The 44665-nt window shown below is 65.0% G+C and carries 42 protein-coding genes; 19 read left to right on the top strand and 23 right to left on the bottom strand.

Translation table 11 applies throughout. The features are described from left to right. Nucleotides 1-192: 192 nt before the first annotated feature. Together QMZ05_RS25505 and QMZ05_RS25500 are read right to left on the bottom strand one after the other, a co-directional pair. Nucleotides 193-663: a MarR family transcriptional regulator gene (locus QMZ05_RS25505; RefSeq protein WP_353703250.1), complete on the bottom strand. Its 471-nt coding sequence runs from the start codon at nt 661-663 to the stop codon at nt 193-195. A 146-nt stretch (nt 664-809) separates the two neighbouring features. After that, a complete protein-coding gene (locus QMZ05_RS25500; RefSeq protein WP_353703249.1) occupies nt 810-1298 on the bottom strand; it encodes a hypothetical protein in 489 nt (162 codons plus the stop codon). A gap of 244 nt (nt 1299-1542) precedes the next feature. Here QMZ05_RS25500 and QMZ05_RS25495 point away from each other — a divergent pair, with 244 nt between their 5' ends. From QMZ05_RS25495 to QMZ05_RS25480, 4 genes are all read left to right on the top strand, one after another. Then, the gene (locus tag QMZ05_RS25495) at nt 1543-2898 is read left to right on the top strand and encodes a substrate-binding protein (protein WP_353703248.1); all 1356 of its coding nucleotides are present in this window, start codon (nt 1543-1545) and stop codon (nt 2896-2898) included. 103 nt (nt 2899-3001) lie between these two features. After that, on the top strand, nt 3002-3877 hold the full coding sequence (locus QMZ05_RS25490; RefSeq protein ID WP_353703247.1) for a branched-chain amino acid ABC transporter permease: 876 nt from the start codon (nt 3002-3004) through the stop codon (nt 3875-3877). Nucleotides 3878-3890: 13 nt separating this feature from the next. After that, the gene (locus tag QMZ05_RS25485) at nt 3891-5747 is read left to right on the top strand and encodes a branched-chain amino acid ABC transporter ATP-binding protein/permease (protein WP_353703246.1); all 1857 of its coding nucleotides are present in this window, start codon (nt 3891-3893) and stop codon (nt 5745-5747) included. Continuing rightward, nucleotides 5744-6442 carry an ABC transporter ATP-binding protein gene (locus QMZ05_RS25480; protein ID WP_353703245.1) on the top strand — a complete coding sequence of 233 codons (699 nt, stop codon included), beginning with the start codon at nt 5744-5746 and terminating at the stop codon, nt 6440-6442. Before QMZ05_RS25485 ends, QMZ05_RS25480 begins: the two co-directional genes overlap by 4 nt. 231 nt (nt 6443-6673) lie before the next feature. Here the strand turns inward: QMZ05_RS25480 and QMZ05_RS25475 are convergent, their stop codons facing one another. Then, complete coding sequence (locus tag QMZ05_RS25475; RefSeq protein ID WP_353703253.1) at nt 6674-7099, bottom strand: HIT domain-containing protein; 426 nt, start codon at nt 7097-7099, stop codon at nt 6674-6676. Between the two features lie 105 nt (nt 7100-7204). Between QMZ05_RS25475 and prmC the strand changes: the two genes are divergently transcribed. Together prmC and QMZ05_RS25465 are read left to right on the top strand one after the other, a co-directional pair. Further along, nucleotides 7205-8095, top strand: a complete 891-nt coding sequence (gene prmC / locus QMZ05_RS25470) for a peptide chain release factor N(5)-glutamine methyltransferase (RefSeq protein ID WP_353703244.1) — start codon at nt 7205-7207, stop codon at nt 8093-8095. Between the two features lie 482 nt (nt 8096-8577). Next, on the top strand, nt 8578-9357 hold the full coding sequence (locus tag QMZ05_RS25465; RefSeq protein WP_353703243.1) for a DUF4167 domain-containing protein: 780 nt from the start codon (nt 8578-8580) through the stop codon (nt 9355-9357). Between the two features lie 211 nt (nt 9358-9568). Here the strand turns inward: QMZ05_RS25465 and QMZ05_RS25460 are convergent, their stop codons facing one another. Next, nucleotides 9569-10318 (bottom strand): class I SAM-dependent methyltransferase, encoded by a 750-nt coding sequence (locus tag QMZ05_RS25460; protein ID WP_353703242.1) that lies wholly within the window; start codon nt 10316-10318, stop codon nt 9569-9571. Between the two features lie 184 nt (nt 10319-10502). Between QMZ05_RS25460 and gloB the strand changes: the two genes are divergently transcribed. Together gloB and QMZ05_RS25450 are read left to right on the top strand one after the other, a co-directional pair. Then, nucleotides 10503-11270, top strand: a complete 768-nt coding sequence (gene gloB / locus QMZ05_RS25455) for a hydroxyacylglutathione hydrolase (protein ID WP_353703241.1) — start codon at nt 10503-10505, stop codon at nt 11268-11270. Continuing rightward, nucleotides 11270-11704 carry a cupin domain-containing protein gene (locus QMZ05_RS25450; RefSeq protein ID WP_353703252.1) on the top strand — a complete coding sequence of 145 codons (435 nt, stop codon included), beginning with the start codon at nt 11270-11272 and terminating at the stop codon, nt 11702-11704. The genes gloB and QMZ05_RS25450 overlap by 1 nt, the downstream gene beginning before the upstream one ends. 143 nt (nt 11705-11847) lie before the next feature. Here the strand turns inward: QMZ05_RS25450 and QMZ05_RS25445 are convergent, their stop codons facing one another. The 3 genes from QMZ05_RS25445 to QMZ05_RS25435 all read right to left on the bottom strand — a co-directional run bounded on the left by QMZ05_RS25445 (nt 11848) and on the right by QMZ05_RS25435 (nt 15226). Then, complete coding sequence (locus QMZ05_RS25445; protein WP_353703240.1) at nt 11848-12714, bottom strand: EamA family transporter; 867 nt, start codon at nt 12712-12714, stop codon at nt 11848-11850. 353 nt (nt 12715-13067) lie between these two features. Next, nucleotides 13068-13793, bottom strand: coding sequence for an acetoacetyl-CoA reductase (phbB, locus tag QMZ05_RS25440; protein WP_050425845.1), 726 nt, complete (start codon nt 13791-13793; stop codon nt 13068-13070). A gap of 254 nt (nt 13794-14047) precedes the next feature. After that, nucleotides 14048-15226 carry an acetyl-CoA C-acetyltransferase gene (locus QMZ05_RS25435; RefSeq protein ID WP_353703239.1) on the bottom strand — a complete coding sequence of 393 codons (1179 nt, stop codon included), beginning with the start codon at nt 15224-15226 and terminating at the stop codon, nt 14048-14050. A 311-nt stretch (nt 15227-15537) separates the two neighbouring features. Between QMZ05_RS25435 and phaR the strand changes: the two genes are divergently transcribed. Next, nucleotides 15538-16128, top strand: a complete 591-nt coding sequence (gene phaR, locus QMZ05_RS25430; protein WP_050630721.1) for a polyhydroxyalkanoate synthesis repressor PhaR — start codon at nt 15538-15540, stop codon at nt 16126-16128. Nucleotides 16129-16317: 189 nt separating this feature from the next. Here phaR and QMZ05_RS25425 read toward each other — a convergent pair whose 3' ends face one another. After that, entirely contained in the window at nt 16318-18009 is a 1692-nt protein-coding gene (locus tag QMZ05_RS25425; RefSeq protein WP_353703238.1) for a bifunctional diguanylate cyclase/phosphodiesterase, read from the bottom strand. Between the two features lie 219 nt (nt 18010-18228). On the opposite strand from QMZ05_RS25425, the gene QMZ05_RS25420 reads away from it, so the two are divergent. Beyond that, nucleotides 18229-18513, top strand: coding sequence for a hypothetical protein (locus QMZ05_RS25420; protein WP_353703237.1), 285 nt, complete (start codon nt 18229-18231; stop codon nt 18511-18513). A gap of 113 nt (nt 18514-18626) precedes the next feature. On the opposite strand, the gene QMZ05_RS25415 is transcribed toward QMZ05_RS25420, so the two are convergent. The 4 genes from QMZ05_RS25415 to mtgA all read right to left on the bottom strand — a co-directional run bounded on the left by QMZ05_RS25415 (nt 18627) and on the right by mtgA (nt 20969). Continuing rightward, a complete protein-coding gene (locus QMZ05_RS25415) occupies nt 18627-19097 on the bottom strand; it encodes a nuclear transport factor 2 family protein (RefSeq protein ID WP_353703236.1) in 471 nt (156 codons plus the stop codon). A gap of 19 nt (nt 19098-19116) precedes the next feature. Continuing rightward, the gene (locus tag QMZ05_RS25410; RefSeq protein ID WP_353703235.1) at nt 19117-19755 is read right to left on the bottom strand and encodes a hypothetical protein; all 639 of its coding nucleotides are present in this window, start codon (nt 19753-19755) and stop codon (nt 19117-19119) included. Between the two features lie 199 nt (nt 19756-19954). Then, nucleotides 19955-20140 carry a 50S ribosomal protein L32 gene (gene rpmF, locus QMZ05_RS25405; protein WP_021077536.1) on the bottom strand — a complete coding sequence of 62 codons (186 nt, stop codon included), beginning with the start codon at nt 20138-20140 and terminating at the stop codon, nt 19955-19957. A gap of 157 nt (nt 20141-20297) precedes the next feature. Further along, on the bottom strand, nt 20298-20969 hold the full coding sequence (gene mtgA, locus QMZ05_RS25400) for a monofunctional biosynthetic peptidoglycan transglycosylase (protein WP_353703234.1): 672 nt from the start codon (nt 20967-20969) through the stop codon (nt 20298-20300). Between the two features lie 200 nt (nt 20970-21169). On the opposite strand from mtgA, the gene QMZ05_RS25395 reads away from it, so the two are divergent. Next, nucleotides 21170-22090, top strand: coding sequence for a polyprenyl synthetase family protein (locus tag QMZ05_RS25395; protein ID WP_353703233.1), 921 nt, complete (start codon nt 21170-21172; stop codon nt 22088-22090). Between the two features lie 18 nt (nt 22091-22108). After that, entirely contained in the window at nt 22109-22789 is a 681-nt protein-coding gene (locus QMZ05_RS25390) for a DUF1345 domain-containing protein (protein WP_353703232.1), read from the top strand. 230 nt (nt 22790-23019) lie between these two features. Here QMZ05_RS25390 and QMZ05_RS25385 read toward each other — a convergent pair whose 3' ends face one another. Beyond that, complete coding sequence (locus QMZ05_RS25385) at nt 23020-24918, bottom strand: caspase family protein (RefSeq protein ID WP_353703231.1); 1899 nt, start codon at nt 24916-24918, stop codon at nt 23020-23022. A gap of 89 nt (nt 24919-25007) precedes the next feature. On the opposite strand from QMZ05_RS25385, the gene QMZ05_RS25380 reads away from it, so the two are divergent. Then, complete coding sequence (locus QMZ05_RS25380; protein ID WP_353703230.1) at nt 25008-25538, top strand: hypothetical protein; 531 nt, start codon at nt 25008-25010, stop codon at nt 25536-25538. A gap of 20 nt (nt 25539-25558) precedes the next feature. On the opposite strand, the gene QMZ05_RS25375 is transcribed toward QMZ05_RS25380, so the two are convergent. Beyond that, the gene (locus tag QMZ05_RS25375; RefSeq protein WP_353703251.1) at nt 25559-26029 is read right to left on the bottom strand and encodes a GFA family protein; all 471 of its coding nucleotides are present in this window, start codon (nt 26027-26029) and stop codon (nt 25559-25561) included. Nucleotides 26030-26192: 163 nt separating this feature from the next. On the opposite strand from QMZ05_RS25375, the gene QMZ05_RS25370 reads away from it, so the two are divergent. Both QMZ05_RS25370 and QMZ05_RS25365 read left to right on the top strand, forming a co-directional pair. Continuing rightward, complete coding sequence (locus QMZ05_RS25370; RefSeq protein ID WP_353703229.1) at nt 26193-26567, top strand: nuclear transport factor 2 family protein; 375 nt, start codon at nt 26193-26195, stop codon at nt 26565-26567. A gap of 80 nt (nt 26568-26647) precedes the next feature. Beyond that, nucleotides 26648-28255 (top strand): Na+/H+ antiporter, encoded by a 1608-nt coding sequence (locus tag QMZ05_RS25365; protein ID WP_353703228.1) that lies wholly within the window; start codon nt 26648-26650, stop codon nt 28253-28255. A gap of 496 nt (nt 28256-28751) precedes the next feature. Here QMZ05_RS25365 and QMZ05_RS25360 read toward each other — a convergent pair whose 3' ends face one another. The 7 genes from QMZ05_RS25360 to ispG form a co-directional block, all read right to left on the bottom strand. Next, nucleotides 28752-30092, bottom strand: coding sequence for a Rieske 2Fe-2S domain-containing protein (locus QMZ05_RS25360; protein ID WP_353703227.1), 1341 nt, complete (start codon nt 30090-30092; stop codon nt 28752-28754). A 180-nt stretch (nt 30093-30272) separates the two neighbouring features. After that, complete coding sequence (locus QMZ05_RS25355) at nt 30273-30872, bottom strand: hypothetical protein (protein ID WP_353703226.1); 600 nt, start codon at nt 30870-30872, stop codon at nt 30273-30275. A gap of 39 nt (nt 30873-30911) precedes the next feature. Beyond that, entirely contained in the window at nt 30912-31661 is a 750-nt protein-coding gene (locus QMZ05_RS25350; RefSeq protein ID WP_353703225.1) for a hypothetical protein, read from the bottom strand. Then, a complete protein-coding gene (locus QMZ05_RS25345; protein WP_353703224.1) occupies nt 31556-32599 on the bottom strand; it encodes a TAXI family TRAP transporter solute-binding subunit in 1044 nt (347 codons plus the stop codon). The genes QMZ05_RS25350 and QMZ05_RS25345 overlap by 106 nt, the downstream gene beginning before the upstream one ends. A gap of 61 nt (nt 32600-32660) precedes the next feature. Then, nucleotides 32661-34928, bottom strand: coding sequence for a hypothetical protein (locus QMZ05_RS25340; protein ID WP_353703223.1), 2268 nt, complete (start codon nt 34926-34928; stop codon nt 32661-32663). Nucleotides 34929-35399: 471 nt separating this feature from the next. Further along, a complete protein-coding gene (locus tag QMZ05_RS25335) occupies nt 35400-36293 on the bottom strand; it encodes a TauD/TfdA family dioxygenase (protein WP_353703222.1) in 894 nt (297 codons plus the stop codon). Between the two features lie 521 nt (nt 36294-36814). Continuing rightward, nucleotides 36815-38104: a flavodoxin-dependent (E)-4-hydroxy-3-methylbut-2-enyl-diphosphate synthase gene (ispG, locus tag QMZ05_RS25330; protein WP_074131532.1), complete on the bottom strand. Its 1290-nt coding sequence runs from the start codon at nt 38102-38104 to the stop codon at nt 36815-36817. Nucleotides 38105-38364: 260 nt separating this feature from the next. Here ispG and QMZ05_RS25325 point away from each other — a divergent pair, with 260 nt between their 5' ends. Further along, a complete protein-coding gene (locus QMZ05_RS25325) occupies nt 38365-39240 on the top strand; it encodes a sulfurtransferase (protein ID WP_353703221.1) in 876 nt (291 codons plus the stop codon). A gap of 197 nt (nt 39241-39437) precedes the next feature. Here QMZ05_RS25325 and QMZ05_RS25320 read toward each other — a convergent pair whose 3' ends face one another. Further along, complete coding sequence (locus tag QMZ05_RS25320; RefSeq protein ID WP_353703220.1) at nt 39438-40394, bottom strand: DMT family transporter; 957 nt, start codon at nt 40392-40394, stop codon at nt 39438-39440. A gap of 199 nt (nt 40395-40593) precedes the next feature. After that, nucleotides 40594-41079, bottom strand: coding sequence for a transcriptional repressor (locus tag QMZ05_RS25315; RefSeq protein ID WP_028338147.1), 486 nt, complete (start codon nt 41077-41079; stop codon nt 40594-40596). 162 nt (nt 41080-41241) lie between these two features. On the opposite strand from QMZ05_RS25315, the gene QMZ05_RS25310 reads away from it, so the two are divergent. From QMZ05_RS25310 to QMZ05_RS25300, 3 genes are all read left to right on the top strand, one after another. Further along, entirely contained in the window at nt 41242-41724 is a 483-nt protein-coding gene (locus QMZ05_RS25310) for a MarR family transcriptional regulator (protein ID WP_050426377.1), read from the top strand. After that, nucleotides 41717-42892 (top strand): HlyD family secretion protein, encoded by a 1176-nt coding sequence (locus tag QMZ05_RS25305; protein ID WP_353703219.1) that lies wholly within the window; start codon nt 41717-41719, stop codon nt 42890-42892. The genes QMZ05_RS25310 and QMZ05_RS25305 overlap by 8 nt, the downstream gene beginning before the upstream one ends. Before the next feature lie 195 nt (nt 42893-43087). Beyond that, entirely contained in the window at nt 43088-44644 is a 1557-nt protein-coding gene (locus QMZ05_RS25300) for an MDR family MFS transporter (RefSeq protein ID WP_353703218.1), read from the top strand. The last annotated feature ends 21 nt before the right edge of the window (nt 44645-44665 follow it).

Genomic DNA, 44665 nt, shown 5'->3' with positions numbered 1-44665 from the left:
GACAGCATTCACCCCAGAGGAATGCGCGAACTACCTCGAAAATTCAGGCTATCGAACCTAATGCCATCACGCTTTAGAGCCTTTCCCGTTCCGATGGAATCGGAACGGGGCTCTAGGTTTTTGTCTTGACGCGTTTTCTTCACGCGAACCGGTATCCACTTCGCTCGAAAACGCTCTAACGCGCGCGGCCGCTTACGGCTCGCCGGGCTGCGGTGAGGATCTCAGCAAGCGGCGCAATGCCGGGCTCGCGGCGCGGCGCAGCTCCTCGATGTTCTTCTTCGAGATTGCCTGCAGCTTCTGCTCGCCCTTCGCCGTCAGCTTGAGCTGAACCCGCCTGCCGTCCTCGGGATCGGTGACCCGGCTGACCAGCCCGAGCTTGGCCATGCGATTCATCAATTCGACGGCGGAGTGGTGCCGTATCAGCAGAAAGCGGGCGATATCGCCGACGCTCGGAGGGCCGGGCTCGACGAAGCCCTTGATCCCGAGCAGCGCCTGATGCTGCTGCGGCGTCAGCCCGGCCTTGCGGGCTCCCTCTTCGCTGAACGCGAGAAACGTCCGCAGCTCGAAGCGAAACTGCGCCAGCGCCCGGTAGTCCACCGTCGCGGCCACCGCGTTCCGTTTCGTGGTCGCGCCTGGCGTTCGTCGCTGCTTGGCCTGAGGCATGCCGTCGTCCCGTCGCTGGTTCGCTCCGCCGGACGGCAGAAGCCTACGCGACGCTAGCAAGCCCGCGCCGGGCGGACCATCCTACCGGCAGCCTTTGCACTTATGTTTTCAACGGTTTGACTGTCGCACCGGGCAGTCCGGCAAGGTCACGGCTGCGGCCAGTGATCGTAGCTCGAACTCAATATCTTCAGGAGCACGATCTGGAAGGCGACCGGAATCCGCGGGCTTCTGCGGCGGATCGACTTCTCCAGCGCCTCGGTGATCTCGCTCTTGGTGAGATGCCCGGCCGAGGCCCGCTCGACCAGACCGCCCCAGACTTCGGACAGCGACTTGCCGGTATGATGCGGCGCCGGGATCGAGATCCCGCGCGAGGCGGCCCAATCGATGATCTCGCGCATGGTCTGCCGGCCGCAATTTCGCGCCGTCGATAGATGGCGTGCGGTGAGCAGGCGCAGCAGATCGTCCGGCGGCGTCCAGCCGACCTTCGGCGGCACGTCGTCGGTCAGTTCGACCGACAACTCCTTCAGGACGTTCATCGCGCGGATGCTCAGGCCGCCCGATGGCTCGGCGCCGCCGTCCGCGGTGACGGCGTGCTCCGCGGTATTCGCGCTGCGACTTGAAGGCTCGTGGATCATCGCCCCTTCACTTACAGGACCCGCACCCGGGCGGTAAACCCTCGATACATCGTGGAACGACATTAATTCTATCGTAGGCCGATATGATTCGACGAAAGGTGACATTGACTAAATATCCCGGTGGGGAATTGTAGCTGCGACGGGCTGCTCCATCGCAGCCGGCGCATCCAGCCGCCGATCGATCCGATCCGGCGACCAATGAACATGCGCGCCAACAATCAATATAATTGGAGGATATCGAGCGATGAGCACCAAGGATTTTCGGCCGGGCAGCGCATTCAACGTCTCGCGTCGCACCCTGCTGCAGGCCGGCGCCGGACTGATCGGCGGCACCGTGCTGCCGGCCTCGATCGCATCACAAGCATTCGCCGAGGACAAGCCGGCGATCGGGACCTTCCCCGCCGGCACGTCCGGCTCTTCCGCCTTCATCGGCATCTCGGTGCCGCGCACCGGCACCTACGCGGTGCAGGGCGAGGATGAATTGAAGGGCTATCAGCTCGCGATCGAGCACATCAACAGCGGCCACGAGCTGATCAAGAAGATCTCGCCGAAGACCTCAAAGGGCGTGCTCGGCAAGGAATTGAAGTACGGCGTCGCGGATTCCGCGGCGAAGCCGAACGAGGCGGTGCAGGCGCAGCAGCGCTTCATCTCGGAGAACAAGGCGGTGATGATCACCGGCGGCACGTCGAGCGCGGTCGCGGTCGCGCTGAACAAGCTGGCGCAGCGCGAGAAGGTGATCTTCGTCTGCGGCATCTCCGGCTCCAACGACACCACCGGCAAGGATTGCGTGCGCTACGGCTTCCGCCAGAACTTCTTCGGCCAGACCGCCGCGGCGGCGATCGCGCCGGTGCTGATCAAGCAGTTCGGCAAGGGCAAGAAGGCCGCCTACCTGACGCCGGACTACACCTACGGCCACACCGTCACCAAGTCGATGCAGGACTTCCTCGCCCAGGCGGGTTGGACGACGGTCACCAATCAGGTATCGCCGCTCGGCGCCCCCGACTATTCGTCGTACCTGCTCAACGTCGCGAACTCCGGCGCCGACGTGCTGATCAACGTCAACTGGGGTCACGACGCCGTGCTGTCGACGCAGCAGGCCAAGCAGTTCGGCGTGCTCGACAAGATGAAGCTCGTGGTGCCCTACCAAGTGCCGTTCATCGCCCGCGAGACCGGCGGCCTGATGCAGGGCGTCTACGCCGCGACGGATTATTGGTGGACCATCGAGGACAAGTATCCGCTGGCCAGGCTGTTCAACGACACCTTCGAGAAGAAGTTCGGCTACAAGCCGGAATGGGGCGCCGAGAACGCCTATGTCAGCTTCGCGCACTGGGCCCGCATGGTCGAGGAAGCCGGCAGCTTCTATCCGCCCGATGTCATCAAGGCCTATGAGAAGGGCGAGACCATCCCCTCGCTGGTCGGCGACGTGCATTACCGCCCCGAGGATCACCAGTGCGTCCGTCCCGTCATCATCGTCCGCGGCAAGATGGAAAAGGAGATGAAGAACAAGGAGGACTATTACGAGGTGGTCGAAATCGTTCCCGGCGACGGCCTCATGCAGAAGCCGGACGCGTTCGGCTGCCATCTCGGCGATTACACCTGATCGACGTGGGACGACTCGGCGCCGTGGGCGGGGCGACCCGATCCGCGGCGTCGCTTTGTGTCGGAACCTATCCTCCATTGACCGGGCCAACTGAACGCACGCCATGATCAACTGGCCAAATTTCGTCTCGCAACTTTTCAACGGGCTGGCGCTCGGCGCGCTGCTCGCGCTGATCAGCTCCGGACTGACGATCATCTACGGCACGCTCGGAGTGCTCAACCTCGCCCACGGCGCCATGTTCATGATCGGCGGCTACGCCGGATACGTGGCCTATTCCTACACCGGCTCGTTCATTCTCGCGGTGATCGCGGGCTCGCTGTTCGTGATGGTGCTCGGGGTCGCGATGGAGCGGATCATCATCCGCCACTTCTACCACCGCCCGCATGAGGACCAGCTCTTGGTCACGTTCGGACTCGGCATCTGCTTCGTGGAGATCGTGCGCCTGATCTTCACCAGCCAGTCGCAGGTGGTGCCGCCGCCGGCGATGCTGCAGGGCATCACCTCGCTCGGCTTCCTGTTCTACCCGACCTACCGGCTCGCCGTGGTCGGCATCGTCGCGGTTGCGCTCGGCGGATTGTTCCTGGTCCTCTACCGCACCCGGCTCGGCATGATCGTGCGCGCCGGCATCGAGGATTCGGTGATGGTCGATTCGCTCGGCATCAACGTCTACCGCGTCTTCATGATCGTGTTCGGCATCGGCGCGATGGCCGCGGGCTTCGCCGGCATCATCAACGCGCCCGTGGTGTCGCTGACGCCGGGTGTCGGTGACGACATCCTGGTCGAGACCTTCGTGGTGGTGGTGATCGGCGGCGTCGGCTCGTTTCCCGGCGCCATCCTCGGCGGGCTGATCGCCGGCGAGATCATCAGCATCACCTCGATGTTCAACCCCGGTTACGCCTACGTCATGCTGTTCGCGGCGATGACGCTCGTGCTCGTGCTCCGACCGCACGGCCTGCTCGGCATGCAGGGCCGCGAATGACGACGGATCCCAAATGCTGAAGCAGCGCCCATATCTGATCGAATTCCTGACCGCCGCGGGCCTGGTCCTCGCGCCCTTCGTGCTGCCGTGGCTCGGCTTCGCACCCAACACGGTGAACCGGATCCTGGTCTGGGGCCTGTTCGGCCTCGGCTTCGACATCCTGTTCGGCTTCACCGGCCTGCTGTCGTTCGGCCAATCGGCCTTCTACGGCACCGGCGGCTTCGTCGCCGCTTATTTGCTGACCCGCGCCGGCTTCCCGTATGTCGTGCTCGCGCTCGTGATCGGCATGATCGCGGCGGCCGCCACCGGATACCTGATCGGCCTGATCGCGCTGCGCCGAACCGGCATCTACTTCGCGATGATCACGGTCGCGATCGCGGAGGTGTTCTTCTTCGTCGAGTTCAATCCGCTGTCGGACTTCACCGGCGGCGAGAACGGGCTGCCGGGCGTGCCGACCCCGAGCTTCAATCTCGGCTTCACCACGCTGCACTTCACCACCGGCTGGTCGCTCTACCAGTTCCTGGCGCTGTGCTACTTCATCGGCGTCGTGATCGCGCTGCGCATCGTGCGCTCGCCGGTCGGCGCCGTGTTCAGTGCGATCCGCGACAACCCGCTGCGCGCGACCGCGGTCGGCCACAACATCCACGGCTACAAGCTGACCGCCTTCGTGATCGCCGCCGCCTATGCCGGCTTTGCCGGCGGCTTGCTCGGCGTGCTGCAGGCCTTCATGCCGCCCGACGCGTTCACCTTCGACACCTCGGGCCAACTCGTGATGCAGACCGCGATCGGCGGCCGCGGCACGCTGTTCGGGCCGCTGGTCGGAGCCGCGGTGTGGCTGTCGCTGCAGGACTTCCTGCAGGCGGCGCTCGGGCTCGGCGCAGCCTGGAAGCTCGTGCTCGGCATCGTGTTCGTTCTGCTGGTGTGCTTCCTGCGCCGCGGCATCATCGGCGGGCTCGCCGATCTCTATGGCCTGCTGACCGGACAGCGCGGCGCGCGCGAGCCGGACGAGAGCGAGCCGCAGGTGGTCGCCGTCGCAAGCACGCCGCACGCCGCGGTAACCGCCCCGCCGACGCCTGTGCGGCCCCGCCCCGAGGGAAGTCCCTCGGGTCCGATCCTCCAGGCCAAGGGCCTGACCAAGCGCTATGGCGGCCTGCTCGCCAACAGCGACATCGACTTCACGGTCAATCACGGCGAACTGCGCGGCATCATCGGCCCCAACGGCGCCGGCAAATCGACCTTCTTCAAGATGCTTACCTGCGAGGTGCACCCGACTTCCGGCACCATCATGTTCGAGGGCCGCGACATCACCGGCATGAACGTCACCGACGTCTGCCAGCTCGGCCTGACCAAGAGCTACCAGGTCAACCAGCTGTTCGCGGGGCTGACCGTGCGCGAGAACCTCGTGATCGCGGCGCTGTCCGGGCTTCGCGGCAAGTTCAAGCTCGACTTGTTCCGCAGCATCGACAGCATCCCCGGCCTGTCCGAGCGCGTGCAGCACACGCTCGAGCTGGTCAATCTCACCTCGCGGCCGGATACGCCGGTCTCCGAGCTCGCCTATGGCGAGAAGCGGCGGCTGGAGATCGGGCTGGCGCTCGCGACATCGCCGAGCCTGTTGCTGCTCGACGAACCCTTGGCCGGCATGAGCCCGCGCGAGCGCGTCGAGACCGTGAAGCTGCTGAAGTCGATCAGCCAGGGCCGCACCATGATCATCATCGATCACGACATGGATGCGCTGTTCGAGCTCGCCGAGCGCGTCACCGTGCTGCAGGAAGGCCGCGTGCTGGTCGAGGGAACGCCGGAAGAGATCAAGAACAATTCGACCGTCCAGGAAGCCTATCTTGGCGGCGTGCATGGAGAGCTCGCTGCATGAGTTTGCTCGAGGTCAACGGACTGAACAGCTATTACGGGGATTCCCACATCCTGTTCGACGTCTCCTTGCGCGTCGAGCGCAACGAGGTGGTGGCGCTGCTCGGCCGCAACGGCGCCGGCAAGAGCACGACGCTGAAGAGCCTGATGGGCGTCGTCACCCCGCGCCGCGGCTCGGTGAGATTCGACGGCGTCGACATCGCCGGCAAGAAGAGCCACAGAATCGCGCAGGCCGGCATGCAGCTGGTTCATGAGGAGCGCCGCATCTTCGGCAGCCTGAGCGTCGAGGAGAACCTCGTGATCGCCGGCCTGACCGCCTCACAGCGCTGGCCGCTCGAGCGCATCTACGAGATGTTTCCGCGGCTCCGGGAGCGGCGCGGCAACCGCGGCACCGACCTGTCGGGCGGCGAGCAGCAGATGCTGGCGATCGCACGCGCGCTGGTGCGCGATCCCAAGATCATCCTGCTCGACGAGCCGTTCGAGGGACTGGCCCCGGTGATCGTGCGCGACCTGATGAGGGCGTGCCGCGATCTCGCCGAGGCCGGACAGACCATCGTGCTGGTGGAACAGAACCTCGCTGCGACGCTGGCGCTGGCGCAGCGCATCTACATCATCAACAACGGACACATCGTCCATGAAGGGCCCGCGCAGGAGATCAAGGCGCAGCCTGACGTGCTGCAACGGTATCTCGGGGTGTAGAGCGAACCCGCCACCGCGGGCGCGCCGCCAAAATATCGAAAACAACCCCATGCAAAGGAGCCGGCGGCTGCCCGCGTTCGACAAGGCGGCTTGACTCGTCGGGCAACTCAGGGATATATTTCTAATATTCAGAAATCGTGCGAGCACCTCTGGCCCGCAAGCTGCGTTTGTTGGGAAAGGACCGTGCCGCCTTCCCGACTGCCGTTCGATCCAATCTCGTCATGGACGCGTTCAGCCTGCCAGCGCCGCGATCATGCGTCTGGCATGATCGGCGAGCACGTCCATCTCCTCCTTGCGGGTCTGCGCCGGCAGCAGCGCGACGCCTTCCTTCACCGGCATCACATGCATGTGCAGATGGAAGACCACCTGCCCGCTGGCGGGCTCACTGAACTGCTGGATGATGATGCCGTTGGCGGCAAACGCCTTCATCGCGGCGATGGCGATGCGCTTGGCCGTCCGCGCCACCGCGGCAAGGTCGTCGTCCGCGATGTCGAGGATGCCGCGCGCGGGCGCCTTCGGAATCACCAGCGTATGTCCCGGCGAGCGCGGCATGATGTCGAGAAACGCAAAGGTCCGGTCGGTCTCATCAACCTTGAAGCTCGGGATCTCGCCGCGGAGGATTTTTGCGAAGATGTTCTGGTCGTCATATCCCGTCATGGTCACGCGTTCCGGATCGATCATTTGAGACGTCGACCGTGCGCGCGGGCAACGCGCGGCGCAAGCCATATCGACGCCGCATCGACCATCGGCTAACAACGCGCAATGAGCACCGCACCTGAACATGGCAGCCAGACCGTCGAGAGCGCCCGGCGCGCGCTCGCCGCGCGCCTCAGGGACGTCAGCGGTGACGATGCCGAGCTCGACGCGCGGCTGCTGACCGGCGCCGCGCTGGGGCTCGACCTGACCGGCATGGTCACCGGCGCCAGGCGCACGCTGACGAAGGACGAAGCGGATCGCGTGGAGGCCCTCGCACGGCGCCGCCTCGCCGGCGAACCGGTCGCGCGCATTCTCGGCATCAAGGAGTTTTGGGGACTGCCGCTGCATCTCTCCGCCGCCACGCTGGTGCCGCGTCCCGACACCGAGACCGTGGTCGAGCGCGCGCTCGAACTGCTGCGGGCCGACGGTGCGGCCGACCGCGCGTTGCGGATCGCCGATCTCGGCACCGGCTCCGGCGCGATCCTGCTGGCGCTGCTCTCGGAACTGCGCCACGCGCATGGCTTCGCCACCGACATTTCGGCGGACGCGCTTGAGACCGCGAGCCGGAACGCCACCGCGCTCGGGCTCGCAGATCGCACCACATGGATCCAGTGCGATTATGCCAGCGGGCTGACCGGCACGTTCGACCTGATCGTGTCCAATCCGCCCTACATCCCCTCAGCCGACATCGCCGATCTCGACATCGAGGTGCGCGCGCATGATCCGCGCGCGGCGCTCGACGGCGGCGCCGACGGGCTCGACGCCTACCGCGCGCTGATTTCGCAATCTGCGGGTCTTTTGAGCTCGGATGGATTTCTGGTTGTGGAAGTCGGACAGGGCCAGAGCGGCGACGTTGAAGCGCTGATGACGGCTTCGGGGTTATCCCCAACGGGGCCGCCCAGGACCGATCTGGGGGGCATTCCGAGGGCCGTTTCCGCCCGCCGGCCGCCCCGATAAAGTCCTATTGGAACGCAAAAAAACCTCTTGGAATATCCCCGGGGAACGACTACGTTCCGGGCACAACATCGGTGCTGGCCCCGTAAACCGTTACGGGTGATGACCAGGGTTCAGCAGAGCCCGCCGATCGAAAGGTTCCAGGAACGCAGGTCTCACAGAGCGCAATAGCCGAAGCTGTGCTGCTCTCGACCGCCAAGCGAACGAAAGCCTGTTATTGCGCTTGAAGACTTACGCACGAGAGCTGGGCCTGTCTCGACGGGCGGAATGATTTGGTCGCTGGCGCGATCTGCCGGCGGTTGGGGAACGCGTATTTGCTGAACGCGACTTTGCTGAACGAGATGGTCAGCGACATCGAAGCCACTTCGAACGGTATTGCGATTCCGTGCGCCTAGGCGCGCGTCGAATCGGACTTTGCAAATCGGACTTCTGAGAAATCGGACTGTGGACTGCAATAACTTCAGGGCTGGAATAAAAGGCGACAGATGAGAAACGGTCAGAACAACAAGCGGATGCGCAACCGGAATAACAACAACAATAATAACAACAATAACCGGCGCGGCCAGAATCCCCTGACACGGGTGTACGAATCGAACGGACCCGACATCAAGATCCGCGGCACGGCCTCCCACGTTGCCGAGAAATACGTCCAGCTCGCGCGCGATGCACGCTCCTCCGGCGATCCGGTAGCAGCCGAAAACTACTACCAGCACGCCGAGCACTACTACCGGATCATCGCGGCCGCACAGGAGCAGTTCCGGCAGAATCAGCAGCAGCCGCGCCCCGATGCCGAACCGGTCGCGACCGAGGACGGCGACGACGACAGCGACGGTTACTCGAGCTTCGGCCAAGAGCCGGGCTTCGTGCCGCAGCAGCAGCAACCCTTCATGCGCGACAACGGCCAGCAGCCGTACCAGCGCGAGCAGCAGCAGCCGCGCGAGCACCGCGAGCGTGACCAGCAGCAGCCGCGTGAACACCGCGAACGCGAGCATCGTCCGCAGCCGCAATACCAGCCGCAACCGCAGAACCAGCCGCAGCCCGCGATGGCCGATGCCGGCGGCGTCGATCGCCTGCCCTCGTTCATCACCGGCGGCGCGCAGCCGCAGGTCAACGGTGGCGCCTATGAAGGCAACAACGGCGGTGCTGCCGAACGCGGCGAGCGCAGCGAGCGTTTCCCGCGCCGCCGCCGCCGTCCGCATGGCCCGCGCCCCGACATGGCGACGCAGCCCGCGCCGAGCGACGACTTCAATCCGGGCAACGAGTAAACGCGCCGCGCAGCCACCCTGCCCTGGAGGGGGAGGGTCGGCTCACATGAGCGCAGCGAATGTGAGACGGGGTGGGGTGATCTCTCAACACGGGTAGTGCCCGCGCGGAGAGATCACCCCACCCCGTTACGCATTTCGCTACGCTTCATGCGCAACGACCCTCCCCCTCCAGGGGAGGCTGAATGATCCGCGTCACGGCTGCGTCGTCTTACTATTCCGAGTGACTCGATTTGCGCGTCGCCGTCGAGGACGGCACCAGCACCGGCCGCAATGACGGGATCAGTTGCGTGCGCTCGCGGCGCGCCGGGATCGCGCGATACACCTGCTTGCTCGCTTCCACGATATGCACGCCGGCAAACGGCATCGACAGCGCCGCGCCGACGCGCTCCCACGCCATCGCCGAGCGCAGGAACCAGCTGCCCTGCACCGGCGGCATGAACAGCGCCTCGCCCCATGACGCCGGCGTGAACCAGGTCTGCCGCAACAGCTGGGTGATCTGCGCCCGCGAATAGGGCCGGCCGTGGCCGAACGGCGTGGCGTCGGTGCGCGTCCAGACGCCGCGGCGGTTCGGGATGATCGCGATCAGTCGCCCCGACGGCGACAGCACCCGCCACACCTCGCGCAGCAGTCGCTCTGGATCGTCGGACATCTCCAGCGCATGCACCAAGAGCACGCGGTCGACCGCGGCATCCGGCAACGGCATCGAGAATTCGTCGATCAGGGTCGCCAGCGCCGGCCGGCCGGTCGGCCATTTCAGCACGCCCTGGGCCGCCGGCATGAAGGCAATGCAGCGCTCGCAGGTATCGCGGAACAGGCCGAGGTAAGGCGTCGGATAGCCGAGCCCGAGCACACGCTGGCCTTCCGCGTTCGACCACCGTGCACGGATGCCGCGGTTGATCAGCTGCCGCGCCACGATGCCGAGGCGCTGCGAATAGAAGTCGCGGAGGTCGATGACGTCCATGATCGCTAGCCTACCATGCCCCCTGCCGCCGGGGTGCGCGGAAAATTGCGTTGCCGCCGGAGCGTTAACGCCATATTTCACACCTATATTGGGCGCGTTAAGAGCATGATCCGAAAAAGTGGCCACCGGTTTTTCGAAAAGATCATGCTCTGAAATGCCCGTCCCGTTTGTTCGTGGAGACATCATGACCGCCGAAATTCGCACCTTCAGCTGCCTCACCGACAATTTCGGGTACCTGATCCACGATCCCGCCACCAAGGCGACGGCATCGATCGACGCGCCGGAGGCCGGCCCGATCATTAAGGCGCTGGAGCGCGAAGGCTGGACGCTGACCGACATCCTGATCACCCATCACCATGGCGACCATGTCGGCGGCGTCGCCGAGTTGAAGCAGAAATACGGCTGCCGCGTCGTCGCCCCGCACGACCAGTCGGCGAAGATCGCCAATGTCGATCTGCGCGCCGCCAATGCCGACGTCATCAAGGTCGGCAGTCTCCTGGCCCGCGTGGTGGAAACGCCCGGCCATACGCTCGACCATATCTCCTACGTGTTCGACAGCGAGAAGGCGGTGTTCGCCGCCGACACGCTGTTCTCGATCGGCTGCGGCCGGGTGTTCGAAGGCACCTATCCGATGATGTGGGATTCGCTTTTGAAGCTGCGTTCGCTGCCGGACGATTTTCGTCTGTATTGCGGCCATGAATACACCGCCTCCAACGTGAAATTCGCGCTCACCATCGAGGCCGACAATCCGCATCTGCAGGCGCGTGCCGAGGAAGTGACGAAGCTGCGCGCCGAGAACAAGCCGACGATCCCCGTGCTGCTCGGCGACGAGAAGAAGGCCAACGTGTTCCTGCGCGCCGACGAACCTGCGGTCGCGGCCAAGCTGCACATGAAGGGCGCCGACCCGGCGCTGGTGTTCGGTGAACTCCGCGAGCGCAAGAACAAGTCATGATGGCCGACCTTTCGGCTGCCGACATCATCGCGCGGCTCGACCTGAAGCCGCACCCGGAAGGTGGGCATTATCGCGAGACGTTTCGCGACGAGCGCACTGACGCCAATGGACGCGCGCATTCGACCGCGATCTATTTCCTGCTCGCGCGCGGCGAGCGCTCGCACTGGCACCGCATCGACGCCGTCGAGATGTGGCACTATTACGCCGGCGCGCCGCTGACGCTGAAGATCGCAGAGGACGGCGGCTTACAGCAGTCGATCATGCTCGGGGGCGATGTCGCGCGCGGCGAACAGCCACAGGCGATCGTGCCGGCGGGCGCCTGGCAGGCCGCGGAAAGCAGCGGCGACTGGACTCTGGTCGGTTGCACGGTTGCACCGGGATTCGAGTTCGCGAAGTTCGAGCTGGCACCGAAGGGCTGGGAGCCGGCTTCTTAGGTCTTCTTCCCGTCATCCTGAGGTGCGAGCGGAGCGAGCCTCGAAGGATGAATCGGCCACACGGAGGGGGCCGTCGACCCTTCGAGACGGCCGCGTTGCGGCCTCCTCAGGGTGACGGTGAAACAGGCTTCGCTCTGCCTATCCTACTTTCTCAACACCATGTCTTTCGCCGCGATCAGCCCGCCACCGGCGATCAGGATCGCGGCGATGGCGATGTTGGCGCTCGGCTTGGCAAAGCCGGCTGCGATCAGGAACGCGGTCGAGAGCAGCGGCGTGGCGTAGGATGCCGCGCCCAGCACGCGGATGTCGCCGCGCTTCATGCCGATGTCCCAGGCGAAGAACGCCGCGCCCACCGGACCGATGCCGAGCGCCACGACGGCGAGCCATTGCAGCGGTGTCGCGGGCCACACCGTGGTCTCCACCATCATGTGCACGGCTGCTGCGAGCACCGCCGTCGCAAGACAGAAGCCCGCCACCGCATCTGTCGGCACCGCCTTGAGCCGCCGCGACATCACCGAATAGGCCGCCCACACGAACGCCGCGACAAACGCCGCCACAAAGCCTGGAATTTGCTCCTTGGTGAAGGCGCCGGTATTGCCGGCGAACAGCAGCACGGTGCCGACCAGGCCAAGCAGCGCGCCGACGATGTGATGGATCGCAAGCCGCTCGCCCGGCAGCAGCGACGAGAACAGCACGATCAAGAGCGGCCAGAGATAGTTGAGCAGGCCGGCCTCGGCCGGCGGCGCGAACCGCAGCGCCAGGAAATACAGCGCGTGATAGCCGAACAGCCCGCCGACGCCGACGACCCAGGCGACCAGCGGCTGCTTCAAGGCGCCGAAGGCCGACGGACGCAACAGGAAGCTTGCGAACGCGAACGCGGCGCCGATCGCAAACGTCATGGCGGCGAGCTGGAAGGCCGGTATCGCCCCGGTCGCAACCGTCATGACCGACAGCAGCGACCACATCAGGATGGCGGTCAGTCCGACAAGGGTGGCAGTTCGGGTCGTCATTGTCTTATCGTTGCGAGTCAAGGCCGGCACCGGCACATCGTTCTATCACCGTCATCCCCGCGCAAAGGCTTCGCCTTTGTCGCTGGAGGTGCTCGCGTAGCGAGCCTCGAAGGATGCACGGCCCCGCAGCCGCCGCGAGAAAAGACCTTGTGTGCGGAAACACCCGGGCCGTCGATCCTTCGAGACGCGCGTTCGCGCTCCTCAGGATGACGGATTACAGTTCCGAGTGGCCGCCGACAACAGCCCTGCTGATGAAAAGCGCGAAGCAATCCATGCGGCGTCATACCGGCGTGGATTGCTTCGTCGCTAGCGCGAACGCCTGCGTTTGTCGCAGGCAATGAATGTAAAGGCGACTAGGCGTGATACTGGCCGCCGTTCACGGTCAGCGTCGAGCCGGTGATGAAGCCGGCGTCGTCGGCCGCGAGGAAGACCACAGCGCGCGCGATCTCCTCGGGTTCGCCGAGCCGGTTGACCGGAATCTGCGGGATCACGTTCTTCTCGAGCACGTCCTTCGGCACCGCCTGCACCATCTCGGTGTTGATGTAGCCCGGGCAGATCACGTTGACGGTGATGCCGCCCTTGGCGTTCTCCAGCGCCAGCGCCTTGGTGAAGCCGATATCGCCGGCCTTCGCCGCCGAGTAGTTGACCTGGCCGAACTGGCCCTTCTGGCCGTTGATCGAGGAGATCGAGATGACGCGGCCGAACTTGCGGGCCCGCATGCCCTCGATCACCTGGCGCGTCATGTTGAACAGCGAGCCGAGGTTGGTGTTGATGACGGCATTCCACTGCTCGAGCGTCATCTTGTGGAAAGCGGTGTCCTTGGTGATGCCGGCATTGTTGACGAGCACGTCAACCGGGCCGAGATCGGCCTCGACCTGCTTCACGCCGGCCGCGCAGGCGTCGAACGATGAGACGTCCCACTTGTAGACCGGAATCCCGCTCTCCGCCTTGAACTTCTCCGCCGCGGCGTCATTGCCGGCGTAGCTTGCCGCCACCTTGTAGCCCGCCGCTTTCAGCGCCTTGCTGATCGCAGCTCCAATACCGCGCGTTCCGCCCGTCACCAATGCAACACGTGCCATGTCCGTTTCCTCCTTGGCCGTCTTTTATAACCGGATAACTCCGGCCTACGCACTCACAACCAAGCGCGATGAGATCGTCGCGCTTCAGCTCCCTTTTTGAGCATGATCTGTTCGGAAAACCGCGTCACACTTTTCCGGATCATGCTCGCGTAAAACAAAAATGCCCGGCGCAAAGCCGGGCATCTTTTCTATCAGTTCGCGCCGTGGTTGACAGATGATCTTTTCATCACCTAGCCGGCCTCGCTGCCTCTTGTTCAGTCGCGTGCAACGCACATAGCGATGCCCATGCCGCCGCCGATGCACAGCGTCGCGAGGCCCTTCTTGGCATCGCGCTTCTGCATCTCGTGCAGCAGCGTCACCAGCACGCGCGCACCCGACGCGCCGACCGGATGGCCGATCGCGATCGCGCCGCCATTGACGTTGACCTTCGCCGGATCCCAGCCGAGGTCCTTGTTGACCGCGCAGGCCTGCGCGGCGAACGCCTCGTTGGCCTCGATCAGGTCGAGGTCGGCGATGTTCCAGCCGGCCTTCTTCAGCGCCGCGCGCGAAGCGGGGATCGGGCCGGTACCCATGATCTTGGGGTCGACGCCGGCCTGGCCCCACGAGACGATGCGGGCGAGCACCTTCTTGCCCTGCTTGGCGGCTTCCTTGGCGGTCATCAGCACGACGGCGGCGGCGCCGTCATTGATGCCCGAGGCGTTGCCGGCGGTCACGGTGCCGTCCTTCTCGAAGGCGGCGCGGAGCTTGGCCATCGCATCGAGCGTGGCGCCGTGACGCGGATACTCGTCGGCGTCGACCACGATGTCGCCCTTGCGGGACTTGATGGTGACCGGAACGATCTCGTCCTTGAACCTGCCGGCCTTCTGCGCCGCCTCGGCCTTGTTCTGCGACCCGACCGCGAACTCATCCTGCTGCGAGCGGGTGATCTGGTACTGCTTGGCGACGTTCTCGGCCGTGTTGCCCATGTGGTAGCCGTTGAAGGCGTCCCACAGGCCGTCCTTGATCATGGTGTCGATCAGCTCCAGGCCGCCCATCTTGACGCCGCCGCGCAGATACTGCGCATGCGGGGCCATGCTCATCGACTCCTGGCCGCCGGCCACGACGATCGACGAATCGCCGTTGAGCAGCGCCTGGTAGCCGAGCGCCACCGTGCGCAGGCCCGAGCCGCAGAGCTGGTTGACGCCCCAGGCCGGGCTTTCCACCGGGATGCCGGCCGCGATCGAGGCCTGGCGGGCGGGGTTCTGGCCCTGCGCCGCGGTCAGGATCTGGCCCATGATGACTTCGGAGACCTGACCACCCTCAATGCCGGCACGCTCCAGCGCCGCCTTGATGGCGATCGCGCCGAGGTCGTGGGCCGGCGTGGTGGCGAACGCGCCGTTGAAGCTACCGACGGGGGTGCGGGCGGCGCTGACGATGACGACATCGTCTGACATGGACATCTCCTATGGTTGTAGCTGGGTTTCTCGACGGCGGGCGGCCGGTTGGCGGGCCTGTCTCTTGGTGACTATCCTGTAAACCTCGCCGGGACATGTCAATCGCGCTGACGCGCAAATCGCGCCGCGACGCACTCAAAATGACGCCCTTGGCACATTCCTGAGCAAATCCTATGCTTTGGAATTAACCGCACAGCACAAAACGGTAGCCGAACCGCTTTGAAAATGCTTACCTTTGCTGCGATGCGTTGCATTTTGCCCTGCGGCGATGCCGTGGGGTTCCAGGTTCTTCGGTGTTGAAGTGAGAGCCCATGGCAAAATCTGAACAACCGACCACGATCAAGAAATACGCGAACCGGCGGCTCTATAATACCGGTACGAGCACCTACGTGACGCTCGAGGATCTCGCGGCGATGGTGAAGGAAGGCGAGGATTTCCTCGTCTACGACGCGAAAACCGGCGACGACATCACCCGCTCCGTGCTCGCGCAAATCATCTTCGAGCAGGAGAACAAGGCCGGACAGAACCTGCTGCCGACCACGTTCCTGCGCCAGCTGATCCGGTTCTATGGCGACAGCATGCAGATGGTGGTGCCGAAATATCTCGAACAGTCGATCGAGACGCTGACCAAGGAACAGGAGAAATTCCGCAAGCAGATCGCGGGTGCCCTGAGCGGCACGCCGTTTGCGCCCTTGGAAGAGCAGGTCCGCCGCAACATGGAGCTGTTCCAGCAGACCTTCTCGATGTTCAAGCCGTTCGTGCCGCAGCGCGGTGGCGCTGAAGCCGAGAAGGTGCCGGAGCCCGCGCCTGACGACGGCAACATCGACGACCTGCGCCGCCAGATGAAGGACATGCAGGAACGCCTCGAGCGCATGTCGCAGCCGGCGAAGAAGGACGAGTAGGGCTTCGCTTCCGCGCGGTGCGTTCAGCGTCGTGATCCGTCACCCCCGCGCAAAGGCTTCGCCTTTGTCGCTGGAGGAGCGCGCAAAAGCGCGCGTCTCGAAGGGTCGACGGCCACCAGCCGGGCCGTGCATCCTTCGAGGCTCGCTCCGCTCGCACCTCAGGATGACGGGTCTTGCAGCGCAGGCCGACTAACCCGCAGCCGGCACCGTCTTCTCCGCCGGCGCGTTCCAAGGCCGGTCCGGCGAGGCGAGGCCGATCAGGCGGCCCTGGATGAAGTCGCAGCCCCATTCGCGCAGCATCACGGCGGCTTCCTCGTCCTGCACCCATTCGGCGACCGTCTTGATCTCAAGCCGGCGCGCGAGATCGATCAGCGTCTGCACGAAGGCGCGGTCGTCGGCCGAACGCACGATGTTCTGCACGAAGGCGCCGTCGATTTTGACAATGTCGACGCCGAGCTTGCGCAGGTTGCGGAACGAGGTGTAGCCGGCGCCGAAATCGTCGATCGCGATCCGGCTGCCGAAATTCTTCAGCCTCGTGACGAAGCCGCGGACGTCGTCGATGTCCTGGATCGCGACCGTCTCGGTGATCTCGACGATCAGCCGCTCGCCGACGCCGGGATGCGCGCGCATCAAGGATTCGATGGTGGCCCACCAGTCCGGATCCATCGTGGTGTCGGGTGAGATGTTGAGGCTGAGCTGTACGCCCGGGGCCGAGGCGAGCTCTGCGATCGCAAGCTCCAGCACGCGATGATCGACCAGCCGGATCAGGCCGAGCCGCTCGGCGACCGGCACGATGTCGGGCGCCAGCAGCGCCCGGCCGTCGTCCTGCTCCATCCGGACCAGGCACTCGTAGAACGAAGGCTGCCGCGAGCGCGCATCGACCACCGGCTCGAAGCCGATCACGATGCGGCGCTCGTTCAGCGCGGTGACGATCTCGTCGGTGACGCGGATGTTGACGCGGCGCTGCGCATCGCGCTCGACATTCGGCTTCCACAGCGCGAACGATCCGGCGCGGCGGCTCTTGGCGGCGTCCAGCGTCTCCTGGGCGCGATTGACCGCCTCCTCCGCCGACTTCGCATGGCGCGGGATGGTGACGGCGCCGATCGATGCCGTCACCGACACCGGGCCGGACTTGGTCGGCACCACTTCGTCGCGCACCGCGGCAAGGAATCGCTCGGCCGCGACGTTGGTATCGTCGACGGTGCAGTTGCGCAGGATCAGACCGAACTTGTTGCCGGAGAAGCGGCCGAGCATGTCGCCGCTGCGCAGCCGGGCCCGAATCCGCTTCGCCACCTCGGCGATGACGGCGTCCGCGACGTCGAAGCCGAACGCATCGTTGACGCGCGCCAGATGATCGATGCCGATCAGCATGAAGGCGCAGGAGGTGCGGAAGCGGGCGCACTCCTCGATGCTCTCGGCGAGCGAGGCGATCAGATGGGTGCGGTTGAGCTCGCCCGTCAGCGGATCGTGCCGCGACAGCTTCAGCAGCTGCTCCTCGCGGGCATGCCGCTCATTGTTGATGCGGACGACGCCCTCAACGCGCGCCGGCCGGCCGTCGGCGCCGGCAAACCAGCAGCCGGTCTCCTCGATCCAGATCACCGGCGCCGAGGTGACGGCCCGTACGCCATACTCGATCCGGTAAGGCACCGGCTCCCCGCTCCGCGCCGGTCCGGTCTGGCCGAGCGCGTCGACGCGAATGGTGCGCGACGGCTCGATCAGCTTTGCGAGCTCACTGCCGCTCGCAAGCGCCGCGTCCGGGATATCAGGGAAGACCGTCGCCACATTGTCGCTCCAGGCGATCGCGTCGCTCGCCAGGTCCCAGGCGAATGTCGCTTGGCCGAGCGAGGCGAGGATGCTGGCAGCTGGCGGGACAGGGGGCATCGAACATGTCTCGATTTGGGACGGCACCCGGTGATTCTGTACGCTCTCAAGATAGTGGTTCCGGCGAATCCAACGCTAGGAGAAGTTGATAAATAATCTGGAAACCACGTTTTCGACTGCCGCGGAACGAACTGGGGATGGCGGGCATGACCCTTGCCATGAGGGTGTTGCAGAGGGACGCAACGTCCCAGACTATGACGCTCCAACGGGTCGCAGGCGATGCTCGATATCGATCAGTCAAAGGTCCTCGACGGCGAGTTCACCGACACTGCCGGGGTGACCGGCACGGCTCTGGTGCCGCTGGCCGTGACCACCCATTGGGCACCCAAGATCCCGCTGCCCCACGGCGACCCTTCATTCCTGGCTCACTTGATCGCAACTGCCGCACACGAGCCGCAGACGCGCGGGTTGCGGCGTGGGTCATTGGCCGACGCGCAGACCGCCTACGGCCCGCACATCGACGAACGCCGCAGCGTTGCGCGGCGCACCCGGCAGATCATCTAAAGCGTGATGAGATTAGGTCGAACCGGATCGGCAACGGAGGTTCACCTCTCCCTTGGGAGAGGTAAAGCGAGCACACAGCCAACCCGATTCGATCTAAGCTCATCGCGCTCTAATCAGCGAGCCCTGACCGGCCGGTTGCCGTGGCTGTCCTGCGGCACGCCGCGGCGCGGCGACATGTGGGAATGAATGCCGAGCCAGCGCCCGTCAGCCTGACGCGCGAGGATGATGGTCGCCCGCCCCGGCCGATCGAAGCGGCTGCCGTCCGCATCGAAGCCGGTGCTGGTCCACGGCGTGATCACCGTCGCCATGCCACCATCGCCGCTGATCAGCACCTCCGTATGCGCGAGATCGAAGGCGAAATCCGCGGTGCGGGGCCAGACGTTATCCCACTGCATCTCGGTCCAGCGCGCGCGGCCGTGGATCAGCTCCTGATAGGTGCCGAACGAGATGATGTCCGAATGCCAGAACGGACGGGCGGCAGCATAGTCGACCGCCCTGACGCAGGCGGCGAACCGTTCAAGCCAGTCGAAGATCGATCGGGTGGTCGTCGGATCGGCGATCGGAAGGGGTGTCTCTTCGCTCATGACCTCCCCCGAAAACGCTCTAGCGCTGCGGCGCCTCCGACGACGGCTGGCCGCCCGGCTGCAAATCCGGCGAGGTCACCGTCGGCTTTGGCGCGGACTGATCGAGCAGCACGGATTCGGCGACCGACGTCGCCGAAGGAACGGGCGCGGCCGGCGGCGGCGCAGCGGGCGCAGGTGCGGCGACAGGCGCGGGTTCGGGCTGCGGCGCAGGCTGCGCGACGGGCGCGGGCTGCGGGGCCTCGGGCTGCGATTTGCTGACGCTCGGTGCCGGCGCCGCAGGCGCGACCACCGCACGGCGGCGGGTGCGCAGCGCAATGCCGGAAATGAAATCGACCAGCGCCAGCAGCGCGAGCAGGCAATAGGTGGAGTTGCCGAATTTCGGCCAGAGCACGAATTCGGCGGCGGCCGCGCCGAACACGATCAGCGACAGCAGATGGTCGGTGAGATATTTCGCGCCGGGGCGCGCGCCCTTGATGACTTCGAGCAGCAACAGCAGCACGCCGGCGGCAAGCAGCATGTCACTGAGCGTGATCTGCCACACTTCGCCCGACAGCAATGTCAGCCTGATCAGCGGGTCCGTGAAGGACACGCCGGGCATCAGGAAAGCGATGATGTTGTAGACCGCGAGCGGAACGAGCAGCAGCGGAAAACCGACCATCGGGGCTTGCGCCTTATTCAGGGAGAACCAGCAATGCGGCGATGCTCATTGGCTTCGCCGCGGACGCGCCCGTCTTGACCGCACTCGTTGGCCGAATTCAGGCGCAGCGCCGTTTGATTGGAGCATGAACCCTATCGGAAAACCGCTACGCACGTTTCCGGGTCATGCTCGAGCCTGCGGCGCAGGGCCGAAGGTCCGATCAGGACTCTTTCTTGGCCTTCAGAACCTGGCGGCCCTTGTACATGCCGGTCTTCAGGTCGAGGTGGTGCGGACGGCGCAGCTCGCCGGAGTCCTTGTCCTCGACATAGGTCGGGGTCTTGATCGCATCGGCCGAACGGCGCATGCCACGGCGCGACGGCGAGGTTTTTCTTCTGGGAACGGCCATGACGGTGTCCTCTAGGGTGTTGCGGAGGCATCGTCCGAAATGCGGACGGGCTCAGCGCTTAGAAGCGCAAGCTGCGATGCCGGTAAGGCCGCGCTTATAGAGGAAGGCACTCCGTAAAGCTAGGGCTGCAGACAGCAAAAAGCGCCCGAAATCGCGCTCAATCGCCGCGATTTTCGCGCCAGCAGCGCGTCACGGTATTGGCCCGGGCCATATAGGTTCCGGACAGCCTGCGCACCCCCGGCCCCGGGCTCCGGGCGCTCCTTTTGACCGGATTCGGCAGAATCGCCGCCAGAAGCGCGGCTTCCCGGGGCGACAGCGCCGCGGCGGGGCGGCCGAAGGCATATTGGGCACCGGCTTCGGCGCCAAACTGCCCGGCCGGGCCCATTTCCGCGATGTTGAGGTAGATTTCCAGGATCCGCTGCTTCGGCAACACAAAGTCGATCCAGAGCGCCAGCGGCAGTTCCAGCCCCTTGCGGATCACGCTGCGGCCGGACCACAGGAACAGGTTCTTGGCCACCTGCTGGGTGATGGTCGAGCCGCCGCGGGCCGCCTCGCCGTCCTCGGCGTCGTCGAGCGCCTCGCGCAGCGCGCCCCAATCGATGCCCCGGTGCTTGCAGAAATGGGCGTCCTCCGAGCCGACCACGGAGCGGGGCAGGTAGGGTGACATCGTGCCGAAATCGACCCAATGCCGCGTGACCGGGGCCCCGCGCAGGGTCCGCCACGCCATCAAGGCCGAAACAGGCTGACCGGTGCGGTAGAACGGCGTCACCAGATAGGGCAGCAACAGCACGGCCAGCAAAAGCAGCAATAAAATTCGGACAATGCGCAAAACGAGGGTTCCCGGGGAGGACCTCTTCAGCAAGGATTTGGCACCCGCCCGCCAGGACACGGCCGACGCCGTCAGATGTCTGTGGGATAATTCACGGTTTTTCCAGCACTTTTAAGGCGCGAATCCGTCGCAGGGTGGAATTGACGAAGCCGATCTCATCAACGATTGTCCGGCCGAAAATCGATCTGGAGCAATTCTTAATGACGACCGGTACTGCAGAGTTTTCCAAGCGGCTGGACCAGACCGCGGAGGATACCGAAGCCCTGCTCGCAAAACTGCTGTCCGACGCGACCGAGAGCGACGAGATCGTGCGCCCGAAGCGGCTGATCGAGGCGATGCGCTATTCGAGCCTCGGCGGCGGCAAGCGGTTGCGGCCGTTCCTGGCGGTCGAGAGCGCCGCGGTGTTCGGCATTCCGCGCGAATCCGCGCTGCTGGTCGGCGCCGCGCTCGAATGCATCCACTGCTACTCGCTGATCCATGACGATCTGCCGGCGATGGACAATTCCGATCTGCGCCGCGGCCGCCCGACCCTGCACAAGGCCTATGACGACGCCACCGCGATCCTCGCCGGCGACGCGCTGCTCACGTTCGCCTTCGACATCATCACCCGCGATGCGATCCACAGGGATGCCCAGGTCCGCCTGCTCCTGACCCGCGCACTGGCGCGCGCCTCCGGCGTCGGCGGCATGGCCGGCGGCCAGATCCTCGACCTCGCCGGCGAAGGCCGCTTCGGCGACCGCGAGCCGGTCGACGTCGCCCGCCTGCAGCAGATGAAGACCGGCGCGCTGCTCCGCTTCGGCTGCATCGCCGGCGCGATCCTAGGCCAGGCCTCGCAGAAGGAATACCAGGCGCTCGACGATTACGGCAAAGCGCTCGGCGAGGCGTTCCAGATCGCCGACGACCTGCTCGACGTCGAGGGCGACGCCGCCGCACTCGGCAAGCCGGCCGGCGCCGACGCCGCGCTCGGCAAGACCACCTTCGTCACCCAGCTCGGCATCGACGGCGCCAAGCAGCGCGTGCGCGACCTCTTGGCGCGCGCCGATGCCGCGCTGTCGGTGTTCGGCGATCGGGGCGACGTGCTGCGCGCCGCGGCCCGCTTCGTTGCCGATCGCAAGAACTAGCCGAAGGCAAAGCGCGAAATGAACAGGGAGTTCGACGACCGCCTTGTTCGTTTCCGCAAGCTGCCGATGCCGGTCCGCGTGGTGGTGGGCCGGCCGCGCACCTTCGCTTCAATCGTGCTCGGCATCGTCGTTGCGCTGCTGATCCCCGGCTCGACGCGCCTCGTCACGCGCCTGCTCGCGGGCTGGGACGCCTTCGCCGCGCTCTATCTCGTGCTCGCTTATGTGATGATGCTGCGCTGTGGTGTCGCCCACATCAAACGCAGCGCCATATTGCAGGACGACGGCCGTTTCCTGATCCTGCTGCTGACCGCGTTCGGCGCGCTGGCGAGCCTCTTGGCCATCGTGTTCGAGCTCGGCGCATCCAAGGGCAGCCCGGCCGGACTGGCGGTGGCGATCGTCACCATCACGCTGTCATGGACGATGGTCCACACCGCATTCGCGCTGCATTACGCCCATGAGTTCTATCGCGGCAAGAAGCCCGGCGGATTGCAGTTTCCGAGCGGCGACGAGCATGCCGACGCCGACTACTGGGACTTCGTCTATTTCTCATTCGTGATCGGCATGACCGCGCAGGTCTCCGATGTCGGCATCACCGACAAGATCATCCGCCGCACCGCGACCGTGCACGGCATCATCTCGTTCGTGTTCAACACCGCGCTGCTGGCGCTGATGGTGAACATCGCGGCGAGCTTGATTTAGCTTCGCGATAGAATTGGGTCGCAAAGCGGCCGCGACGGCGCTGCGCTCCCTCGCCCCGTTCTTACGGGGAGAGGGTTGGGGTGAGGGGCTGTCTCCGCGCAAACGGTGACAGCTGCGCTCGCGGAGAGCCCCCTCACCCGGATTGCATCTACGATGCAATCCGACCTCTCCCCGCAGGCGGGGCGAGGTGGAGTCCGCCGCTCGCTTACGAGCAAACGTCATCAGGCGCGCTAGTTGCAGACCTCGACATTGCCGACGTTGCCGCCGGGGCCGCCGCCGCCGCGGTACTCGAGATGGCAGCCGCGCCTGACCGGGCGGCACAGATAGGCATCGCACATGATCTGACCGCTGCCGCCGCCTTCCGCCCTTGCACGTCCCTGCGGGCGCGGAATGTCCGCGGACGGGACCTGCGGCTCGCGCTGCGGATGGAAGGTGCGTTCGCGCTCGCGGCGTGACGGACGCTCGTCGCTGTCGCGCTTGGCGACCGGCTTCCGCGCGCGCTGCTTCTCGCATTCATTGTCGTCGTTGAGGAACGAGCCCTCGGCGCAGACGATCCTGGTGCAGCGATCGCCGTCGGCCTTGTGGCCGCGCTCGCAGACCAGCGGGCAGACGCGGGACTGCTTCAGCTTGACGGCATCGAGGGTGTCGACGCTCGCGGTCTTGATGTCGAGCTTGGTGCCGGCATAGCGGTTGAACAGCGTCAGCGAGCGCTGCGACGCCGCGTTCCAGTCGCCATCGACGGCGCCGGTCAGGCAGCCGACGCGGCGCAATTCGGTCTGCACCGATTTGACCACATCGGCCTCGGGCGAACCGGTCGCCAGGGCCGCCACGGTCGTGGTCTTCTCAGGGGGAGCCGGCGGGGCTGACGGAGCGGCCGCAGCCTGCGTCGCCGGCTGATCGGGAACCGCGTTGCTCGCCGCGGCGCGATCGGCGAGCGCAGCATCCGCCTGACGCTTCTGCTCGGCGGCCGTGGCCTGCTCCTGCGCGACCTGCTTGGCCCGTTCGGCGGCAAGACGCGCCGCTTCGGCAGCCTTCGCGTCGGCCTCGGCCTTCGCCTGCTGCGCCTTCTGCGCGCCCTCGGCGGCGAGCCGTGCACGCTCCTGCTCGGCCAGACGCGCCTTCTCGGTGGCCGCAACGCGCGCGTCCTCGGCCGCGAACTTCTCGAGCTGCAATCTGGCGAGGTTGGCGTAATAGCCGCTCGGATATTGGGCGAGGAAGGCGTTCATCGCGCTTCTGTTGCCGATCTGAAGCGCCAGCTCGTAATCGCGGCGGGCTTCGGACTGCGGCGTCGGCGCGGGTGCCGTGGGCGCGGCGGCAGCGGCGGGCGGCGCCGGCTTGGCCGGTGCCGGCACCAGCGGCACGTCCTCGCCGCCGAGCGAGCCATAGACGAACGGCTCCTGGCGGTTGTTGGTGGTCTTCAGCACCTCGTCGCGGACATAGCCGAAGGCGCGGCGGACATCGAGGCCGGGGGTCGGCAGAAACTTCGACAGCGCGATCGTGAACGGGCTGTTCTTGCCGTCGCCGTCGGCCGCCGTCGACCCGGCCTTCGCCGAATAGGCGATCAGCACATTGGGGCTGGTCGGCTCGACCTTGGCGAGCCCCTGCCCGATCGCCCGGGTCGCCAGCGTCCGCTTCATGGTCTTGGCGAACGGGTTGTCGCGGCAGGCATCGAGGATCACCAGCCGCAGCTTCCGCGCCGGCTCGATCGCGACCAGAATGCGGTCGAGCGAAAACGCCTCGTCATAGACGTCGGTGTCGCGCTCCAGCCTGGCATCGACCGGGATCAGGTAATTGGCGCCGTCCACCTCGATGCCGTGGCCGGCGTAGTAGACCAGCGCGATATCGGCATCGCGGGCGAGGTCGGCGAATTCGCGCAGCGCGCGCCGGGTCTCGACGGCCGGCAGGTCCTTGCGGAAGTCGACCGTGTCGAAGCCGGCATTCTTCAGCGTCGCTGATATCACCGAGGCATCGTTGACCGGATTGGCCAGCGGCGCCGTGTTCCGATAGGCCGAATTGCCGAGCACCAGCGCCACGCGCTTCTCGGCGAAGGCCGGCTGGCAGACGATCAGCAGAAAGGCCGCGACGGCGAGCAGCAATCGATTCAAGTTCAAGAACCCAGACCCGTTCATGGCGACACTCTGGCCGTTTTGTAGCATGCAGGTCCGTCTAGCAGAATCAAGCGCGGCACTTTGTGAGGCGTCTCACGATCCGCGCCGGCGTGGACCATGCCATCCTGACTGTTAGTCGAGGAAACGGACCGCCGGTTCGGATTGGCCGGGCACGCGTTTTCGTGCACGATCCGGGCAACGAGAACAGACGCACGGAGGACGCGATGCAGGGCACAAGCGCGGCGGTTCCATCTGCCAGGGCCGGCACGGTCGGCGCCATAGTCCGAAACCTCCTTGCGCTCGCGCTGCTGGCCGGCTGCGCCGCGGGCTGCGGCCTGGTCGACGCCGTGTTCGATGGCTTCAAGCACGCCAAGGCCGTGGAGAACGATCTGGTTGCGATGGTCGGGGTCAAACCGGCGGTCGGGTTCAACTGGCACAATGGCCGGCTCACGTCGGTGACCGTTACCTTCCCCCACCTGCTGCAGGACAAGCCGTTGCAGGAACTTGCCGCCGCCGCGCGCGCTGCGGTCGGCAAGGAGTTCAAGCAGCGCGCCGACGACGTCGTGCTCGCCTTCTCGCTGGGGCCGTCCGAGACGTCAGCGGCACAAGCGGACCAAGCTCAGAGCAAGAACTTGCCTTGAGCGGATTTATTCCCCGCCACTTATTCCCCGTCTTGCGTCACGTGCTCCTGATATTGCGGCAGGTCGTCCAGGATCGCATACCAGGGCGCCTTGGAGCCGACGAAGATATGCGCGGTCGGCCGGATCGAAGGCGCATCGCGCAGCGTACCCATCGTGACATGGACATAAGCGCCGTTACGGACCTGCGAATAGAGCAGCGACCCGCAACGGCCGCAATGTGCGTCGTGGGTGATCTCATCGCCGTAGATCAGGAGACCGTCGGCGCCGCTGGTGACGGTGAATTTTTCGCGCACGATCCCCGCGAACGGCTTGAACGCCGATCCCGTGGTGCGCCGGCAGTTCGAGCAGTGACAATTCAGCGCATAGGCAAACGCGTCGGCCACCTCGTAGCGCACGTCGCGGCAGAAGCATTCGCCGGTCAGGATCGTTTCATTCGAATTTGCAGATGCGGTCACAACTTGCTCCTCACGCAGAATTTTGCCGCCGGCCATGGCGCGATGCGGCGGTTCGCGGCTAAGTTCTGGGGCCCTTTCCATTCCGATTGTATCGGAACGGGGCTCTCGATTCTCTTTGACGCGTTTCCTCGCGCGAACTGCTACCCACCTCGCTCGAAAACGCTCCAGTAGACCAAAACCCTGCCGGGAGGACTTACCAATGAGCCAAGATCGATCCACCGTCGAGAACGTCGTGCAAACCTATTTCGACGGCCTCTATGAGAGCAATGCCGACAAGCTCGCCGAAGCCTTTCATCCGAGCGCCGACCTGCGCTGGGTGGAGAAGGGCGAGCTGAAGGTCCTGACCGTGCCGGATTGGCTCGCATTGGTGCGCAAGCGCACGTCGGCGAAGGCCGAAGGCAAGCCGCGCGAGGACTTCATCGTCACCATCGACCGCTCCGACGACAACACCGCCTTCATCAAGGTGCGTTGCCAGCTGCCGCCGCGCTATTTCACCGACTACCTTGTCGCCATGAAGCTCGCCGACGGCTGGCAGATCGTCTCGAAGTCCTACCGCTACGACCTCAGGGACTGACCGCCGGTCCATGCTCAAGCGGTCCGGCTCCGGCCGGACCGCATTGACTGGCGCTGGTTTCCGGGCGAATTGAGCCCGTTATGGAAGCCAAATTTCAGATCTTTCTCACTTTGCTCGGCGTGCTGGCGGGAACCGCCCTGGTTGCGCGGCGGACCGATATCGCGCCGGCGATCCTGCTGCTGCTGGTCGGCGTGGTGCTGGCCTTCGTGCCGGGCATGCCGTCGCTGGAACTGCCGCCCGAGCTCGTGCTGCTGGTGGTGCTGCCACCGCTGATCTATTCGGCGAGCGTCGCGATGAGCTGGCGCGAGTTCAAGGCCAATCTGCGGCCGATCATCCTGCTGTCGGTCGGCTGCGTGATCTTCACCGCGTTCCTGGTCGCGGCCGCGACCCACTATCTGATCGGCCTGCCCTGGAGCGTCGGCTTCCTGCTCGGGGCGATCGTCGCGCCGCCGGACGTGGTCGCCCCGCTGGCGATCGCCCGCAAGCTCGGCATGCCCAGGCGCATCCTGGTGATCCTCGAGGGCGAAGGGCTCGCCAACGACGCGACCGCGCTGATCCTCTACCGCTTCGCGCTCGCCGCTATCACCACCGGACTGTTCTCGCTGCCGAAGGCGACCGGCACGTTCTTCGTCATCGTTGCCAGCGAAATCGCGTTCGGCACCGCGGTCGGCTGGCTCAGCCTGCGCGCCCGGCGCAGAGCCAGGGATCCGCAGGTCGAGATCACGCTGTCGCTGATCACGCCCTATCTCGCCTACTGGATCCCCGAGCATTTCGGCGGCAGCGGCGTGATCGCGACCGTCGCCTGCGGACTCTATATGAGCTGGAACGGACCGCTGCTGATCTCGGCCGCGACGCGCCTGCAGGGCATCTTCTTCTGGGACCTGATCATCTATCTGATCGAGGGCCTGCTGTTCCTGTTGACCGGCTTCCAGATGCGCTCGCTCTACGAGAAGTCGAAGTCGTTTCCGCTGGACGACATCCTGACCGCCACCGTGCTGGTCGCCGTCATCGTGATCGTTGCGCGCTTCCTCTGGGTGTTTCCCGGCACCTATCTGCCGCGCTGGCTCAGCAGGCAGCTGCGCGACCGCGATCCGCTGCCGTCGTGGCGGGCGGTGTTCGTGGTGGCCTTCACCGGCGTGCGCGGTGCGGTCTCGCTGGCTGCGGCGCTGGCGCTGCCGCTGACGCTCCCGAGCGGCGAAGCCTTCCCGTACCGCGACCTGATCCTGTTCGTCGCCTTCGGCGTGATCTTCGTGACGCTGGTCGGGCTCGGCCTCGGACTGCCGCCGGTGGTGCGCTGGCTCGGCCTCGCCAGGGACGGACGCAGCGAGCATATCGCCGAGCACGAGCAGGAAATCACGGCAAGGCGCGAGGCGCTGAACGCCGCGCTGAAGTCGCTCGACGCCATTACCGACGACCGCGAGCTGTCCGACGAGGTGGTCAAGCTGTTGCGCTCGCGTCACGAGATCCGGATCAACCAGCTCCCCGACGTGCTCGACCCCGACAAGCACGACGCCTCCGCCACCGGCACCGAGCTGACGCGGGAGCTGATCTCCTCCGAGCGCAAGTTCATCCACATGCTGCTGCGCGACGGCAAGATCACCGACGAAACCAGGCGCCGTATCGAGCGCGACCTCGATCTGGAGGAAGCGAGCTTGTCCAATCGCGAGTATCGCCGGATTCCGTTGTAGCCCCGATGTCGTCCCGGGCAAGCGAAGCGCGACCCGGGACCCATAACCACGAATGGCTATTGGTGAGCGATGGTGGAACGACGAGTCCCTTTCACAACATCCGCCGCAGCGTAAGGGTCCCGGCCTTCGCCGGGACGACGCGTGGAGAGAACCTTTTCCCACCACAGCTGTCATCGCCCGGCTCGATGACCGGGCGATCCAGTACGCCGCGGCCTCTCGACTCAAGCGCTCCTGCCTCTGGAATACTGGATCGCCCGCTTTCGCGGGTGATGACACCGCGTGTTTGGCGTGTTGGATCGAGAACCCATCCCCAGCGTCGCACTTGCGAAGCGCGGATATCTCCACACGTCGTCCCGGCGAAAGCCGGGACCCATTACCACGAATGCCAATTGGTTTGCGAAGCTGGAGCCACAGCGCGTTTCAACAACGCGACCGTGTGGTTATGGGTCCCTGCTCCCGTGCGCAATTGCGCACTAGGCAGGGACGACAGTGGATATTACTCCGCGGCCGCGTTCTGCCCGGGGCCGCCGACGAAGCCGGCGGGGTCGCCGAACCGCTCGACCATCACGGCGGTGAGATCCTTGGTCTTGCTGGTGACGCAGGCGCCGGAGCGCACGGTGTAGCGATCCTGGTGCTTAACATGCGGCGGCGCCTCGCCCTTTTGCAGCGCGCGGGCCGCCTCCATCATAAGCTTGCGGAAATGCATGATGCCGAGATCGGTCGGGCCAAGATGCTCGCGGGTGCGGTCGGCGATCGGGCCCTGGCTGTCCTGCACCGCGGCGTCCTGCTCGGAGACGCCCTTGATGCCGGTATAGCTCTTGGTCCGCTGCAGCTTGCGATCGATCAGATAGTCGTTCAACTTGTTGCGCAGCGGCACGTAGTTCTCGTCGACGACGGCCATCACGCCGTTGCCGTTGGCGTAGCCCTCGCGTTCGGCGTCGGTGAGCGGCCGGTGCGGATTCCAGGCATAGGTGTAGATCCAGCAATTGGTGTCGGTGACCGGCACGAAGGTCTGGCCGAACATGTTCTCGCCCGGCATCGAGCTCGGCGCGTAGCTGTGGAACGGCATCAGGAACTGGGCGATGCGCCAATAGATGTTGTCGCTGCCGGTGAGCCGGCCGCCGGCCACCGTGAGGCCGGCCTCATGCGGATTGATCTTGATCACCGGCCGCGGGTCCTCGGCGATCCAGCGCATGTGGTCGGTCGCGACCCGCGTCAGCGGGTTGACGAAATGCTTCTTGATGTCGAGGATCTCGTTCTCCTCCTTCTCGAAGGAGAGATGCGCGAAGGTGAAATGCGCGGTGTCGATCGAGCCTTCCACCGCTTGCACCCAATTGCAGTCCTGCCACTTCTTGGTGACGAAGCGATGCGAGGCCGGCAGCAGTGCCATCTCCAGCGCGGGCAATTCCGGCATCTGATCGGCCGGGCCCATATAGGCCCAGATCATCTCGCCCCATTCGCGCACCGGATAGGATTTGATGCGGATCAGGTCCTTGGCGTTGAGGTCCGGATAGGAGGTCGGCATGTCGACGCAGCGGCCGTCGGTATCGAACTTCCAGCCGTGATAGACGCAGCGGATGCCGCATTCCTCGTTGCGGCCGAGCCAGAGATTGGCGCCGCGATGCGGGCAGTATTGATCGATCACGCCGACCACGCCCCTCGAGTCGCGGAAGGCGAGCAACTCTTCGCCCATGACAACGATCTTCTTCGGGTCGCTGTCCGGCTCCGGCAGTTCTTCCGACAGCAGCACCGGAATCCAGAACCGGCGCAGCAGTTCGCCCATTCCCGTTCCCGATCCGGCTTCGGTGAGGAACTTGTTGTCTTCGGCGCGGAGCATGGCATTTCCCCGGGAGTTGTTTTTGATTTTCCCGGAGCTTGGCGTAGCGGATGCGGAACGTCAATGCGATTGGCTGCGCGGCCGGCAGCCCTGCCCCGCGCGCCCGTGGATTTACGCCCGCGTTCTGCGCGGCAAGCCGCGCCCCTCAAAAGGGAGTTCAGGGCAGGCCGGTCCTCCGGCTCACGGCTTCACGTAAGCCCATCCCTTCTCCTGCAATTCCATCACGCGCACGACGCCGGACTTCACGACTTCCGCCTGCTTGATGATCGGGATGGACTTGTTCTCGGCCTTCTGCATCTTCTCCTGGGTATTGCCGCAGGCCTTGAACGACACCTCGGGTGTACTCAGCGCCATTTCCTCGATGCGCGCCTTCACCGGCGACGTGTCATCGCGGAGCATGTGCAGGCCCGGGCCGAACGTGACCACCTCGATCTTCACCTTTTCGCCGAGCCCCTTGTAATACTCGGCGACGTTGGTTGCGTTGTTGAGCGAGAGATTCATGGCGGCAGGATCATTGGAGTTCACCTGCAGGATCAGATGATGCTCCTTTCCCTTCGGCGCCGCCGGATTGTGCATGCGGGCATAGGCGGAGCGCTTGCGCGTTTCGGCGGTGGCCCGCGGCGCTTCAGGCTTCCGAGCCTCGCTCACCGTGTAAGCCGCGGACTGCGCGGCCGGCACCCAGTATTTTCCGCCTTGCTGGGCCGCCGCAAACGGCGTGGAAGCCAGCATAGCGACGGCGGCGATCGCAAACAATTTCGCTACAGATTCAAAATTGCACATCAAGCATCTCCATCTCGAAAAATCGGCAAACACACTTTCTCAATTGCTGGGCCTTGCGACGGCGAGCGGCCATTTGCAGACCGCAGCCATCCTCGCGCGCATCGCGTCCAGCCCCGCGAGCGAGAATGTTGCATCATGGGCAGCCCCGGCACCGCGTGAGAGGTGGACGGCAAGCACCGCGTTATCGGGAAGCGATTGCAGCAGACGAACGACATCGCCGGCGACGGCGACGCCGGAACCAGCCGCCGGCACGGTTGCCGCGACCTGCACCGGCGCACCGTCGTTGATGCGATAGGAAATCACATAGCCGTCGCCACGGCCCGAGATAGCGGGTCCCGCGAACGACAATTCGGTCCGCCCGCCGCGACAGCGGATCGACAGCTTCACGGATGCATCGACCGAATCGGACGTCGTTGCAGTGGCGATCGGTGAATAATCGACCGGCGATGTCGTCTCGCTGATCGTCCAACGATTCGCCTTCGACGCTTCGCGGCGAGCCGGCGCCGCGGCATGCGACAGCTTGTCGAGGCACTCCAGCCGCGCTTCACGTTCGAGCTGAGAACAGGCGCGCAGCTGTGCCATGGGATCTGACACGGGATCTGTCTTGGGATCTTCCACCCCTTGCGCCAGGGCAACGCCGTTGATGACGGCGATTGCCACAACAAGCGGGGTGGAAAGCCTGGTCATTGCGATGCCCGTGCGGTCGACGATTGCCGATCGAGCCACGCCTGCGCGGCAGGAAAGCGCGCGAGGCCGGGCACGGTCGCTCCGAGGTTGATCGATTTCCATTTCGGATCGAAGCCGGGTCCCTGCAGCTTGTCGATCCGCGAGAACAGATGATCGACGAAACGCGCAACGCGCTCGAAGCGGTTCGAGTTGGCCGGCCAATTGAAGGCGACGAGGGCGGTCGGTACGGCTATCGTGGCGACATGATCGCCCTGCTTGATCAGATTTGGGTAATCGGCCGCATCGAGCGCCGCCGGCAGATAATAGTCCTCGAACTTGCTGTCATACGGGACCGGCAGGAACTTGAAGCCCGCTTCAAATCGGCCCTTCACAAATGCATCGACCGGCTTCGAGGTAATGAAGACGACGGCCGCCATGTCGCCCTTCCGCATCTGCTCGAGCGCGACCTGATGCGGAATGAACGTCTTCTCGATATCGATACCGAGGCGACTGAAGATCAGCGGACCTGAATAGGCTGCGGCCGTACCTTGATTGTTGAAGTTCACCTTCTTGCCGGCAAGGTCGCTCAGACTCTTGATCTCCGGACGAACGAAGACATGCAGCTCGGACGGAAACAGGTTCAGGACATAGGCGATCCGCCGCTGGATGTCCGGCACCTGGCTCTTGTATTCCTCGAGCGCGTCGGAATTGATGATCGCCGCATCGATGCCGCGCAAATACAGCAGCGAGTTCAGATTCTCCGCGGCCCCCCGCGTCACCACCGGCAGAACGTGCAGATTGTCGCCGTCATCGGCCACGCGGGCCATCTCCGCTGCAAGGCGGATCGGCGCGCCCTCGAGCAGGCCGCCGGCGAGGCCAACGGTCCAGGCGTTCATCGTCAAAACTTCAGGCTTGAGATGGGGCGGTTCGGCCCGGATCAGGCGGGCCTTGTGAGATTGACCATGTTGCGGCCGCGCATCCGCCGGGGGCGGCTGCAGCGCCGGGAGTAGTGACATCAGGCCCGCAAGCAGCAGCGGGCGAAATCCGATCAACCTTTTCATCGAGCAGCTCCTTTGCACGACATCGCGTCAGCGCGTTCGTCCTTGCTGCTAGATCGTTTGATCAACGCAGCGCCTCGAACCGCGCCTTTGCCTCCTTGATTCCACCGGCCTCAGCCTTGGCGTAGAGATCGCGCGCCTTGGCCGCATCGCCACGCGTTCCATAGGTTCCCCAGTTCGAGAGGGTCAGCGGATCATAGGTTTCCGCGAGCGCGAAACTTGCCTGGGCGCTGCCCGTCTCGGCGACGCTTTCCAGCACGACCCGCGCACCCCCGATGTCTCCCCGTTCCAGCAGCAAGCGCGCCCGCGCCAGCAGTCTCGCCTCCTGCGCACCGTCGTCAGTGGCGGTCGCGACATTGCCCGCGGTTGGCGTCGCTACAGCCCGGTTCTCGGCCGGCGCCGGAGCGCTCGCCGGCGCCTCCTGCACGGAGTGGCCGGCGTTGCCGGTGGTGGCAACCTGAGATACGACGGGCGTCACTTTGGCGGCGAACGCAGCAATGTCGCGGCGCGCCGAAGCAAGATCCCGCTCCAATTGCTCGGCCTTGCCACGCTCCCGCTGCAACAGGCTGCGCTGCTCGGCCGCGGCCTGCTCCGCGGCTTGCTTCATCCCGGCGGCTTGCAGGTTCGCTTCGGCTGCCCGCTTGGCCTGCGCATCGAGTTCGCTCTTCTTTGTTGCGAGATCACGCGCCAGCTGTTCAGCCCGCTGCTGCTCTCGCTGGAGCGACTGTCGCAACTCGGCGGTATCGTTTGACTCCGCCTGCTTGCGCTTTGCTGCTTCGTCGCTGGCTTGGGCTGCCTGCGCCTCGTATGCGTAGACTTTGCTGCGCGCCGTCGAGAGATCGCGCGCCAGTGCATCGCCCCTTTCGTGCTCCTTCTGCATCGATCGGCGCAGTTCCGCAGTGCCGGCTTCCGTCGTCAGCTTCAGCTTGGCAAGTTCGTCGCCTGCCTTGGCCGCCAGTGCTGACTGCGTCTCCACGTCTCGACGTGCCGCCGCGAGATCCAGCTCCAGTTTCGCAGCCCGCTCGTGCTCCTGCTCCAGCGACTTCTGCGAGTCCGCTGCGCCGCTTTGCGAGGCCTTCTTCAGCCGGGCTGTTTCATCGCTCGCCTTCGCCGCCAGCGCGGTTTGCGTCTCCACGTCACGGCGCGCCGCCGCGAGGTCCTTCTCCAGTTTCGCGGCCCGCTCATGCTCCTGCGCCAGCGACTTCTGCACGTCCGCGGCGCCGCTCTGCGAAGCTTTCTTCAGTTGGGCTGCTTCATCGCTCGCCTTGGCCGCCAGCGCGGTTTGCGTCTCGACGTCACGCCGCGCCGCCGCGAGGTCCTGCTCCAGGTTCGCAGCCCGCTTCTGCTCCTGCGCCAGCGACTTCTGCACGTCCGCAGCCCCACCTTGCGAAGCTTTCTTCAGTTGGGCTGATTCATCGCTTGCCTTGGCCGCCAACGCGGTTTGCGTCTCCACGTCACGGCGCGCCGCCGCGAGGTCCTTCTCCAGTTTCGCGGCCCGCTCATGCTCCTGCGCCAGCGACTTCTGCACGTCCGCTGCACCGCTCTGCGAAGCTTTCTTCAGTTGGGCTGTTTCATCGCTCGCCTTGGCCGCCAGCGCGGTTTGCGTCTCCACGTCACGCCGCGCCGCCGCAAGGTCCTGCTCCAGTTTCGCAGCTCGCTTCTGCTCCTGCGCCAGCGACTTCTGCACGTCCGCAGCGCCGCTTTGCGAGGCTTTCTTCAGTTGGGCCGCTTCATCGCTTGCCTTGGCCGCCAGCGCGGCTTGCGTCTCCACGTCACGACGTGCCGCTGCAAGATCCTGCTCCAGTTTCGCAGCACGCTTCTGCTCCTGCGCCAGCGACTTCTGCACGTCCGCTGCGCCGCTCTGTGAGGCTTTCTTCAGTTGGGCCGTTTCATCGCTTGCCTTGACCGCCAGCGCGGCTTGCGTCTCCACGTCACGCCGCGCCGCCGCGAGATCCTGCTCCAGTTTCGCGACCCGTTCGCGCTCCTGCTCCAGAGGCTTCTGCAAGTCCGCCTTGCCGCCTTGCGAAGCCTGCTTCAGTTTCGCGGTCTCGTCGTTTGCCTTGACCAGCATTGCGGCCAGCGTTTCCACATCACGGCGCGCCGTCGCAAGGTCCTGTTCCAGCTGCGCGGCGTGGTCGCGCTCCGCTTGCAGCGACTTCTGCAGGACTGCAGTGCCTTGCGGGATGTCCTTCAGCGATTTTCTCAGTTTTTCGGTTTCGCTCTGCAAGGCATTCTCGACCTGAACCGAATTCTCGCGTTCCTTGGTCAGCAGGCCCTGCAGCAGTTCAACATCTCGCCGTGCTGTCGCGAGTTCGCGGGTGAGCCCGTCCACGCTTTGCGCCTGGGCTCCGGCCGGACCGGCGTCACCTGGAGGACTCGTCTTCGCTTGCGCAAGTTGCGGGGAATCGCCGGCGAGGCCATTGGTCTGCGCGCGCGCTCCGGCGCCGGCATCCGCAAGACACATCATCACAAGGGTTGCCGCGATCCATGAGGGAGCAGCCGGACGCATCGTCCTCGGAGGAGATGGCAGTTGATCCGATTTGACGCGCAAGCCCGCACCCCGCGCGCCCTGTATCACCTGTCGCATGGTGATAACGCCCAGTCTGATGCGGCATCATAGGGCTCAGCGGCTCGCGGATACTATGACCCGCAAGGGTTACCCCTGTTAACCGCGGCGCGCGGGATCAGGCTGACGCATCGCACTCAGCCGCACATGAGATGATGGATTTCGCAGTGTTTATCATCGGGCCGCGCGTAGCCCGGACCCGTTGGTTCCACCCTTCCTGCGCAGCTGCGCAATATCTCAGACCGGCCGTTCGCCCTTCACCGTGACGCGGGTTCCGGAGCGGGTGTGCGGCCAGTAATCCCACATCGCGCGGTGCTGGGCGCAGCGATTGTCCCAGAACGCGATCGCGTTCTCGGTCCAGCGGAACCGGCACTGGAACAGCGGGTTCTCGGCGTGCTGGTAGAGATAGGCCAGCATGGCGTCGCTCTCGTCGCGCGGGATGCCTGATATGAAGCGGGTGAAGCCGCGATTGACGTAGAGCGACTTTTTCCCCGTCACCGGATGGGTGCGGACCACCGGATGCTCGGCGCGGGGATATTCCTGCTTGTCGGCGACGCCATAATTCGCATACAGGCCGCGATAAGTCTGCTCGCCGTCATGCAGCGCGGTGAGCCCGTCGAGATAGGCCTTCATGCGGTCCGACAGCGCCTCGTAGGCGGCGTACATGTTGGCGAACAGGGTGTCGCCGCCGCGCGGCGGGCACTGCTTGATGTAGAGGATCGAGCCCATCGGCGGCTCGAGATCGCAGGACACGTCGGTGTGCCAGCCTTCGCCGTTGGCGCGCGGGGAATCCTTGTCGGCATAGATCTTCATCAGCGCCGGATCGCCCTCATTGGGGGCTGCGGGGTGGACATGCAGCTCGCCAAACTTGCGGCCGAAGGCGAGGTGCTGGTCGGGGCTGATGTGCTGGTCGCGAAAGAAAATGACGAGGTTTTCGGCGAGCGCGCGATGGATCTCGTCCATCTGGCGGTTGGAGCGCGCATCGTCGCCGACCAGCTTGCCGATATCGACGCCGGAGATTTCCGCGCCGATGATCGGCGTCAGCTTCTCGACGCCGATGGTCTCATAGGGCTCGGATTGGTCGGCGAGGTGGCGGTAGCGCGGACCCTGCTTGCCGGACAGCGAGCTCATGGGTGTTCTCCCGATGGTTCTTGTTTTGACCATCGTAGCCGGGATCAAGCCAAGCGCAATCCACGCCGCAAAACGTTTGCAGCAATCTTCTTTCTTGCGTGCGTAGCGGCGCTAGAGCTCGAACAGGTGGCGTTGGAAGAGATTTAGGATCAGGCCGTCCTTGTATTGAGGTCAGCCGGTCATAAGCCAAACCACGCTCGCCATAAGCATGGCGAAGGACACCACCACAGCGCTGACTAAGGCGATTTCAACGCCGTCTATGCCATCATGATGATCCACCCGCATCCGGTGTCACCTCCCCACGGGTCGAAAACCGACCCTAGCTATTAACTTTTGGGGAGCGTTCCAGTTCCGGCGACTTGTGGCGTTTGCGCCATAGTACCACGGGGTTGTGTTTTGCGAAGGTAAGCAACCCACATCTCGCGCCATAACCACCGGCTGTGGTTATGGGTCCCTGCTCCCGTGCGCAATTGCGCACTAGGCAGGGACGACACCGAGTATGGGTCGCGAGCGGAGTGAGACTACTCCGCGGCGCCCGCCTGCTCCGGCAGCTTGGCGCCGCTGCCATAGCGCTGGTCGATATAGTCGATCACCAGCGCCTTGAAGTCGGCGGCGATGCCGGGACCGCGCAGGGTGCGGAACTTCTTGCCGTCGACGAACACGGGCGCGGCCGGCGCCTCGCCGGTGCCGGGCAGCGAAATGCCGATATTGGCGTGCTTGGATTCGCCGGGGCCGTTGACGATGCAGCCCATGACCGCGACGTTGAGCTGCTCGACGCCCGGATACTTGGTCTTCCAGGCCGGCATCTCGTCGCGGATGAAATCCTGGATCGAGCGCGCCAGTTCCTGGAACGTGGTCGAGGTGGTGCGGCCGCAGCCGGGGCAGGCCGCGACCAGCGGCACGAAGGTGCGGAAGCCCATGGTCTGCAGCAATTCCTGCGCGACCTGCACTTCCAGCGTGCGGTCGCCGCCGGGCTCCGGCGTCAGCGAGATGCGGATGGTGTCGCCGATGCCCTGCTGCAGGAGGATGCCGAGCGCAGCCGACGACGCCACGATCCCCTTCGAGCCCATGCCGGCCTCGGTGAGGCCGAGATGGATCGCATAGTCCGAGCGGCGCACGACTTCCTGATAGACCGCGATCAGGTCCTGCACGGCGGAGACCTTCGCCGACAGGATGATCTTGTTCTTCGGCATGCCCAGTTCCTGGGCACGGGCCGCCGACAGCAGCGCCGACTGCACCATCGCCTCGCGCGTCACCGCGCGGGCATCGCGCGGATTCGGCGATGCGGTGTTCTCGTCCATCAGCTTGGTGAGCAGCTCCTGGTCGAGCGAGCCCCAATTGGCGCCGATGCGCACCGGCTTGTTGTTCTTGTTGGCGATCTCGATGATGTCGGCGAATTGGGTGTCGCGCTTGTTCTTGAAGCCGACATTGCCGGGATTGATGCGGTACTTGTCGAGCGCCTCGGCACAGGCCGGATACTCGGCGAGCAGCTTGTGGCCGATGTAGTGGAAGTCGCCGATCAGGGGCGTCGTGATGCCGCGCTTGCGCAGGCCATCACGGATGTGCGGCACCGCGGCAGCGGCTTCCTCGCGGTCGACCGTGATGCGCACCATCTCGGAGCCGGCGCGGGAGAGCGCGGCCACCTGGGCGATGGTGCCATCGATATCGGCGGTGTCGGTGTTGGTCATCGACTGCACGACGATCGGCGCACCGCCGCCGACGGCAACGTTGCCGACCATGACCTGCGTGGTTTGGTGCCGGGCTTGAGGACCTGCGACGTCGTCTTGCGGCAAAATCTCGGGCTTGTTCATGGCGTCTCGAATATCAGGTTTTGGTGACATTCACCAAGGGGGCGATAGACCACGCGCAAAGCGGGCCAAACGGTCAGGTTTCGGAGTGAATTCAACAGCTTATGGCGCCGATTGGGGCCAAACGCAAGCCATGCAGCGGCGTCCTGCATGCTTTGGCTATATTGGGCCGAATTGGGGTGAATCAAAGGGCAAAGTGACCGCTTTTCATGTGATCTGGCGCATCTTAGCATCCCGTTAAACACACACCGGGAGGGCGTGACATGGCCGACTATGGCGAGCTGATCTCCACGGCGGAACTCGCCGAGATCCTGACCCGACCCGAGTTGCGGCTGTTCGACTGCACGACCTATCTGGAGCCGGCCCCCGCGGGCAGCGGCGTTCCCTATATTGTCGTCTCGGGCCGCCAGACGTTCGAGGCCGGCCACATCCCGGGCGCCAATTTCCTCGATCTGCAGGCCGAATTCTCCGACCCCCATACCAATCTGCGCTTCATGATGCCGCCGACCGCCCAGCTCGAGGCGGCGTTCGGCCGCCACGGCATCTCGGCGGGCAGCCGCGTGGTGCTCTACTCAATCGGGACCGCGATGTGGGCGACGCGGTTCTGGTGGATGCTGCGCTCGCTCGGCTTCGAGGGCGCCGCGGTGCTCGACGGCGGCATCGACAAATGGACCGCCGAGGGACGCGACATCGAGACCGGGCTTGCCGGCGGCTATCCGCCCGCGACGTTCCCGGCGCGGCCGATGGACGGCATGTTCGTCGACAAGCATGACGTGCTCGCCGCGACCACGGAGCGCGACACCGTGATCGTCAACGCGCTCGGCCCGCAATTCTACAAGGGGCTCGAGCCGAGCCGTTACGGCCGGCCCGGCCGCATCCCCGGCAGCGTCAGCGTGCCGGCGGCGTCCCTGATCGACGCCAAGGCCAAGACGTTCGTGTCGCTCGAAGAGGCCGAGGCAACCTTCGCCGCGCAAGGCATCACCAAAGACAAGCGCGTCGTCGCCTATTGCGGCGGCGGCATCTCCGCGACCATCGACCTGTTCCAGCTGCATCGGCTCGGCTACGACAATCTCACGCTCTATGACGGCTCGATGGGCGAATGGGCGAAGGATGCGGAGCTGCCGATCGAGGTGGGGTAGTGGGAAGCAAGGCTCTCTCCCCTATGTCGTCCCTGCGAAAGCAGGGACCCATACGCCGCAGCGAATGTTGTGAACGGGGCTCGTCGTTCCACCATCGTTCACCAATGACCATTCGTGGTTATGGGTCCCTGCTTTCGCAGGGACGACGATGAGTTTGTTGCGCCGTTGGCGAATCAAGCATCCGCGATCCCAAGATCTCACGCCGGCACGTTCGGATCCGGCGTCACCTTCGCGTCGGGCTTGTTGACGAGATAGAGCCCTGCGATCACGAACAGCGCCGCAACCCCGAACACCGGGGTCAGGGTGTCGTGCATGATGAAATAGGCCGCGACGACGCCGAACAGCGGCGTGACGAAGGTGAAGGCCGAGAGCTTGCTCGCGGAATAGGTCTTCACCATCGCAAACCAGATGACAAACGTGCAACCCACCACCCAGACCGCCTGATAGGCGAGCAGCGAGATCGACAGCGCGCTCGGCACGTGCTCGATGCGCTCGCCTGCGATCCAGGCGGCAAGGCCAAGGATTGGAATCGAGATCGCAACTTGATAGCCGAGCGCCTTTTCCGGCGCGGCCTTGCGCAACTGCGTGCCCTTGGCAACCAGCGTGGTCGCCGCCCACAGTGCGCCGCCGCCGACAACCATGAGGTCGCCGAGCAGCACCTTGGCATCGACATTGGGCTGCGGCACGCCGATCGCGAGCGCGACGCCGGCAAAGCTCAGCGCCAGCCCGCTCCATTGCACGGTCGAGAGGCGCTCGCCGAGGAACTGGTGCGAGCCGAGCGCGACGAAGAACGGCGCGGTGTAGAGGAACACCGAGGCGCGCGAGGCCGAGGTGAAGACGAGGCCAGTGAAGATCAGCACGAACTCGCAGCCGAACATCAAGCCGGCGATGATGCCGGGGACTAGCGTGCCGTCGCGCTCGAAGAATTTGACGCCGCGCAAATGGCCGACGATCAGCATGACCGGCAGCGCGCCCGAGGAGCGGATCAACGCCTGCAGCATCGGCGGCACGTCGGGCAGCGCGAGCTTGACCGCGAGCTGGTTGAAGCCCCAGCTCACGCACAGCATCAGCATCAATGCGATGGCGCCGGGCGGCAGCCCGTGGCCGACGCTGACGGGCCTCGTGACGTTGGCGGAGATCGCTTGGGTCGACATGTTTCCTCGCGGGCCGGCTTGCTGCCGTGTTGTTGTTAACTGGACTGTGTCGTCCCTGCGAAAGCAGGGACCCATACGCCGCGGCCGGCGTTGTGAACGAGGCTTGTCGATCCAGCGTCGTATAACAATTGAGGGCGGTGGTTATGGGTCCCTGCTTTCGCAGGGACGACACCGCGGTGAGGACTTTGGCCGCGCACAATCATTTCTGGCAATGCGCGCAGGTGCCGGCGATCTCGACGACCGACAGCTTCGGGATGAAGCCCGAGGCCCGGGCCGCGGCGGTCAGGCTTTGCGCGACGGGGGCGGCCGGGATTTCGCCGACCGAGCCGCAATGGTCGCAGATCAAAAACGCCACCATCGAGGTCTCGTCATGGTCGTGCGCGCAGGCCAGGAAGGCGTTGCGGCTCTCGATGCGGTGGACGAGGCCGTTCTCCATCAGGAAGTCGAGCGCGCGGTAGACGGTAATCGGTGCCGGGCGCGGCATGGTCTTGGCCAGCTCGTCGATCACCTCATAGGCGCCGAGCGGGCGGTGGCTCGATAGCAGCGCCTGCAACACCTGACGCCGGATCGGGGTGAATTTCTGCCCGCGGCGCGCACAGACCTGTTCGGCATGCGCCATCGCGTCCGCGGCGCAGCGGCCGTGATCGTGGTCGGGGGCGGGAAAGGTCGGCTTGGCCAGGCTCATTGCCTGGATATGTAGCATTTTTGCGCCCGTTCCCATAGCCCGGCCCGGACCCGGTCCCTCGCCGCCATGCAGCCATGCCCCCAATGCGGAGCAGCCCTCCGTTAACCCGATGTGCAGAATTCATAAGCAAGCTTATTATATCCCAAGCTTATGGAGATGGCATTGATGCGCGGTTCCGTGGACGCGAACTTCATGTTTACGCTGGGCGAATTGTTCCGGCTGATCCGCGTCTATGCGGACAAGGAGGCCGCGCGCTACGGCATCACCCGCGCGCAATGGGCCGTCCTGTCCAAGGTGGAACGCCAGGAAGGGCTGAAGCAGACCGAGCTCGCCGAACTGCTCGAGGTGCAGCCGATCACGCTGACGCGGCTGATCGACAAGCTCTGCGACAATGGCTGGATCGAGCGCCGCAGCGACGAGAACGACCGCCGCGTCAACCGCCTCTATCTGAAGAAGGCCGCGCGCCCGCTGCTCGGGAAGCTCGCAGGCCTGCGCTCCGAACTCACGGCGACCGCGCTTGAGGGCATCAGCCCCGCAGACGCGCACCGCCTGCTCACTCAATTGGAATCGATCAAGGAAAACGTTCGCAATGCCATCCAAAGCCCAGCCGGCGAGCCCTCCCGAAAGGAACAGCGCTATGGCTGAACCCGTCCTCAAACTGGCCCCCGAGCAGAAGAGCAATCCGGGCGTATCGGCGCCGGCCGACAAGGCCAGCCGCGCGCCGCGCCGTCGCCTGATGGCAGGGCTGCGGCGCTATCGCCGCGTGCTGCTGCTCGTCGTGCTGCCGATCGTGGCTGTGATCGCCGGCGGCGTGTTCTATCTCAATGGCGGCCGCTATGTCGGCACCGACGACGCCTATGTCGGCGCGCAGAAGGTGCTGATCACGCCGGAGATCTCCGGCAAGATCGACAAGATCGTCGTCAGGGAAGGCCAGCACGTCAAGAAGGGCGACGAGCTGTTCGAGATCGACCCGGTGCCGTTCCGCCTCGCGGTGGACCAGGCCAAGGCGGCGCTCGACCAGACCCGGACCACCTATGACAATCTGGTCGACAACATCAAGATCAATACCAGGATGCTGGAATTTGCCCAGCAGAGCATCGAATTGAAGAAGCGCGACGTCGATCGCAAATCGACGCTCGCCAAGCAGAATTTCGGCTCGCAGCTCGATCTCGACAACGCCGCCAACGCGCAGGTCACCGCCGAGAGCCTCGCGCAATACATCAAGCAGCAGATTTCCAAGGACAGGACGCAGCTGCTCGGCGATGTCGAGCTGCCGATCGAGAAATTCCCGCCTTACGCCCAGGCCAAGGCCAAGCTCGACGACGCCCAGCGCAATCTCGACCACACCGTGCTGCGGGCGCCGATGGATGGCGTCGCGACCCAGGTCGACCAGATCCAGCTCGGCCGCTTCGTCAACGCGGGCGCGCCGGTATTCTCGGTGATCGATGTCGACCATCCCTGGGTCGACGCCAATCCGAAGGAAAGCGACTTTACCTATGTCGCGGTCGGCCAGCCGGTGACGCTCGACGTCGACGCGTTCCCGAACCACGAATTCAAGGGCAAGGTCGGCTCGCTGTCGCCCGGCACCGGCGCACAGTTCGCGATCCTGCCGCCGCAGAACGCCACCGGCAATTTCGTCAAGGTGGTGCAGCGCGTGCCGGTACGGATCTATTTCGACGAGAACGATCCGTTCGTGAAGAAGCTGAAGGCCGGCATGAGCGTCTACGCGACGATCGACACCAACCACCGCCGCACGCTGGCCGGCCTGCTCGGGCTGGGCACGGCCTCGGCGCACCCGGACCACGAGGACTGAGATGGAGCAAGATCGAAGCCCAGCGCGCCACCTCTCCCCTTGTGGGAGAGGTCGGATTGCATCGTCAAATGCAATCCGGGTGAGGGGTTACGCTCTCTCGTGGGACCTGATCCCCCTCACCCGCGCCTTCGGCGCGACCTCTCCCCAATGGGGAGAGGTGATTCCCGCTGCAATCAGCGAACAGGACTGAACTGAATGAATGCACCGTCACCATCCGCCGTGCCCGGCATGCGCCGGAACATGGTGACGATCTGCGCGATGACCGCGACGATCATGCAGGCGCTCGACACCACGATCGCCAACGTCGCGCTGCCCTATATGCAGGGCTCGCTGTCGGCCTCGCAGGACCAGATCAACTGGGTGCTGACGTCCTACATCGTCGCCGCCGCGATCATGACCGCGCCGGTCGGCTGGATCGCCAACCGCTACGGCCGCAAGCGGATCTTCATCATCTGCTCGGCCGGCTTCACCATCGCCTCGGTGCTGTGCGGCCTCGCGCAGGACATCAACCAGATGGTGCTGTTCCGCCTGTTGCAGGGCGTATTCGGCGCGGCGCTGGTGCCGCTGTCGCAGGCGGTGATGCTGGATTCCTACGCGCTGCATGAGCGCGCCAAGGCGATGTCGATCTGGGGCATGGGCGTGATGATGGGCCCGATCATGGGACCGTCGCTCGGTGCCTGGCTGACCGAGACCTATTCCTGGCACTGGGTGTTCTTCGTCAATCTGCCGTTCGGCGCGATCACCGTGCTCGGCCTCGCGGTGTTCATGGACGAGACCAAGCAGGACCTCAACCTGCGCTTCGACTGGTTCGGCTTCGGCGCGCTTGCGATTGCGATCGGCTCGCTGCAACTGGCGCTCGACCGCGGCGAGCAGCTCGGCTGGCTCGAGTCCAACGAGATCATGATCGAATTCATCGTCTCGGCGATCGGCTTCTACTATTTCTTCGCCCATTCGCTGACCACCAGCCGGCCGTTCATCCAGTTCGCGCTGTTCAAGGACAAGAACTTCCTCGGCGGCTGCGTGTTCATGACGGTGATGGGCCTCGTGCTGTACTCGACCATGGCGCTGTCCTCGCCTTACTTGCAGAACGTGGTCGGCTATCCGATCATCACCGCGGGCCTGCTGCTGGCGAGCCGCGGCTTCGGCACCTTCGTCGCGATGATGCTGGTCGGCCGCCTGATGCGCTACATCGAGGCACGCACGCTGATCATCTCGGGCCTCGCGCTGACCGCGGCCTCGCTGTTCCAGATGACCGGCTGGACCGACATGACCCAGGCGAACGAGATCATCGTCGTCAGCGTGATCCAGGGCTTTGGATTCGGCCTCGTATTCGTGCCGCTGTCGACGGTGGCGTTCCTGACGCTGCCGAACCAGCTGCGCACCGACGGCACCTCGATGCTGACGCTGCTGCGCAACGTCGCAAGCTCGGTCGGCATCTCGATCGTGATCGCGCAGCTGACGGAAGGCGGACGGCGGATCTACGCCAAACTGTCGGAGCAGATCAATCCGTTCAACCACGCGCTGCAGATGCCCGACGTCGCCGGCATGATCAACCTCAACACCGACGCCGGCCGCGCGATGGCCGACAGGATGGTGGCGGCGCAGTCGCAGATCATCGCGTTCTCGCACGACTATCAGCTGGTGATGCTGTTCATCCTGGTCTCGATCCCGCTCGCGCTGATGATCGGCTCGACCAAGGCCGCGCTGCGCGCGCAGTCGGCGCCGTCGGACCATGCCGCGGTGATGGAGTAGACTCTTCACCCTCCCCTGGAG

It is taken from the genome of Bradyrhizobium sp. INPA03-11B, assembly GCF_040446015.1.
GTDB lineage: Bacteria > Pseudomonadota > Alphaproteobacteria > Rhizobiales > Xanthobacteraceae > Bradyrhizobium > Bradyrhizobium macuxiense_A.
This window is presented reverse-complemented; position numbering and strand designations above follow the sequence as displayed.

Coding starts and splice junctions, on each gene's coding strand:
- QMZ05_RS25505 (WP_353703250.1), bottom strand. CDS start 663: ATGCCTCAGGCCAAGCAGCGACGAACGCCAGGCGCGACCACGAAACGG.
- QMZ05_RS25500 (WP_353703249.1), bottom strand. CDS start 1,298: ATGATCCACGAGCCTTCAAGTCGCAGCGCGAATACCGCGGAGCACGCC.
- QMZ05_RS25495 (WP_353703248.1), top strand. CDS start 1,543: ATGAGCACCAAGGATTTTCGGCCGGGCAGCGCATTCAACGTCTCGCGT.
- QMZ05_RS25490 (WP_353703247.1), top strand. CDS start 3,002: ATGATCAACTGGCCAAATTTCGTCTCGCAACTTTTCAACGGGCTGGCG.
- QMZ05_RS25485 (WP_353703246.1), top strand. CDS start 3,891: ATGCTGAAGCAGCGCCCATATCTGATCGAATTCCTGACCGCCGCGGGC.
- QMZ05_RS25480 (WP_353703245.1), top strand. CDS start 5,744: ATGAGTTTGCTCGAGGTCAACGGACTGAACAGCTATTACGGGGATTCC.
- QMZ05_RS25475 (WP_353703253.1), bottom strand. CDS start 7,099: ATGACGGGATATGACGACCAGAACATCTTCGCAAAAATCCTCCGCGGC.
- prmC (WP_353703244.1), top strand. CDS start 7,205: ATGAGCACCGCACCTGAACATGGCAGCCAGACCGTCGAGAGCGCCCGG.
- QMZ05_RS25465 (WP_353703243.1), top strand. CDS start 8,578: ATGAGAAACGGTCAGAACAACAAGCGGATGCGCAACCGGAATAACAAC.
- QMZ05_RS25460 (WP_353703242.1), bottom strand. CDS start 10,318: ATGGACGTCATCGACCTCCGCGACTTCTATTCGCAGCGCCTCGGCATC.
- gloB (WP_353703241.1), top strand. CDS start 10,503: ATGACCGCCGAAATTCGCACCTTCAGCTGCCTCACCGACAATTTCGGG.
- QMZ05_RS25450 (WP_353703252.1), top strand. CDS start 11,270: ATGGCCGACCTTTCGGCTGCCGACATCATCGCGCGGCTCGACCTGAAG.
- QMZ05_RS25445 (WP_353703240.1), bottom strand. CDS start 12,714: ATGACGACCCGAACTGCCACCCTTGTCGGACTGACCGCCATCCTGATG.
- phbB (WP_050425845.1), bottom strand. CDS start 13,793: ATGGCACGTGTTGCATTGGTGACGGGCGGAACGCGCGGTATTGGAGCT.
- QMZ05_RS25435 (WP_353703239.1), bottom strand. CDS start 15,226: ATGTCAGACGATGTCGTCATCGTCAGCGCCGCCCGCACCCCCGTCGGT.
- phaR (WP_050630721.1), top strand. CDS start 15,538: ATGGCAAAATCTGAACAACCGACCACGATCAAGAAATACGCGAACCGG.
- QMZ05_RS25425 (WP_353703238.1), bottom strand. CDS start 18,009: ATGCCCCCTGTCCCGCCAGCTGCCAGCATCCTCGCCTCGCTCGGCCAA.
- QMZ05_RS25420 (WP_353703237.1), top strand. CDS start 18,229: ATGCTCGATATCGATCAGTCAAAGGTCCTCGACGGCGAGTTCACCGAC.
- QMZ05_RS25415 (WP_353703236.1), bottom strand. CDS start 19,097: ATGAGCGAAGAGACACCCCTTCCGATCGCCGATCCGACGACCACCCGA.
- QMZ05_RS25410 (WP_353703235.1), bottom strand. CDS start 19,755: ATGGTCGGTTTTCCGCTGCTGCTCGTTCCGCTCGCGGTCTACAACATC.
- rpmF (WP_021077536.1), bottom strand. CDS start 20,140: ATGGCCGTTCCCAGAAGAAAAACCTCGCCGTCGCGCCGTGGCATGCGC.
- QMZ05_RS25395 (WP_353703233.1), top strand. CDS start 21,170: ATGACGACCGGTACTGCAGAGTTTTCCAAGCGGCTGGACCAGACCGCG.
- QMZ05_RS25390 (WP_353703232.1), top strand. CDS start 22,109: ATGAACAGGGAGTTCGACGACCGCCTTGTTCGTTTCCGCAAGCTGCCG.
- QMZ05_RS25385 (WP_353703231.1), bottom strand. CDS start 24,918: ATGAACGGGTCTGGGTTCTTGAACTTGAATCGATTGCTGCTCGCCGTC.
- QMZ05_RS25375 (WP_353703251.1), bottom strand. CDS start 26,029: ATGGCCGGCGGCAAAATTCTGCGTGAGGAGCAAGTTGTGACCGCATCT.
- QMZ05_RS25370 (WP_353703229.1), top strand. CDS start 26,193: ATGAGCCAAGATCGATCCACCGTCGAGAACGTCGTGCAAACCTATTTC.
- QMZ05_RS25365 (WP_353703228.1), top strand. CDS start 26,648: ATGGAAGCCAAATTTCAGATCTTTCTCACTTTGCTCGGCGTGCTGGCG.
- QMZ05_RS25360 (WP_353703227.1), bottom strand. CDS start 30,092: ATGCTCCGCGCCGAAGACAACAAGTTCCTCACCGAAGCCGGATCGGGA.
- QMZ05_RS25355 (WP_353703226.1), bottom strand. CDS start 30,872: ATGTGCAATTTTGAATCTGTAGCGAAATTGTTTGCGATCGCCGCCGTC.
- QMZ05_RS25350 (WP_353703225.1), bottom strand. CDS start 31,661: ATGGAAATCGATCAACCTCGGAGCGACCGTGCCCGGCCTCGCGCGCTT.
- QMZ05_RS25345 (WP_353703224.1), bottom strand. CDS start 32,599: ATGAAAAGGTTGATCGGATTTCGCCCGCTGCTGCTTGCGGGCCTGATG.
- QMZ05_RS25335 (WP_353703222.1), bottom strand. CDS start 36,293: ATGAGCTCGCTGTCCGGCAAGCAGGGTCCGCGCTACCGCCACCTCGCC.
- ispG (WP_074131532.1), bottom strand. CDS start 38,104: ATGAACAAGCCCGAGATTTTGCCGCAAGACGACGTCGCAGGTCCTCAA.
- QMZ05_RS25325 (WP_353703221.1), top strand. CDS start 38,365: ATGGCCGACTATGGCGAGCTGATCTCCACGGCGGAACTCGCCGAGATC.
- QMZ05_RS25320 (WP_353703220.1), bottom strand. CDS start 40,394: ATGTCGACCCAAGCGATCTCCGCCAACGTCACGAGGCCCGTCAGCGTC.
- QMZ05_RS25315 (WP_028338147.1), bottom strand. CDS start 41,079: ATGAGCCTGGCCAAGCCGACCTTTCCCGCCCCCGACCACGATCACGGC.
- QMZ05_RS25305 (WP_353703219.1), top strand. CDS start 41,717: ATGGCTGAACCCGTCCTCAAACTGGCCCCCGAGCAGAAGAGCAATCCG.
- QMZ05_RS25300 (WP_353703218.1), top strand. CDS start 43,088: ATGAATGCACCGTCACCATCCGCCGTGCCCGGCATGCGCCGGAACATG.